This window comes from [Ruminococcus] torques ATCC 27756 (genome assembly GCF_000153925.1).
In the GTDB taxonomy this organism is placed as follows: Bacteria; Bacillota; Clostridia; order Lachnospirales; family Lachnospiraceae; genus Mediterraneibacter; species Mediterraneibacter torques.
In genome coordinates this window covers 2713-60383 of sequence record NZ_DS264356.1, presented here as the reverse complement: position 1 = coordinate 60383, position 57671 = coordinate 2713, and the positions used below count along the sequence as shown (strand labels likewise).

Genomic DNA, 57671 nt, shown 5'->3' with positions numbered 1-57671 from the left:
AATTGCTATACGGGCGGCATTTAAAGCGGTTCAGGAAGGAAAACAGGTTGTATGTCTCGTGCCGACGACGATTTTAGCTCAGCAGCACTATAATACATTTGTACAGCGACTGAAAGAGTTTCCTGTAAGAATCGATCTGCTCTGTCGGTTTCGGTCGGCGGCAGAACAGAAAAAGACAATAGAGGACACGAAGAAAGGGTTTGTGGATATTCTTGTCGGAACGCACAGAGTTTTGTCAAAGGATGTAGTGTTTAAAGATCTTGGATTGCTGATAATAGACGAAGAACAACGGTTTGGCGTGACCCATAAAGAAAAAATAAAAAAATTAAAGGAAAATATTGATGTTCTGACATTGACGGCAACACCGATTCCCCGGACGCTTCATATGAGTCTGATCGGTATTCGGGATATGAGCGTATTAGAAGAAGCTCCGAATGAAAGGATGCCCATTCAGACTTATGTAATGGAGTATAATGACGAAATGGTTCGGGAGGCAATCACGCGGGAGTTGGCAAGAGACGGACAGGTATATTATGTTTATAATCGCGTCAATGATATTGCCGATGTTGCGGGACGTATACAAAGTCTTGTTCCGGATGCGAATGTTGCATTTGCGCATGGACAGATGAAAGAGAGGGAGCTGGAAGATATCATGTATGATTTTATCAACGGTGATATCGATGTTCTTGTTTCAACGACGATTATTGAGACCGGATTGGATATTCCGAATGCGAATACGATGATCATACAGGATGCGGACCGATTCGGATTATCTCAGCTTTATCAGCTTCGGGGACGTGTCGGTCGTTCTAATCGTATGGCATATGCATTTCTTCTGTATCAGAGAGACAAATTATTAAAAGAAGTGGCAGAGAAGAGGCTCTCGGCGATCCGTGAGTTTACAGATCTCGGATCCGGAATCAAAATCGCCATGCGAGACCTTGAAATTCGCGGGGCAGGTAATCTTTTAGGAGAAGCGCAGAGCGGTCATATGGAAGCGGTAGGGTATGATCTTTATTGCAAAATGCTAAATGAAGCGGTCAGACAATTAAAAGGCGGGCCGGAAGCAGAAACGTTTACAACATTGATTGATCTAAATGTAGATGCATATATTCCGGAATATTATATTAAAAATGAATATCAAAAGCTGGATATATATAAACGGATCGCGGCGATTGAAAGTGAGGAAGAGTTAGAAGATATGACGGAAGAACTGATCGACCGCTTTGGCGATATTCCGAAAAAAGTGCAGCAGCTTCTTGTGATAGCATCTTTAAAAAGTCTGGCTCATTCGGTGTATGTTACTGCTATCGAGCAAAAAGGTGAAGAAATTCGATTTACAATGTATGAAAAAGCAAAGATCGATCCATCCGGTATTCCTAAATTTTTGGATAGTTATAAAAACGATCTGATATTCAGGGCAGAAGAACCGCCGTATTTTCTGTATTGCAGAAAAGGCAGAAACAAAAAAAGCAATACAGAAAATGTACTGGATACAGTGAGACGGATTTTGGAAGACCTAAAAAAGCTGACTTAAATTTAAGATTTTAAATTAGGACCTGACTTTAAGATTTTAAATTAGGACTTGAGATAGAAATAAAAACACGGTATACTAAAAACATGTTGTGCCGTGGTGATAAAGAACGGTACAGACGATATTTTAACACGGGAGAGGAGAATCGTTATGGTACGATTTGGAAAAAAAGCCGCTCTTCTTGCAATGGCAGGAGTGTTGACGGCGGCGTCGGTTACAGGATGCAGCGGGGCGATTGATGCAGAAGCGACTGTTGTAACGGTAGGAAAGGAAAAGGTTCCGCTTGGAGTTGTGAATTTTTATGCAAGGATGATGCAGGGACAGTATGAGACATATTATGCGGGGATGATGGGGACAACTGCAGAAGAACTGTGGACGCAGGATGCGGGAGATGACAAGACGTATGAAGAGTCAGTGAAAGACAGCGTGATGGAAGCAGTGGAAAACATGTACCTCATCTCACAGCATTCAGGCGAATACGAAGTCGTTCTAACGGAAGATGAGAAAGAAGCGATTCAAAAAGCGGCGGAGCAGTTTGATAAAGATAACAAGGATGAGTCAAAAGAGGCGGTTTCCGGTTACAGAAAAGATATCGAAAAATATTTGGAGCTTATGACGATCCAGTCAAAGATGAGTGAAAAAATGCGTGAAGGCGTAAACGAGGAAGTGTCAGATGAAGAAGCGGCACAAAAGAGTATGGAATACGTATATTTTTCTTACACATCAACAGATGAGTCGGGATCGGTAACGGAACTGACAGATGAAGAAAAAGCAAAAGCAAAATCAACTGCAGAAACGATCGCAGAACGCGCAAAAGCAGGGGAAGATTTTGCGGCAGTTGCAGCAGAACTCGGAACAGAGGTGCAAAAAACCGCATTTGATGCAAAGAGTACATCTCCGGATGCAGCTCTGATCGAGGCGGCGAATGCTTTAGCGGCAGAAGGCGATGTGACAGGTGCAATCGAGTCTGACGCAGGGGTGTATGTGGCAAAGCTGACAAGCCTTCTCGATCGCGAGGCAACGGATCAGAAGAAAGCTTCCATTATCGAAGAGCGTAAGCAGGAACAGTATGATTCTCTTCTGAAAAAATGGAGAAAAGAAACAGATATCAAAGTAGATAAGAAAGTATGGAAGAAAGTAGATTTTGAAGAAACAGGTGTAAAGATCATCACATCGGAAAAATCCTCTTCGGAAGAACCTTCTTCTGATGAAACAAAATAATTGTTTTATTAAAATAAAAACAGAATAAAAACAGATAAAGTAAACTCCGAACAGAATCTATGATTAAAAGAATCTGTTCGGAGTTTTTATAATGAAGCTGTTTTATACAAGAAACAACATTCCGGTTTAAATATATTCTAATTTTTCAAAATATTGCATAAGGATGTTTGCGCAATTTTCAACCCCAAGTTCGGATGTGTCAAGTATCATATGGTAATCATTGACGTCTCCCCATGTTTTTCCTGTATGTTCATAATAATAAGAAGCTCTTTCTTCATCAGTTGTTTCGACTCTCTCTTTTGCACCGTTGTAGTCGAGGTTTTCTTTTTCCATAATTCTGCGAATACGGTCTTCTTTGTCGGCACACACGAAAATATTCAGTACGTTCATCTTGTCTTTTAAAATATCGGATGCACAGCGGCCGAGAATGATGCACGGATGCTCGGCGAGCTTCCTGATTGCTTCAGCTTCGCTCTCATACATGCGATCGTTTAACTGTTCCTCAATATAAGCCTTGTCATATACCGGTATGTCGAGACGTTTGGAAAGTTCTGTGGCAATAATGCTGGCGCCTGTTCCGAAACGACGGCTCATGGTGATTACTAACTTCATAAGAACTCCTCCTTTGTGACGTTTAAAATTTAATCAAATATTATTATAACACTTCTTCGGCGATTTGTCTGCTGAGAGAATTTAATTCCTCAAGCTGTGCTTCTTTGAGAGAAGATTTTATTGTAACGGAAGCTTCTAAAAGACGCATGTTTTTCATTTCTTTGATCTTTGCGGAAATCAGTTTTGTTGCCTGAGGAGCCCATGATCCATTTCCAAGCACGGCAATCGTACGATTTTGCAGGGAAAGAGCTTTCATGTCTTCCAAATAATTGTCCATCAGAGGATAAATGCCGTTATTATATGTTGGGGAGGCAAGTACAATGTGGCTGTATTTGAAGCTGTCGGAAATCAGTTCGGATACATGGGTCTTGGAAATGTTATGCATATGAATGTTTTTTACGCCTGCCTCTGCCAGCATAACGGCAAGGATTTCTGCCATATTTTCGGTATTTCCGTACATGGAAGCATAAGCGATCATAACTCCCTTTTCTTCCGGTTCATATCGGCTCCAAAGATTGTATTTTTCTATAATAAAATTCAGATTACTTCTCCAGACAGGACCGTGGAGCGGACAGATCATCTGAATGTCAAGAGATGAGGCTTTTTTCAATACATTTTGAACTTGCGGGCCGTATTTTCCGACGATATTTGTATAATAACGGCGCGCTTCATCAAGCCACTCTCTGTTAAAATCAAGTTCATCGTTGAATAAATTTCCGTTTAATGCATTAAATGTGCCGAAAGCATCGGCAGAGAAGAGCACTTTATCCTTTTCGTCATAAGTCATCATTGCTTCGGGCCAGTGAACCATTGGGGACATAATAAAACGAAACGTATGTTTTCCGGAACAGAAAGTATCTCCTTCTTTGACTGTGAGTGTTTTCCCCGTCAGGTCAAAGCTGAAAAATTGTTCGATCATCGGGAATGTTTTTGCGTTTCCGATAATCTTTACGTCGGGATAGTGAAGAAGGAGTTCTCCGATAAGAGAACAGTGATCCGGTTCCATGTGATTGACAACGATATAGTCAAGATTGCGGCCGTTCAGTACAGACATAACGTTTTCTATAAATTGTTTTCCGATCGCATAGTCGGCTGTATCAAAAAGAACTGTCTGTTCATCCAAAAGAAGGTATGAGTTGTAAGAGACACCTTTGGCAAGAGGGAAAATATTTTCAAACAATTCAATCTGACGATCGTTTCCCCCGACCCAATATAAGTCTTCTGTTACTTTTCTGAAACATTGCATTATAAGATTCCTCCTAAATTTAATATACAAAATAAACAAGTAAGTTGAATGTTAAAAAATAGTCAATTATATTCTAGCACAATAGAAAAAAAGCGCAATATTTATGTGAGTAAAAATAAGAAAAATAAGAATTGTATCTGCAGGAAAAATGAGATACACTGTTAAATAGATTCGGCTGTATTCAAAATATTATAAAAGAAAAAATCGGTAGATTTTTCAAAGCAAAATGAAAGACCGGAAAAGGTCAGAGTAGCAAACGAAAGGAGAAAGAAAATGTTATTTGTATGTTATCCGAAATGCAGTACATGCATGAAAGCAAAAAAATGGCTGGAAGAAAAAGAAATTGAATTTGAGCAAAGAGATATCAAAGAAGAGAAACCAACAGCGGAAGAACTGAAAACGTGGTGGAGGAAAAGCGGACTTCCGTTGAAGCGCTTTTTTAATACGAGTGGAAAACTTTACAAAGAAATGCAGTTAAAAGACAGGATTCCGAATATGAGTGAGGATGAACAGATTGAACTGCTCGCTTCTGACGGGATGCTTGTAAAAAGACCGATTCTCGTGCAAAATGAGAAGGTTCTCGTTGGTTTTAAAGAAAAGGAGTGGCAGGAGATTTTATAAGCGGTTAAGATTTTTAAATATAGTTAAAAGAGAGAAGAGCATATGAATACGGTAAATGTCAGAAAGGTAGAGATAGGAAAAGGAATCCCGAAAATCTGCGTGCCTGTTGTCGGAATTACGAGAGACGATATTATTGACGCAGCTTGTAAAGCGAAAGAAACGGCGGATCTTGTGGAATGGCGCGCAGATTGGTATGAAGATGTTCTGGATTTTAAAAAGACAGAAAAGATGATGGAAGAATTAAGAGAGACGCTTGGAGACATTCCGCTCCTTTTCACATTTCGCACATTAAAAGAAGGCGGGGAGAAAGAGATTGAAAAGAGTGTATATGTAAAGCTGAATGAGATGGCAGTAAAAACGGGTTTTGCAGATCTTGTGGATGCAGAAGCGTTTACCGGGACAGATGAGGTAAATACAATCGTAGAAACGGCGCATTTGTATGGAGTAAAAGTGATAGCATCTAACCATGATTTTCAAAAAACTCCGCCAAAAGAAGAAATTGTATCGAGGCTTTGCTTTATGCAGGAGTGTGGTGCGGATATTGTGAAAATAGCGGTAATGCCTCAATCTAAAAAAGATGTGCTTACGCTGCTTTTGGCAACGGAAGAGATGGTGAGGGAGCATGCAAAGTGTCCGGTCGTTACAATGTCTATGTCGGAAGTAGGAGTAGTCAGTCGTATTTGCGGTGAAGCATTTGGTTCTGCTCTTACATTCGGAGCGGTCAAAAAAGCGTCGGCGCCGGGACAGCTCGGGGCAGAAGAGCTTCGAATGGTGCTTAAAATCTTGCATGACGTTTGATAAAAGGGCAATTAATTTCGATGAGAAGTTAGTTGCTCTTTCATTATGGATGTTTTTATAAACAGATAAAGTTGTTATGCAGATCTGAAATTTTATATCTCGATGAAAAAACAGTTGCAATATACCTAATATGGGTATATAATGCACTTATACATACCCCATATGGGTATTTTAGGTTTAAAGTATGATGGTGAGAGGGAGAAAAGGCAAAAGCCGGAAAATATATTCGGAGGATAATTATGGAAAAAGAAAAGAAATGTCCGGAATGTACACATCGGATAAAAAAGCGTACAGAAGAAGAAACAAAATTGATGATAAACCGCTTAAACAGAATAGAAGGGCAAGTGAGGGGGATTCGCAGAATGGTGGAGAATAATGCGTATTGTCCGGATATTCTTATACAAGTTTCGGCGATTACCGCGGCATTGAACAGTTTTAATAAAGTTCTTTTATCAGAACATATCCGTACTTGTGTTTCGGAAGATATCAGGGAAGGAAAAGATGAGACGATAGATGAACTTGTAACAGTTTTGAGAAAACTTATGAAATAGATTCTGAAAAGGCAATGGAATCGAGGATTTGAGAATCGAAAGGAGGAAACCGGTTGAAACAATATGAAGTTACAGGTATGAGCTGTGCGGCATGCAGTGCACGTGTAGAAAAAGCTGTATCAAAGATTGAAGGAGTTACGTCATGTTCTGTAAATCTGCTGACTAATTCTATGGGAGTAGAGGGGGCTGTCGATGCACAGACAGTTATTGAAGCTGTAGAGGCGGCGGGATATAAGGCGGCGGAGAAAGAAAGCAGGACAGGACAGGAAGCAGGCAGGATGGAAAAGAGCGGAGAATTAAAAGATAAGGAAACGCCTGAGATGAAAAAGCGATTGATCGCCTCTCTTTGTTTTTTGATTCCGTTAATGTATCTGTCAATGGGGCATATGATGTGGGGATGGAAAGTTCCGGAAATTGTGAGCGAGAATCACGTGGCAATGGGGATCATACAGCTTCTGCTGACAACAGCCGTAATGGTGATCAATCAGAAGTTTTTTATCAGTGGAGTCAGAGGACTTTTTCATAAAGCGCCGAATATGGATACCCTGGTTGCTCTTGGCGCAGGCGCGTCTTACGGCTACAGTATTTATGCTCTGTTTGCGATGACAGATGCGCAGATGCGTGGGAATGCGGCAGAAGTAATGACATATATGCATGAGTTTTATTTTGAATCTGCGGCGATGATCCTGACATTGATCACAGTCGGTAAACTTCTGGAAGCAAGGTCAAAAGGAAAGACGACAGATGCGCTGAAAGGTCTGATGGGTCTTGCGCCTAAGACGGCGACTGTTGTGCGCGGCGGCGAGGAAGTAAAAATCGGGATCGAACAAGTGCAAAAGGGAGATCTGTTTGTCGTTCGTCCGGGGGAAAGCATTCCGACTGACGGTATTGTAGTCGAAGGAAGCGGAGCGGTTGACGAATCAGCGCTTACCGGCGAAAGTATTCCGGTTGATAAAAAAGAGGGAGATTGTGTATCGGGCGCGACGATAAACCAGTCCGGTTTTTTGAGATGTAAGGCGACCAGAGTGGGAGAAGACACAACTTTGTCTCAGATTATCCATATGGTGGGAGATGCGGCTGCGACAAAAGCTCCGATCGCAAAAGTGGCAGATAAAGTGTCGGGAGTGTTTGTTCCGGTTGTTATGGCAGTTGCTGTTTTGACGATTATTGTATGGCTTGCATTCGGAGAAACGATCGGTTTTGCTCTTGCACGGGGAATCTCGGTTCTTGTGATCAGTTGTCCTTGTGCTCTCGGTCTTGCGACGCCGGTTGCGATTATGGTCGGAAACGGTGTGGGAGCAAAGAACGGAATTTTATTTAAAACAGCAGTTTCTCTTGAAGAAACGGGGAAAATTGATGTTGTAGTGCTGGACAAAACAGGAACGATCACAAAAGGAAGACCGACGGTGACAGATATTTTGCCCGGTTCGGCTTTTAGTGAGTCGGAACTTCTGACGTATGCATACATTCTTGAAAAGAAAAGTGAACATCCGTTAGCGCATGCAATTTTGAAAAAGGCAGAGGAAGAAGCAATCCAGACGAAAGAAGAAGCGAAAAACTTTACGGCAGTTTCCGGAAATGGTTTGACGGGAGAGATAGGCGGCGATAAATTTTTCGGCGGAAACTTGAAATTTGCAGAAGGAAGAACTGTTATTTCGGAAGCGGTAAGAAAGCAGGCGGAAAGTTTTGCATCAGAAGGAAAAACACCGTTATTTTTCGGAAGGAATGAGGAACTGATCGGCATAATCGCCGTTGCAGACATTATAAAAGAAGACAGTCCGCAGGCGGTCAGAGAATTGAAAAATATGGGGATCAAGGTGGTCATGCTCACAGGCGATAATGAGCGTACGGCAAAAGCGATCGGAGAGCAGGCGGGTGTAGATGAAGTGATTGCCGGTGTTTTACCTGATGGAAAAGAGGATGTGATCAAAAAATTAAAAGAAGAAGGAAAAGTGGCGATGGTTGGGGACGGGATTAATGATGCGCCGGCTCTTACGCGGGCGGATGTCGGAATCGCCATCGGAGCAGGAACGGATATCGCTATTGATGCGGCGGATATTGTGCTTATGAAAAGCAGGTTGAGCGACGTGCCTGCCGCTGTGCGCATGAGTCGGGCAGCGCTTCGCAATATTCATGAAAATCTTTTCTGGGCATTTTTTTATAATGTGATCGGCATTCCGCTCGCAGCGGGAATCTGGATTCCTATCTTCGGGTGGAAATTAAATCCGATGTTCGGGGCAGCGGCAATGAGTCTGTCAAGCGTATGTGTTGTAAGCAACGCCCTGAGGCTGAATTTGTTTAAATTATATGATGGTTCTAAAGATAGAAAAAGAAGTCAAAAAAACAAGAAAAATTCTGAAGAAGAAAAGGAGAATAAAACAATGAAAAAAGTAATGAAAATCGAAGGAATGATGTGCGGACACTGCGAGGCGAGAGTGAAAAAGGTTCTTGAAGCGCTGGATGGAGTGGAACAGGCGGAAGTCAGTCATGAAACCGGCACGGCAGTTGTTGAAATGACAGAAGAGGTTGCTGACGAAGTACTTAAAAAGGCAGTGGAAGATCAGGATTATAAAGTGTTGGGGATTGACTTCTGACAATTTGAATAGTAATATAGGTATGTAGCTATCCATTTGAAGAACGGATTTCTGAAAAGTGGGTAGCTTTTTTAACGAGCATCGTTCTTTTAAAAAGAACGGAATAAAAGGAGGAAAAACAATGAAGAAGAAAATGCTCAGCGCATTCTTGTGTGCAGCTATGGCAGTCACTCTCGTTGCAGGGTGCGGAGCTCCGGCGGCAGACGCAGGCAAAGACAAAGGAGGAGACTCCAAAAAAGAGGCGTCGGAAGGAATTCCGAAAGATGAAATCAAGGTAGGATTTGTACATATTTCCGATCCGAGCGATATGGGATATACATACAATCATGATCTGGGAACAAAGGAAATGCAGAAAGAACTGGGATTGAGCGATGACCAGATCATCAACAAATATAATGTGCCGGAAGATGCAGAATGTGATACAGCTCTTAGAGAACTCGTAGAAGCAGGATGCAACATTATCTTTGCAACAAGCTTCGGGTTTGAAGACTATGTGAAAGAAGTAGCCGCAGAGTATCCGGACATCCAGTTCTGTCATGCGACAGGATTCCAGGCATCGGATTCAGGACTGGATAACTTCCATAATTATTTTGCGTCTATTTATGAGGGACGTTATCTGGCAGGTATTGCGGCAGGACTTAAGACAGAAACAAATAAACTCGGCTACGTAGCGGCACATCCGTTTGCAGAGGTTATCAGCGGATATACAGCGTTCTATCTTGGAGCAAAAAGTGTGAATCCTGATGTAACAATGGATATTATGTATACAAATTCATGGAATGATCCGACAATCGAGTCTCAGGTTGCAAAAGCTCTTATCGACCGCGGATGCGATGTGATCTCCCAGCATTCGGATTCTACAGCTCCGGCAACGACAGCTGAGGATAATGGAGTATGGCAGGTTGGATATAATAATGATATGATTGCCGCTGCACCGAATGCGTCTTTAGTTTCTCCTCGTATTGACTGGGGAATTTATGTGACAGAAGCTGTTCAGGCAGTGATCGACGGAAAAGAAATTCCGGCTGACTGGTGCAAAGGATATGCCGACGGAGCCGTTTATTTGTCTCCATTGAATGAGAAGATCGCAGCAGAGGGAACGCAGGAGGCGATCGATAAAGCGGCGGAAGCGCTGAAAAACGGAGAACTTTTTGTATTCGGCGGTCCGCTTAAAGGAGTAAGTCCGGACGGAGAGAAGATTGAAGTTGCAGAGGGAGATCATTTCCCGGAACAGGAAGAGGCTTCTGCACCGTCATGGCAGTATATTATCGAGGGATGTAACGTAGTTCAGTAATTGTATAAAGTAATTCTAAAAAATAAATCCGAAAGAAGATATCTTCGGAAAATGAAAACAGAGCCGTCTTCGGACGGCTTTGTTTATAACATTAAATGTTTTTTAAGCGGAATACCGCTTTGTTCTATGAGGATTTCATGAGGAAATGAGAAAGATACGGCAGGAGAGAAGAAGGAGGAAAAAAATTTGGGAGAAGCAGCGCAGTATGCAATAAAAATGCATCATGTAACGAAAACATTCGGTAAAGTCGTTGCCAATAAAAATGTAGATCTTGAACTGAAAACAGGGGAGATCCTTGCGCTTCTCGGTGAAAACGGAAGTGGAAAAACAACATTGATGAACATGTTGTCAGGAATTTATTTTCCGGATTACGGAGAGATTTATGTAAAAGGGAAGGAGGTAACGATTCGTTCCCCGAAGGATTCTTTTACTCTCGGAATCGGAATGATCCATCAGCATTTTAAGCTTGTGGATGTGTTGACGGCAGCGGAAAATATCGTGTTGGGATTGGAAGGGAAAACGGTGTTAAAACGCCGTGAGATCAATCGGAAAGTAGCAGAATTAGCACAAAAATATGGCTTTGATCTTGATCCGACAAAGAAAGTTTACAATATGTCGGTTTCTGAAAAACAAACGGTGGAAATATTAAAAGTGCTGTACAAAGGCGCGGATATTTTGATTTTAGACGAACCTACGGCGGTTCTTACTCCTCAGGAAACGGAAAAGCTGTTTGCTGTTTTGAAAAACATGAAAAAACACGGGAAATCGATCATCATCATTACACATAAATTAAATGAAGTAATGGCGATATCAGATCGTGTTGCGATCTTGCGAAAGGGAGAATATATCGGAGTTGTGGAAACTTCGGAAACCGATCCGGATCAACTTACGGAAATGATGGTCGGCCGGCCGATCAGTCTTGAGATTGAAAGACCGGAAGTAAAACGGGGCGGAAAACGTCTTCGGGTGATCGATCTTACCTGTTTGAGCGGAGACGGAGTGAAGGCTCTTGATAATGTTTCGTTTGATGCTTATGCAGGAGAGATACTGGGAATCGCCGGAATTGCAGGAAGCGGACAAAAAGAACTGTGCGAGACGATTGCGGGACTTTATCCTTCTGTCGGGGGATCTGTTTTGTATTCTGAATCATCAGAAAAAGGGGCGGTAAAAGAACGTATTTTAGGATTAAGCCCGGATGAAATCGCCAAAAAAGGAATTTCAATGGCATTTGTTCCGGAAGATCGTCTTGGAATGGGTCTTGTTGCCGGAATGGATATGACAGATAATGTCATGCTTAGAAGTTATAAGTCGAACAAAGGTATTTTTGTAGATCGGAAAAGTCCGAGAGATCTTGCGGAAAAACTGATTAAGGAATTAGAAATCGTAACTCCGGGCGTGGAAACTCCGGTAGGAAGACTTTCGGGAGGTAATGTGCAGAAAGTTCTTTTAGGAAGAGAGATAGCCTGTCAGCCGTCGGTTCTGATTGTCGCATATCCGGTAAGAGGTCTTGATATCAATGCGTCTTACAGAATCTATGATCTTTTGAACGAACAGAAGAAAAAGGGAGTTGCGGTTGTATTTATCGGAGAAGATCTTGATGTGCTTATGCAGCTTTCGGACCGCATCATGGTTATGTGCGGAGGAAAGGTAAGCGGTATTGTCGATCCGAGAAAAGTGACAAAAGAAGAAATCGGATTAATGATGATCCGTACAGAACAAGATGGAGAAAAAGAGGAGGTGACAGAATGAGTTCCAATGTGACACATGCGAAAGAGCCTTTGTTCCGAATGGTAAAAAGAGATGCGATTCCTCAGAAAAAAGCGTGGATGATCCGTGCGGCTGCTTTTCTTTTATCTTTGGCTACGGGCGCTGTCGTGATCATGATGCTCGGACATAATCCGTTTTCGGTATATATTTCCATGATAAAGGGAGCATGGGGAACGAAGACTGTTTCTTATGAGACGATTAAGATCGCAATTCCGCTTCTTATCACGGCGATCGGAATTTCTTTTGCGTTCAAAATGAAATTCTGGAATATAGGGGCGGAAGGACAGATTTTGGTAGGTGCAGTTGCGGCAGGTGCGTTTGGTCTTTTTACTGCTCATATTTTTCCGAAGATCCCACTTGTAATTCTTATGATGCTGGCGGCGATCGTAGCGGGCGGTTTGTACGGTTTGCTCCCGGCTGTCTGCAAGGCGAAGTGGGGAACAAATGAGACGTTGTTTACACTGATGTTAAATTATATTGCTCTGGCATTTATCAAATATCTTATGAACGGCCCGTGGAAAGCTCCGGGAAGCAGCTATCCGAAAATAGCGATGCTTGTTCCGGGAGCGCGTTTGACAAAAGTATTCGGAGTGCACTGGGGATGGATCTTAGCGCTTATTCTCGTTGTCGTATCTTATATTTATTTTAATAAGACGAAACAAGGCTATGAAATTGCTGTTGTAGGTGAAAGCAATAATACTGCCAGATATGCGGGAATCAATGTGGGACGGGTATTCCGCAGAACGATGTTTTTATCCGGAGCGCTTTGCGGACTTGTCGGAATGCTTCAGTTTGCGGGATCGGACTTTACGATTACGGAAGGAACTGCAGGCGGCGTCGGATTTACGGCCATTACAGTTGCATGGCTCGCAAAAATGAATCCGGCGGGAATGTTGGTTGTATCAGTATTTATCGCGATGCTTGAGCGAGGGGCGAACGCAATTCAGACACAGTTTAAAATTCCGGCATCTGCGGCCGATCTGTTGATTGGTATTATTTTGTTCTTTATGCTCGGATGTGAGTTTTTTATCACATATAAGTTGATCGGAAGAGGAAAGGAGGAACATCATGCTTAATACGTTGAATGGATTATTTATTGCGGCAGTATTGGCCGGAACGCCGCTTCTTTTAGGAGCGCTCGGTGAAATACTGACAGAAAAATCAGGAAACTTAAATCTTGGTGTAGAGGGAATGATGTTCATGGGGGCGATCACGGGACTGGCAGGTTCGTATTATTATGAACAGGCAGTGATCGGTTCGGGCGGGAACCCGAACGGAGCGGTTTCTTCTGTCATAGCTCTTCTTACTTCTTTTGCGGCGGGTTCTCTTGGGGCACTGATCTACAGTTTTTTGACGATTACGCTCCGGGCAAATCAAAATGTAACAGGTCTGACATTAACAATTTTCGGAACCGGTTTCGGAAATTTTTTCGGAGAGTATATCGGACAGAAGGCCGGCGGTTATGTGGCGGTATCTGAAGTGACGAAGAAAGCATTTTCAGGGATTGATATCCCGGTTTTGTCAGATATCCCGGTGCTTGGTCCTCTTTTATTCCGGTATAACTGGGTCGTTTATTTTGCAATCGCGGCAGCGCTTTTTATGACATGGTTTTTTAATCGTACAAGAGTGGGACTGAATCTTCGTGCTGTCGGGGAAGATCCGGCAACTGCGGATGCGGCGGGTATCAATACGACGGTATATAAATATATGGCGACTGTGATCGGCGGAGGGATCTGCGGAATCGGTGGTATGTATATGAGCATGGTTACAACATCAGGCGTATGGGTGCATAACTGTGTCAGCGGGTATGGATGGCTTGCGGTAGCGCTTGTTATTTTTGCAACATGGAGTCCTGCAAGAGGAATGCTTGTGGCGCTTGTATTCGGCGGTCTTACGATCATGCGTATGTATATTAATATTCCCGGACTTCCGGCTCAGATTTATGATATGTTCCCGTACATTGCTACGATACTTGTTCTTGTGATCACAAGTATGCGCAGAAGTAAGGAGCATGCACAGCCAAAGAGCTGCGGACTGAATTATTTCCGCGAGGAAAGATAAAGGGATTCGTATATGAATATTTTATTCAGCTATGCATAGTGATTTCCGATGACGGTAATGGGTTTTGATATGTTTTCGGAAAAGTGCATAGCTGAATTTTTGTATAAGCGACGGGTCAAAGTCGGGGTGTGACCGAGATCTTGGCGAATGTTTATAATACCGGAATGTGCTTTTGGAACTTCCGGTAATTGTTTTATGTACGGTTGTTCTGGCTGTGGAAGCTGCGCAATGATAACTGTCATGGGATTGTGGGAGGCATAGAAATATGATATCCTAAATGAAAATTTATTGTATGAAGGCTGATCGGCATTTTGGGGTTATACCGTGCTGAAAAATATTCGGATATATTATTCGCAAAAATAGTGTTGACAATTTAAAGAGGGTATAATACTATAATAGCAGAAGCGAACAACTGTTCGATACTAAAAATCGTTATACAGAAGGAGATATTTTATTATGGCGGGAAATGATGAAAAGAAAAAAGCGCTGGATGCGGCGATAGCAAAACTTGAGAAGGATTTTGGAAAGGGCGCGGTGATGAAACTCGGAGAATCAGGAGCTCATGTTGCGGTAGAGACAGTTCCTACAGGCTGTTTGAGTCTTGATATTGCGCTTGGATTGGGCGGAGTTCCGAAAGGACGCGTGATTGAAGTTTACGGACCTGAGTCCAGCGGTAAGACAACGGTTGCGCTTCATATGATTGCGGAAGTGCAGAAACGCGGCGGTATTGCGGGATTTATTGATGCGGAACATGCGTTGGATCCGGTCTATGCAAAGAATATAGGAGTGGATATTGACGAACTATATATTTCCCAACCGGACAGCGGTGATCAGGCTTTGGAGATTGCAGAGACGATGGCACGTTCCGGCGCAATCGACATTATCGTTGTAGACTCTGTTGCGGCTCTTGTGCCGAGACAGGAGATTGAAGGAGATATGGGAGACAGTCATGTGGGACTTCAAGCGCGATTGATGTCACAGGCACTTAGGAAACTGACTCCGGTTATCAGTAAGTCGAACTGTATTGTGATTTTTATCAATCAGCTGAGAGAAAAAGTCGGGGTCATGTTCGGAAATCCGGAGACGACAACCGGAGGAAGGGCGCTTAAGTTTTATGCGTCTGTCCGAATGGATGTCAGAAAAACAGAGACTCTGAAACAAAGCGGAGAGATGGTCGGAAACCATACCCGTATTAAGATTGTGAAAAATAAGATAGCTCCGCCGTTTAAGGAGGCGGAATTTGACATTATGTTCGGAAAAGGAATTTCAAAAGAAGGAGATATCCTTGATCTGGCTACTAAGTTAGATCTTGTTAAAAAGAGTGGAGCATGGTATGCATATGAAGGCGATAAGATCGGACAGGGCCGGGAAAATGCAAAGACATATCTGTCTGCTCATCCGGAAATAATGGAAGAGTTGGAAAAGAAAGTAAGAGAACATTATCAACTTGGGACAGATTCTTCGGAAAAAGATGAGAAAGAAGTGAAAAAGGAAAAAGAACAAAAAGGGAAAAGTGACGATCTTGCATTAAAAGGTGATGAAAAATAATGATAGTCACTAAAATAGAGCCATGTACAAAAACGAAGTTTAAAATTTATATAGATGAGACATTTAAGTTTGTACTTTATAAAGGAGAGGTTTCCCGTTTCGGAATTCGGATCGGGGAAGAAATCCCGCCGGAAACAGAAGAAAAGATCCGAACGGAAGTGCTTTTGAAGAGGGCGAAGCTTAGGGCGATGCATCTTCTCGAGGATATGGACCGAACAGAGTCTGCCCTTCGCGAAAAACTTCGTCAGGGTCTGTATCCGTCTGACGTGACAGAGGCGGCGATTGAATATGTAAAGTCATTCGGTTATCTTGATGATGTCCGGTATGCGGAAAACTTCGTGAGGAGCAGGCAGAATGTGAAGAGTAAAAAAGAAATCGGCACGGCGCTGCTGCAGAAAGGGATTTCGTCGGAAATAGCAAAGCGCGCTATGGAAATCTGCTATGAAGAAATGGGAGAAGAAGAGGCAATCCGCAAAATTTTAAAGAAAAAAAAAGTTTGATCCGAATAAGGCGGAAGAAGCTCAAATGCAGAAAATATACGGCTATCTGGGGCGCAAAGGATTTCGTTATGATACAGTCCGTCAAGTGATACAAAATTATAATGACGATGCTTGACATTGTTGTGAAAACAGTATAAAATTTAACTGTTGTATTTAAGTAATATGTACAATGAAAATTTAATAAGGAGGTGCTCCTGTGCAAGTAGATTTAGTGATCGCTATTATACTTGCTGCGGCACTCGCTTTGATAGTTGGGATGGTTTCTCGATTTCTCACAATTTCCGGTTTGAAAAAAAATGCAGAAAGTAAAATCGGAAATGCAGAGGCAAAAGCAAGAGAAATCATCGATGATGCTGTGAAAACTGCTGAAACAACGAAAAAGGAAGCTCTTCTCGAAGTGAAAGAAGAATCGATCAAGACAAAGAATGATCTTGAGAAGGAGACAAAAGAAAGAAGAGCGGAATTGCAGCGCTATGAAAAAAGAGTGCTGGCAAAAGAAGAGGCAGTTGATAAGCGTTCTGATGTGTTAGAACATCGGGAGTCGAAGCTTACGGCGAAAGAAGACCAGCTTCGTCAGCGGGAAGCCAAGGTAGAAGAGCTGAATCAGAAACGTGTGCAGGAACTAGAACGAATCTCAGGACTTACCTCCGAACAGGCAAAAGAATATCTGTTGAAAACTGTTGAAGAAGATGTTAAGCATGACACCGCAAAAATGGTCAGAGAATTGGAAACACAGGCGAAAGAAGAAGCAGACAAGAAAGCAAAAGAATATGTTGTCAATGCAATTCAGAGATGTGCGGCAGACCATGTTGCGGAAACGACAATTTCCGTTGTGCAGCTTCCGAGCGATGAAATGAAAGGTCGTATTATCGGTCGTGAAGGAAGAAATATCCGAACACTTGAAACATTGACCGGTGTGGAACTGATTATTGATGATACACCGGAAGCGGTTGTTTTATCGGGATTTGATCCCATCCGCCGTGAAGTTGCAAGAATTGCACTTGAACGTTTGATCGTAGACGGACGTATTCATCCGGCGAGAATTGAAGAAATGGTAGAAAAAGCGCAGAAAGAAGTCGATACAATGATCAGAGAAGAAGGAGAAGCGGCAGCGTTAGAAGTAGGCGTGCCGGGAATTCATCCGGAGTTGATCAGACTTCTCGGTCGTATGAAGTTTAGAACAAGCTATGGACAGAATGCGTTGAAGCATTCGATTGAAGTGGCTCAGTTGTCGGGACTTCTTGCGGGCGAAATCGGTATAGATGTCAGAATGGCGAAACGTGCCGGACTTCTGCATGATATAGGAAAATCTATCGACCATGATGTAGAAGGGTCACATATTCAAATCGGTGTGGATCTTTGTAGGAAATATAAAGAATCCTCAACCGTAATTAACGCGGTGGAATCGCATCACGGAGATGTTGAGCCGCAGACATTGATCGCATGTGTAGTGCAGGCAGCCGATACGATTTCGGCAGCAAGACCGGGTGCAAGACGCGAGACGATCGAAACATACACCAACAGATTGAAACAGTTAGAAGAGATTACCAACCAGTTTAAAGGGGTGGATAAATCTTTTGCCATTCAGGCGGGCAGAGAGATTCGAGTTATGGTAGTTCCAGAGCAGGTATCTGATGATGATATGGTGCTTATGGCAAGGGATATTGCAAAACAAATTGAATTTGAACTTGAGTATCCCGGACAGATTAAAGTCAATGTAATCCGTGAATCACGGGCAACAGATTATGCGAAATAGCAATGAATCATAACAGCAGACGAAAGACCAGCCCTTGTCGAAAGACGAGGGCTTTCTTTTATTAAAATATGTTGATTGCTGAGAGGATACGGGGAAGGAGAAAGACGATGAGTGAACAGATTAAACGTGTGAACAGAGAATTGAAATTTAAAGGAACGATTATTGATTTCTATCAAGATACAATGGAAATTAATGGGGATCATACAGTTGTATGGGATTTTATCAAGCACAAAGGAGCTGCGGCAGTAGTTCCGGTCACTGAAGATGGAAAGATACTTATGGTACGTCAGTATCGAAATGCACTTGAGAGATATACTTTGGAGATACCGGCAGGGGCTCTGGATGAGGAAGGAGAGCCGGGGTTTAAATGTGCTGCTCGGGAATTGGAAGAAGAAACAGGTTATAAAAGTGAGGAATTGGAATGGCTGATCACCTTGAGGACAACGGTTGCTTTTTGCAATGAGAAGATCGAGGTGTATGTGGCGAAAAATTTAATCCCTTCAAACAGCATTTAGATGAGGATGAATTTATTGATCTGAAAGCATATTCTCTTGATGAATTAAAAGAAAAAATATTTACAGGAGAGATTGAAGATGCAAAAACAGTTGCATCATTAATGGCATATGCAGTAAAATACGAAGCCTGAAAATGATGTAAGAAACGGATCGTGAAAAGTGATAATGAAAAAATTCCGGCATATAATGAAATATCAATAAAAAGTAAAGTGCAGAATGGCAAAAGGATCAGCAACTGCGCGATACAGGGAGGAATAATGAAGGTATTTCATGTGAAAAAGCAGTTAGCGGCTTTGTTTATGCCGGGATTTTTAATTGGAATTATTTATGTCAATTTTCTTGCTAAAAAATATGTGGCAGCTCCGGATCTGTTCAGTGAATATTTTTTGGATCAATTCAGGGGTGTGCAGATAGACGAAAAAGAATATTTATGGTATCTGCTTCGCATTCGCTGCGTTCCGTTTTTTATGCTTTCAGGGTTGGCTCTTACGAAGTTGAAAAAAGTAAGCGCCGGGTTATTTCTTGGGTGGACAGGCATATCTGTGGGGGTGCTTGTTTCGCTGGCGGCATCGAACTTGGGAATGAAAGGCTGTCTCTTGTGTCTTATAGGTGTTTCTCCACAGTTTCTTTTCTATATTCCTGCGTATTTTATGATCCTGAAATATTGTTATGAGTCAGAAGATGGCAGATGGAACAGACAGAAAACAATTTTTGTCGGTTTGATGATGAGTTTAGGAATTATTACCGAATTATATGTGAATCCTGTATTAGTGAAGTTGTTCTTGAATTATGTGTAGTTGTCTATAGACTATGTGCTGCGCACATAGTCTATAGATCTTTTGCTCCTTTTCGGAGATGAAAAAATAAAATAATAACGGCGATTCCGAAAACAAGAAACTGACTGGTTAAAAGTCCGATCAGATAACCGTATATTCCAAACTTGGGGATTGCAAAAAATACTCCGGCAATACGAACAAGAAGACCGGCAGTGTTGACGAGAAGTGTGCAGAATGTTTTCCCAAGTCCGTTAATTATGCTTGTAAGGGCGGTATTTGTGTAAAGAAACGGGCAGATCCATGAAAGTGTTAAAATGAAACTTCCGGCAGCAGAACTATGGAACAAAACTCTTCCGAGAAAGTTTCCGAAAATCAGAAAAAACAGACAGCATCCAAGGCCTAAAATGAAACAGCTTCCTACAGATTGTTTCAATAAACGAATGATTCGTCTGTTATCATCAGATGCCTGGGCAGCGCTGACGGCAGGCATAAGCACTGTTCCGATAGAAGTTGTGAGCGCCGAAGGAAAAAGGATGCATGGCAGAGCCATTCCTGTCAATACTCCGTAAAGGCGAAGCGCTTCCGAAGAAGTCATTCCGTAGATTTTTAAAAAAGTCGGGATGGAGGCCGCCTCAATGCTTTGGAGTAAAGTAACTGCCGTTCGATTTGCTGTAAGAGGAACAGATAAAGCGGACAGTTTTCTGAAAGTTTTTGAAATGGAAGAAATCGAAGCGGCATAACAAAGCTGCTTTTGCCGATTCAGCATCTGTATCGAAAAAAGTGCGGCAGCCGTCTCGCCTGCGGCAATGCCGGCGGCGGCAAGTTTGACAGAAGGGATTTCCCCGGTTTTTTTAACAAAGAGAAAAAGCAGGACGACGAAAAGAATTCGAGCAGATTGTTCGATAAGCTGTGACAGGGCAGGAATTTTTGTCTGCTGAAGCCCTAAACTGTATCCGCAGATACAACTATGTATTGCGGCGAACGGTAATGCATAAGAGACGATAAGAAGGAGATTTTCACACCTGGCATCTCCTAAAAAAGTTGTTGCTATATAAAAGGCGTTTTTTTGGAGAAAATATAATTCTATAAGTGAGAGAAAGAGTGTGAAGCCAAGAGAAACTGCAAGAATGTTTCCGGCTTCTTTTTGCCGTTCAATATGCGGGGAGGATGAACTGGCGGCAGAGTAAGTAACAACAGATGACATTTTTTCTGCGACCATGTGTGAGACGGCGGTTTGAATCCCGAATGTGCTGACTGACAGACAAAGTGCATAGACCGGGAAAATGAGCTGATATAAACCGACGTTTTCTTCTCCGAAAGCATGACTTAAAAAAATACGAAAGAAGAATCCCATAATGCGAGTGATCAATCCGGCGGCAGTTAAAACGGCGGCGCCGCGAAATAAATTGCGGGAAGAAAAGGAGCGGAATTTGTCAGAACGGAATAACATAAAATCACCTCGATTTGTAACAACAGACATATACTTGTTAAAACATATGTCATAAGGAGACTTGACAGAACCGGGGATGAATGCTATGCTACAAAAGAAATCCCTAGTAAAATACTGGGGAATCCATTCTGCAATATTAAGAATAAAGAAATAGAGTATTTTTATTAAGGAACGGAGCGTGAGAAAGTGAAGTTATCTACAAAAGGAAGGTATGGACTTCGTGCGTTGATCGATCTGGCGCAAAATGGAGGTGAACAGCCGGTATCTATTACAAGTATTTCAACAAGACAAGATATCTCGGAACGATATCTTGAGCAGTTGATGTCTATGCTGAAAAAAGCGGGGATTGTAAGAAGTGTAAGAGGAGCCGGAGGCGGATATGTGCTTGTAAAAAGACTGGAAGATATTTCTGTGGGAGATGTGCTTCGCGCATTGGAAGGCAGTCTTGAGCCGGTGGACTGCGCGGGTCTTGAACCAAATGGAGGATGCAGTGTTTCGGACAGCTGCGTGACAAAATATGTTTGGAAGAAAATTAACGACAGTATTAACCAGACGGTAGATGAGATTAAACTTGATCAACTCGTAAAAGAAAACGGAAAAAACTGTAGAAACTGATTACAGTTTATTTAATGAAGAGATGGAGGAAAAAAGATGGATAAACTGATATATCTTGATAATGCGGCTACGACAAAAACTTCACCTGAAGTTGTGGAAGCAATGCTGCCTTATTTTACAGAACATTATGGGAATCCGTCCAGTATATATTCGTTTGCGGCGGCAAATAAGGAAGTGATTTCAAAACAAAGAGAGACGATCGCAGGTGTGATCGGAGCAAAGGAAAATGAGATTTATTTTACGGCGGGAGGAACGGAAGCCGACAACTGGGCATTGACGGCGACAGCAGAGGCGTATGGCGCAAAAGGAAAGCATATTATTACGACGAAGATTGAACATCATGCCGTTTTGCATACATGTGAATATCTTCAAAAGCGAGGGTATGAGGTTACTTATCTCGATGTGGATGAATATGGAGTTGTAGATCCGAAGTCGGTAGAGGCGGCGATCAGACCGGATACGATATTGATCTCGGTCATGTTTGCGAACAATGAGATCGGTACGGTAGAGCCGATAAAAGAGATCGGCGCGATCGCTCATGAAAAAGGAATTTTGTTTCACACGGACGCCGTACAGGCGTTTTGTCAGATACCGATCGATGTCGATGAATGTCATATAGATATGCTCAGCGCCAGCGGACATAAATTAAACGGTCCGAAGGGAATTGGATTTTTATACATCAGAAAAGGAGTCAAAATCCGCTCGTTGATCCACGGAGGAGCACAGGAGAGGAGACGTCGTGCAGGAACTGAAAATGTTCCAGGAATCGTCGGTTTCGGGAAAGCAGTTGAAATAGCTGCAGCGTCTATGGAAAGAAGAATGGAAAAAGAAAGTCAGCTTCGGGATTATTTGATCGAAAAGATTGAAAAAGAGATACCATACTGCAGATTAAACGGCGACAGAGAAAGGCGTCTTCCGAATAATGTGAATTTCAGTTTTCAATATATAGAAGGCGAGTCGCTTCTTATCATGCTCGACATGAAAGGCATCTGCGCTTCCAGCGGATCTGCGTGTACATCGGGATCGCTGGATCCTTCACATGTTCTTTTGGCAATCGGGCTTCCTCATGAAATTGCACACGGATCTTTGCGTCTGACGCTTGGAGACGATACGACAAAAGAAGATCTGGATTATGTGACGACCTGTTTGAAAGAGATAGTAGCTCGACTAAGAAGCATGTCTCCTCTTTATGAAGATTTTTTGAAAAAACAAAAAAATAAGTAAAGGAACAGGGAAAAGAAATTGACTTAAGTCAAAAGAAAAATATCGTTTGAATAAGCGGAAACAGAGAATAGGAGGAATTTATTTATGTATACAGAAAAAGTAATGGATCATTTTCAGCATCCGAGAAACGTAGGAGAACTTGAAAACGCCAGCGGCGTCGGAACAGTGGGAAATGCAAAATGTGGAGATATCATGAGAATTTATCTTGACATTGATGAAAACCAGATTATTCGGGATGTGAAGTTTAAAACTTTTGGATGTGGGGCGGCTGTAGCAACAAGCAGTATGGCGACAGAACTTGTAAAAGGGAAAAATATTCAGGAGGCAATGAAAGTAACAAACAAAGCTGTGATGGAGGCTCTTGATGGTCTTCCGCCGGTAAAAGTACATTGTTCGTTGCTGGCAGAGGAAGCAATTCATGCGGCGCTTTGGGATTATGCTGAAAAGAACGGGATCAAGATTGAAGGGCTGGAAAAACCAAAGACAGATATTCATGAGGACGAGGAAGAAGAGGAATATTAATGAAGAAAGTGGTTGTAGGAATGTCAGGAGGCGTGGATTCGTCTGTGGCGGCATATCTGCTGAAAGAACAAGGCTATGATGTGATCGGCGTTACGATGCAGATCTGGCAGGAAGAAGACGTCTGTACAGTAGAAGAAAACGGAGGCTGCTGCGGGTTAAGCGCTGTTGAAGATGCGAGGAGAGTTGCAGCGGCATTGGGCATTCCTTATTATGTGATGAATTTCAGAGAGGAATTCCAAAAAAATGTAATCGACTATTTTGCAGATTCTTATGTGAACGGCCAGACGCCGAATCCGTGTATTGCATGCAACCGTTATGTGAAATGGGAAGCGCTTCTTAAGCGCAGCATCTCGATCGGAGCAGATTTTATTGCGACAGGGCACTATGCAAGAGTTGAGCAGCTTTCAAACGGGAGATATGCTCTGCGGCGTTCGGCAACTGCTGCAAAAGATCAGACTTATGCATTATATAATCTGACGCAGGAACAGTTGAAACGAACGTTGATGCCGGTAGGAGAATATACAAAAGAAGAAGTTCGGGTAATTGCGGAAAAGATCGGACTGCTCGTTGCGGACAAGCCGGACAGTCAGGATATATGTTTTGTACAGGATGGAAACTATGCTGCTTTTATAGAAGAACATACAGGGAAGAAAGCTTCGGAAGGAAACTTTGTTACATCGGATGGAACTGTCATAGGGAGGCATAAAGGGATTATCCATTATACGGTCGGTCAGAGAAAGGGACTTGGTCTGGCACTTGGATATCCGGCATTTGTTCTTGAAATCCGTCCGGAAACGAATGAGGTCGTTATCGGAACTTATGAAGAATCTCTGACAACGGTTGTCCGTGCAAAACAGCTGAACTTTATGTCGGTAGAAGATCTAAAAGAACCGCTGCGTGTGTTTGCGAAGATCAGGTACAATCACAAAGGCGCGTGGTGTACGGTCGAGCGGACGAAAGAAGATGAAGTAACTTGCTGTTTTGAGGAGCCGCAGCGCGCGGTGACACCCGGTCAGGCGATTGTATTTTATGACGGCGAGTATGTACTTGGCGGCGGTACGATTTTGTGAGAGGTGTGAGAGGATGCCTAAACGATTAAAAGAAACAATGATACGATCTGATTTTCATATGCATACCGCATTTTCAACGGACAGTGAAGAGGCTGTTGAAAGTATGTTGAACCGGGCTGTTGAAAGAGGGCTCTATTCGGTTTGCATCACAGATCATATGGATGCGGATTACCCGCCGGATGACGAAATGGGAGAAAGTGCATTCCGGTTGGATACGGAAAACTACTTTCCGTTTCTTTTAAAAAAGAAAAAAGAGTATGAAGAACGGATTCAGGTGCGTATCGGAATTGAATTAGGACTTCAAAAGCATCTGGGGACAAGATATGAGACGTTGATCGAGAAGTATCCGTTCGATTTTGTGATCGGCTCTATGCATCTTGTCTGTGGGGAAGACCCTTATACCGGAAAGGTCTTTGAAGAGCTGGGAGATGCACAGGTATACAGGAGGATGTTCTGTGAAACGTTGGAATGCATTCGGAAAATAAAATGTTTCGATGTGCTCGGTCATTTGGATTATGTGGTTCGATATGGAAAGCATCAGGCGGAGGCGTATTCTTATGAAAAGTTTTCTGATGAGATTGACATGATATTAAGAGAATTGATCTCGTCAGGAAAAGGTCTGGAATTGAACATGGCAGGAATAAAGTATGGTCTTGGATTTGCTCATCCGCATCCGAGTGTGCTTCGCCGATATAAAGAGCTGGGAGGAGAGATCATCACCGTGGGATCTGATGCTCATAAAGCAGAGCATATCGGATATGAATTTGAGATCGCGGGCGAACTTCTGAAATCCTGTGGTTTTCGATATTATACAGAATTTGAGAATCGTAAGGCTGTTTTTCGACGGATTCCATAAAAATGTATTTAGGACTTGAATTTTTGTTCCTGTTTTAGTACAATTATGCTAGTTGATGAATTCTTAACAATGTTTACTTTGCGGGGGTTCATTTGCATAACTGGAAACAGTTAAATATTTTTCAAACTTTTAGGAGGAATTAATCATGGCAGTAAAAGTAGCGATTAATGGATTTGGACGTATTGGACGTCTTGCTTTCAGACAGATGTTCGGAGCAGAGGGATTTGAGATCGTAGCAATCAATGACCTGACATCCCCGAAAATGCTTGCTCACTTACTGAAATATGACTCAACACAGGGCAAATATGCACTGGCAGATAAAGTTGAGGCTGGAGAGGATTCTATCATCGTTGATGGAAAAGAAATTAAAATCTACGCAAAAGCAAACGCAGCAGAACTTCCGTGGGGAGAAATCGGCGTTGACGTAGTTCTGGAGTGTACAGGATTCTACACATCTAAAGCAAAAGCACAGGCTCACATCGATGCAGGCGCTAAAAAAGTTGTTATTTCCGCTCCGGCAGGAAATGACCTTCCGACAATCGTATATAACGTAAACCACGAGCAGCTTACAAAAGATGACAACATCATCTCAGCAGCTTCCTGTACAACAAACTGCTTGGCTCCGATGGCAAAAGCACTGAACGATCTTGCACCGATCAAATCCGGTATCATGTGCACAATCCACGCTTACACAGGTGATCAGATGACACTTGACGGACCGCAGAGAAAAGGCGATCTGAGAAGATCTCGTGCAGCAGCTTGCAACATCGTGCCGAACAGCACAGGTGCAGCAAAAGCAATCGGTCTTGTTATTCCGGAACTGAACGGAAAACTGATCGGTTCTGCTCAGCGTGTTCCGACTCCGACAGGATCTACAACAATTCTTACAGCAGTTGTAGAAGGCGAAGTAACAGTTGATCAGATCAACGCAGCTATGAAAGCAGCAGCAAACGAGTCTTACGGATACAATACAGATGAGATCGTATCCAGCGATATCGTAGGTATGTCTTACGGATCACTCTTTGATGCTACTCAGACAATGGCACTTCCGACTGGCGACGGAACAACAGAAGTTCAGGTTGTTTCATGGTATGACAACGAGAACTCTTACACAAGCCAGATGGTAAGAACAATCAAATACTTCGGAAAACTGCTTGAGGCTTAATTCATTTTAAAGTAATGGATTATTTTGGCGGACAGGCAGTGTCGCGCCGAACAGTTATGAAAATGACTCACAACGGGGTCCGGTCTTATTGTAGGACCGGACTCCGTTTTGTTATGAATCTTCAGAAAAATATTCAGGAGGCAATGATAATGGCAGCTCTTAATAAAAAATCAGTAGATGATATTAATGTAAAGGGACAGAGAGTCCTTGTAAGATGTGACTTTAACGTTCCGCTGATCGACGGTAAGATTACAGATGAAAATCGTATCGTGGCAGCTCTTCCTACAATTAAAAAATTGATTGCGGATGGAGGAAAAGTAATCCTTTGTTCTCACCTCGGAAAGCCGAAGGGTGAGCCGAAACCGGAACTTTCTCTTGCACCGGTGGCAGTAAGACTGGCTGAACTTCTCGGACAGGATGTGAAATTCGCAGCCGATCCGGAAGTAGTAGGAGAAAATGCAAAAGCGGCAGTGGAAGCGATGAAGGACGGCGACGTAGTCCTTCTTGAGAATACACGTTACAGAGCAGAAGAGACAAAGAACGGAGAGGCATTCAGCAAAGAACTGGCTTCTCTTTGTGATGTATTTGTAAATGATGCGTTTGGTACGGCTCACAGAGCACACTGTTCAAACGTAGGAGTTACAGAGTATGTTGATACGGCAGTTGTCGGATATCTTATGCAAAAAGAGATCGACTTCCTTGGAAATGCAGTAGAGAACCCGGAAAGACCGTTTGTTGCGATCCTTGGCGGTGCGAAAGTTTCCAGCAAAATCTCAGTTATCAATAACCTGCTTGACAAAGTAGACACATTGATTATCGGAGGAGGAATGAGTTATACATTTACAAAGGCTCAGGGCGGAAGTGTAGGAGCATCTCTTCTTGAGGAAGACTATCTTCAGTATGCACTTGATATGATCAAGAAAGCTGAGGAAAAAGGAGTAAAACTTCTTCTTCCGGTTGACACGATCGTAGCAGATGAATTTTCAAACGATGCAAATACGAAAGTTGTTTCACGTGATGCGATTCCGGACGGATGGATGGGTCTGGATATCGGACCGGAGACGGCAAAAATCTTTGCAGAGGCAGTGAAATCTGCGAAAACAGTTGTTTGGAACGGACCGATGGGATGCTTCGAGATGCCTAAATTTGCAGAAGGAACAAAAGTTGTTGCAGAAGCTCTCGCAAATACAGAGGCTGTTACGATCATCGGAGGCGGTGATTCGGCAGCGGCTGTAAATCAGCTTGGATTCGGCGATAAGATGACACATATTTCTACAGGCGGCGGCGCTTCTCTGGAATTCCTTGAAGGAAAAGAACTTCCGGGTGTAGCGGCAGCTAATGATAAATAAATGAAAGTGGTCTAGAAGAAGGAGAATATGGAAATGGCAAGAAGAAAAATTATCGCAGGTAACTGGAAAATGAACAAAACTCCGAGCGAAGCAGTTGCTCTTGTAGAAGAACTGAAACCGCTTGTAGCAAACGACGCCGTAGACGTTGTATTTTGTGTTCCGGCAATCGATATCGTACCGGTTGTTGAAGCTGTGAAAGGAACAAACATTCAGGTTGGTGCTGAGAATATGTATTTTGAAGAGAGCGGAGCTTATACAGGCGAAATCTCTCCGGCTATGCTTGTAGATGCAGGTGTAAAATATGTCGTTCTCGGACATTCTGAGAGAAGAGATTATTTCGGTGAGACAAACGAAGACGTAAATAAGAAAGTATTGAAAGCATTAGAGCATGGTATCACACCAATCATGTGCTGCGGTGAATCTCTGGAGCAGAGAGAGCAGGGTGTGACAATGGATTTCATTCGTCAGCAGGTGAAAGTAGGTCTTCAGAATGTTACATCCGAGCAGGCAAAAACGATGGTTATTGCTTATGAGCCGATTTGGGCGATCGGAACAGGAAAGACAGCTACAACGGAACAGGCAGAGGAAGTTTGTAAAGCAATCCGTGAGTGTGTTGCAGAAGTGTATGATGATGCAACGGCAGAGGAAATCCGTATTCAGTACGGCGGTTCTGTGAATGCAGGAAACGCAGCAGAGCTGTTTGCACAGGCTGACATAGACGGAGGTCTTGTAGGAGGAGCTTCTTTGAAAGCTGATTTCGGAAAAATCGTAAATTACTAATTTTTATCGAATATTTTGTAAAATAAATACGAGATCGATTTTATAAACAGACCGGACAGGTGCACAAATGCGTCAGTCCGGTCTGTTCATGCTTGCAAAACAAAGAAAAAAAAGGTACAATAAATAGCGGAATGAAAAGTACAAATGTATAGTTAAAGGAGATATGGATATGAGTAAAAAACCAACCGTATTGATGATATTAGATGGATATGGCTTGAGAGCCGATGATAAGGGTAATGCTGTAGCAGAAGGAAAAACTCCGGTAATGGACAAGCTGATGACAGAATGCCCATTCGTAAAAGGAAATGCAAGCGGAATGGCAGTCGGACTTCCGGAAGGACAGATGGGAAATTCAGAAGTCGGACATTTGAATATGGGAGCTGGACGAATTGTATATCAAGACTTGACAAAAATCACAAAGTCAATTCAGGATGGAGATTTCTTTGAGAATAAAGCGCTTCTTGCAGCATGTGAAAATGTAAAGAAAAACGGTTCTGCTCTTCACATGATGGGACTTGTATCTGACGGCGGAGTTCACAGTCACAATACTCATATTTACGGTTTGCTTGAGCTGGCGAAAAAACAGGGAATCGAGAAAGTTTATGTACATTGTTTCCTTGATGGAAGAGATACGCCTCCGGCATCGGGAAAAGATTATGTGGCAGAACTGGAAGCTAAGATGAAGGAAATCGGTGTCGGTGAAGTGGCATCTGTATCAGGTCGTTATTATGCGATGGATCGTGACAACCGTTGGGATCGTGTGGAAAAAGCATATAATGCCTTGGTGAAAGGCGAAGGAGTTGAAGCGGCATCGGCGCTTGAAGGAATTCAGGCATCTTATGACAACGAGAAAACTGACGAGTTTGTGGAACCGTTTGTAGTGATGAAAGACGGCGCTCCGACAGCGACAGTAAAAGACGGGGATTCTATGATCTTCTTCAATTTCAGACCGGATCGCGCGAGAGAGATCACAAGAACATTCTGCGACGATCAGTTCGACGGTTTTGAACGAGGAGAACGGGTGAAAACAACGTATGTATGTTTTACAGAATACGATGTTACGATCGAAAATAAACTGGTTGCTTTTGTAAAAGAAGAGATTACAAACACATTTGGCGAGTTTCTTGCAGCAAAGGGTCTGAAACAGGCTCGTATTGCAGAGACGGAAAAATATGCGCATGTGACCTTTTTCTTCAACGGCGGGGTAGAAGAGCCGAATGAAGGAGAAGACAGAATACTTGTAAAATCTCCGAAAGTTGCAACATATGATTTGAAACCGGAGATGAGTGCGTATGAAGTAAGCGATAAGCTTGTTGATGCAATCAAGTCTGATAAATATGACGTTATTATTATAAATTATGCAAATCCGGATATGGTTGGACATACAGGTGTTGAGCCGGCAGCTATCAAAGCGATAGAAGCTGTTGACGAATGCGTCGGAAGAGCGGTTGAAGCTGTGAAAGAAGTGAATGGTCAGATGTTTATCTGCGCGGATCACGGAAATGCAGAGCAGTTGATTGACGAAGAGACAGGAGAGCCGTTTACGGCACACACAACAAATCCTGTACCGTTTATTCTTGTAAATGCAGATCCGTCTTATAAGCTCAGAGAGGGAGGATGTCTTGCGGATATTGCTCCTACATTGATTGAACTCATGGGAATGGAGCAGCCGAAAGAGATGACGGGAAAATCTCTTCTTTTGAAATAAAAATTTAGCGAATTCGTTTTATATACGAACAGACCTCGAAGATTCGGGGTCTTTCGTTTATGTAGAGCAATAATGGAACTTTATATATAAAGCAGCCGTAAAGGAGTAATAAAATTATGCGGGAAAAGCTGACAAAGAGCGATGTAGAGAAAATTCGGGAAGAGATTGAACATCGGAAATTGGTAGAAAGAAAAGAATTGATTGAAGCGGTAAAAGAAGCGCGTTCTCATGGAGATTTAAGTGAAAATTTTGAATATCATGCGGCAAAAAAAGAAAAAAACAGAAATGAAAGTCGAATCCGTTATCTGGAAAGAATGTTAAAAACTGCGGTGATCGTAGAAGATGAATCTAAAGAAGATGAAATCGGACTTAATAATACGGTAGAGGTGTACTGTGAAGATGATGAAGAAGTGGAGACGTACCGGATTGTAACATCAGTCAGAGGAAGTTCCCTGAATGGTCTTGTAAGTATTGAATCGCCGCTTGGAAAAGCTCTTCTTGGACATAAAGAAGGAGATCGTGTTTTTATAAAAGTAAATGATGATTTCGGATATTATGTTATTGTGAAAAAAGTAATCAAGACGCAAAGTGAAGATGAGGATCACATCCGAAGTTTTTAAACTTTTTTTGGATGAGGGGAAAAAGGATAATAAGCATTTTTTAGAATTTTTTAGAATATGGAAAACATCAATAAAATTGATTTTCAGAGGGAAAAAGAATGAAATACAAGACGATATTTTTTGACTTGGACGGAACAATTACGGATTCCGCGCCGGGAATCATGAATAGTATTAAATATGCACTTGAGAAAAATCATCTTCCGATGCTTTCGGAAGAGCAACTCCGAAGCTTTATCGGACCGCCGCTGCGCGGACAGTTTTGTAAAGTTTGTGGTCTTGCGGATGAAGAAAGTGCGAGGATGGTTGAAGATTATAGAGAGTATTACCGTGACAAAGGGATTTTTGAAAATAATGTATATGACGGCGTGATCGAGATGTTGGAAAAACTGAGAAAAAAAGGATTTCGTTTAGCGATTGCAACATCAAAACCGGAGATGTTTGCAAAGCAGATTGCGGATTATTTTGGGTTTTCCAAATATTTTGACTTTATCGGCGGAGCCTGTATGAATGAAAGCAGGACAGATAAATATGAAGTGATAGAATATGTGATTGAGAGCTGTAACATTACAGACAGAAATGAAGTAGTCATGGTAGGGGATCGCTCTCATGATATGATCGGAGCAAAGAAAGCGGGACTGCACAGTATAGGCGTGTTGTATGGATATGGATCGAAAGAAGAATTGGAACAGTCGGGAGCGGAAATGTTAGTGGAAGTGCCGGAACAGATTGTCTCCTTGATGGAAGTTTGATTAAAACACTACATGTTGTATATAAGAGGAACAGATGATTTTTTAATAAAACGGCAGAGATGCGGGCGGTAAAACGATTTCCTACATCTCTGCCGTTTTTCGAGCTCTGTAATATTGTTTACATTGACTGATTTTCTTTTTCCATATTTTTAAAGGCAGTGGAAAGCATCAGTTTAATTCGGTTTAATTGGTTCACTTCGCTTGCGCCGGGATCGAAATCAATGGCGACAATATTTGACTGCGGATGGAGCCGGCGAAGTTCTTTGATCACACCTTTTCCTACGACATGGTTTGGAAGACAGGCAAACGGCTGCGCGCAGATAATATTTTGAGCGCCGTTTTCAATCAGTTCAAGCATTTCTCCGGTCAGAAACCATCCTTCTCCTGTCTGATTCCCAAGCGATACGATATCAGATGCCATTTCTGCTAAATGTTCGATTTTTGCAGGAGGTGAAAAATGTTTGCTTTCTGCGAAGGCTTTTGTGGCAGGAGACCGAAACCATTCAACCGCCTGAACACCGAGACGTCCTGCAAGTGCTTTTGACTTCTTCATCCCGAGATGAGAGACTTTGAAGTTTTGGTTATAAAAACAATATTGCAAAAAGTCTGCAAGATCAGGAACAACAGCTTCTGCGCCTTCTGCCTCTAGCAGTTCAACAAGATGATTATTGGCTGCCGGCAGAAATTTCACAAGTATTTCCCCGACAATTCCGACGCGGGGTTTTTTGATATCCAATATTTCGATCGAATCAAAGTCGTGAATAATGTCCCGGCAAAGCTTTTTGAATTTGTGCCGGGAAGGATATCCTTTTGAAACAAAGTCTTTGCAGATCTTTGCCCATTTGCGATGAATCTGATCAGTTGTTCCGGGAACGGCTTCGTATGGCCGCATATGATAGACACATTTCATAAAAATATCTCCGAAGAGAGCGCCGTATACGATACGCATGATAAGGGACGGGGTCAGTTTAAATCCCGGATTTCCTTCCAGGCCGCTTAAATTCAGTGAGATGACAGGAACGTGTCCAAAGCCTGCTTTTTTCAGGGCGCGCCGTATAAATCCGATATAATTGGAAGCGCGGCATCCTCCTCCTGTTTGAGTAATGATAACTGCCACTTTGTCAAGATCGTATTTTCCGGAAAGAAGTGCTTCCATAATCTGTCCAACAACGATGAGAGAAGGGTAGCAGGCATCGTTATTTACATATTTCAGGCCTACATCAACTGCCTGTTTGTTGTCGTTAGGGAGAATCTCAAACCGATATCCGGATCCTCTAAAGGCAGCTTCGAGCATTTCAAAATGAATCGGAGACATCTGCGGACAAAGAATAGTATGTGTCGCCTTCATTTCCTTTGTAAAAGGAACTTTTTCGATTGCTGCAGAGCGGATAGTGCGCTCTGTCTTTTTTTGTTCTCTGACGCGGATAGCAGCCAGCAGAGAGCGTACACGGATACGAGCCGCCCCTAGATTATTAACTTCGTCGATCTTTAAAGTTGTATAAATTTTACCTGAATTTGTTAAGATGTCGGCAACTTGATCTGTAGTAACAGCATCAAGACCGCATCCGAAAGAGTTCAGTTGGATTAAATCAAGGTTTTCTGTTGTTTTTACATAATTTGCCGCGGCATACAAGCGAGAGTGGTACATCCACTGATCCATAACATTAAGAGGCCGTTCAACGGGATGAAGATGGGATACAGAATCTTCAGTCAGTACGGCAATATTATAGGAAAGGATCATTTCCGGAAGTCCATGATTGACTTCCGGGTCGATATGGTACGGTCTTCCGGCAAGGACGATTCCTCTGTTTCCGGTTTCGTTCAAAAACCGGATCGTTTCTTCCCCTTTGCGTCTCATATCTTCCCGGCAGGAAGCAAGTTCTGTCCATGCATCGTGTACTGCGGAATAAATCTCGTTTTTTGACAGTGAGAATTTTGATCCCAGTTCTTCAAATAACCGATAAGCAATGGTTTCTTCGTTTTTAAAAGAAAGAAACGGATGGATGAAGTCGACTTCGTTTTCGATGATCGGATCGATATTGTTTTTTATATTTTCCGGATAAGATGTAACGATCGGACAGTTGTAGTGGTTGTTGGAATCTTCAAATTCATTCCTTTCATATGGAACAGACGGATAGAAAATGTGTTCGATTCCGTTGTTGATCAGCCATTGAATATGTCCGTGAGCCAGTTTTGCCGGATAACATTCGGATTCACTTGGAATGGATTCGATACCGAGTTCGTAAATTTTTCTCGTAGAAGCAGGAGAGAGTACGACACGGAATCCGAGTTTGGTGAAAAATGTAAACCAGAATGGATAATTTTCGTACATGTTAAGTACACGGGGAATTCCGATTATTCCTCGCGTGGCATCTTCTTCGGAAAGAGGTTCATAATCAAAATACCGATGAAATTTATAGTCAAACAAGTTTGGCAGCGTATTTGTATTTTTTTCTTTTCCGAGACCTCGTTCACATCGGTTTCCGGTTATAAATTTTCGGCCGCCGCTGAAGTGATTGATCGTAAGACGACAAGTGTTTGTACATCCGCGGCATTTTGTCATAGTAGTTGAATATTCAAGGGAACGGATGTCTTCAATAGAAAGCATAGTTGTTCCTTTACATTCTCCGTAACGTTCTCTGGCAATCAATGCAGCGCCGAATGCGCCCATGATTCCGGCGATATCGGGACGGATTGCTTCGCAGTCTGCGATTTTTTCAAAGCTTCTAAGGACGGCATTGTTGTAAAATGTTCCGCCTTGAACAACAATATGTTTCCCGAGTTCGGAAGCGTCTGATACTTTGATGACTTTGAAAAGTGCGTTTTTTATGACGGAGTAAGCAAGTCCGGCAGAGATGTCCGCTACGGAAGCGCCTTCTTTTTGAGCTTGCTTTACTTTAGAGTTCATAAAAACAGTACAGCGTGTCCCTAAATCAATCGGATTTTGAGCATAAAGAGCTTCATGGGCAAAATCTTCTACCGTGTAATTTAAAGACTTTGCGAATGTTTCAATGAAAGAACCGCATCCGGAAGAACATGCTTCGTTAAGCTGCACACTATCAACTGTTTGATTTTTGATTTTGATGCATTTCATGTCCTGACCGCCGATATCGAGGATACAGTCTACATCAGGTTCAAAAAACGCGGCTGCATAATAATGGGCAACGGTTTCCACTTCGCCTTCATCTAGCATAAGGGCAGACTTGATCAGCGCTTCTCCGTATCCGGTAGAGCAGGAGTGGACGATTTCAACGTCTTCGGGAAGCTGGCGGTAAATATCCTTGATCGCGGAAATTGTTGTTCCGAGAGGATCTCCGTCATTATTGTGGTAAAAAGAGTAAAGGAGTGTTCCGTCTTCTCCGACAAGAGCAGCTTTTGTTGTTGTAGATCCCGCATCAATTCCTAAAAAAGCTTTGCCTGTATAAGTTGCCAGATCTTTGATCGGAACTTGGTGTTTGCTATGACGGGAAATGAATTTATCATAGTCTGCAGATGTTTCAAATAATGGATCAAGACGCTCTACTTCAAAGTCTAATTGAATTTTATTTTCAAGGCGTTTCTGAAGCTCGCAAAGAGCTGTCGGCGTATCCTTTTTTGAATTTAAAGCAGATCCGATCGCGGCGAACAAGTGTGAGTGGTGCGGAGCGATAATGTGTTCGTCATCTAATTTTAAAGTACGGATAAAGGTTTCGCGTAGTTCTGATAAAAAGTGAAGAGGTCCGCCGAGAAATGCAACATGTCCGCGAATTGGTTTTCCACATGCAAGTCCGCTGATTGTCTGGTTTACGACAGCCTGAAAAATAGAAGCGGCAAGATCTTCTTTGGACGCTCCTTCATTGATGAGAGGCTGAATGTCGGATTTGGCAAATACACCGCAGCGAGCCGCGATGGAGTATAGCGCTTTATAGTTCTTTGCATATTCGTTCAATCCCGAAGCGTCTGTCTGAAGAAGGGAAGCCATTTGGTCAATAAAAGAACCTGTGCCCCCTGCACAGACTCCGTTCATACGCTGTTCTACATTTCCACCTTCAAAATAGATGATTTTCGCATCCTCACCTCCGAGCTCAATCGCCACATCAGTCTGCGGTGCATAGTCTTGCAGAGCTGTTGATACGGCAATGACCTCCTGTACAAAAGGAACTCCCAGATGTTTTGCGAGAGTAAGACCTCCGCTTCCTGTAATGACAGGAGAAACCTGAATTGAACCGAGTTTGTAAAGTGCCCGTCCGAGCAAGTCGGATAATGTTTCCTGAATGTTTGCAAAATGACGTTCGTAGTCTGAAAAAAGGACTTCGTTTTCACTGTCTAAAATTGCAATTTTGACTGTGGTAGAACCGATATCAATACCGAGAGTATGTAATTTGTTTAAGTTCATTGCATTATCTCCAAACTTTAAAAAAATAATGATTTTTCGAAATATTACTATAATGAAAAGAGAACTCTGAAAAAGAAAAGAGTTCCTACCTATTAAATGTATAATACTATTATACGACGTTTTCCATTATACGACATCATTTTTGGAAATACAATCGTGATTATTATGCGGGTTTTCGCTAATAATGTCGATTTATATAGCTATTTTACATAAAGATTGTGTTAAACGTGTGAAAAGAAACAACATATGTTTGACAAACAGATATGTGAAAGTTACAATTAGATAAAATGTTAAAAGGTGAGGTAATGATTGTTGAGCTGGTTTGACAAAATGGAAAAAAAGGTTGGGCGTTATGCCATAAGTAATTTGACTTTGTACTTGCTTATTGCATATGGAATCGGTTATATGACCAGATTTCTTATGCCGGAACTTCTTCAGTGGCTGACACTGGAACCGGGATTAATACTGAAAGGGCAGATTTGGAGAATTGTTTCGTGGATTTTTGTAGCTCCGGCTGAGAAACCGATTTATTTTCTGCTTATGGTCTGGCTGTATTATTCTTTGGGAACGACTCTCGAACGTACGTGGGGAACATTTCGGTATAATGTATATATTATTTCGGGAATGTTGTTTACTGTGATCGGGGCATTTGTGCTGTACGGGGTGTTGTGCGCGACATATGATGCTGCTTTTATAGGCGGTCAGACGCTGCTCTTAACAGGAAGCGGATTATTTAGTGTTTCTTATATCTATATGTCGATCTTTTTGGCATTCGCGGTAACTTATCCGGATATGGAAGTGTTATTGTATTTTATTATTCCGATCAAAATGAAATGGATGGGGCTTGTATACGGGGTGATGATCTTGTATGGAATTATTTCAGGCAGCATGGTAACGAGAATCGCGATCATTGCATCGATTTTAAACTTTATTATATTCTTTTTATCAACGCGCAATTTGAGCAGGTATTCACCGAAAGAACGGGCCCGCAAGGCAAAGTTCAAACAGCAGTCGGCGCCTCATATGACATATGCCAACGGAGCAAGACATCGCTGTGCGGTATGCGGACGGACGGAACTGGATGATCCGTGTCTTGAATTTCGGTTTTGCTCAAAATGTAACGGTAATTATGAATATTGCCAGGATCATTTATTTACCCATGAGCATGTAAAATAGCAGTTTGTAAATTGCTTATGCGGGTGTTGAGAAAACTTATATCAGATAGATTATAAAGGAGAGAATTGATTGATGAAAAAGACAAAAGTAGTTTGTACAATGGGACCGAACACGAATGACAGGGAACTGCTGAAAAAGTTGATTGAAAACGGAATGGATGTTGCCCGCTTCAATTTTTCGCACGGAGATCATGAAGAACAAAAAAGCAGAATGGATCTGCTGAAAGAACTGCGTCAGGAATTGAATACAAACACTGCAATTCTTCTTGATACAAAGGGACCGGAGATCCGTACGGGAGTATTGAAAGGCGGAAAAAGAATAATGCTCAAGGCCGGAGAGCAGTTTACTCTGACAACAGAGGAGATCGAAGGGGATGAATCAAAAGTTTCGATCACTTACGAAGGTCTTGTGCAGGATGTTGATGCCGGTAGAGTGATTCTTATTGATGACGGATTGATTGAATTAAAAGTTGTTGGAAAAAGTGAAAAGGAAATTTTCTGCGAAGTCATAAACGGAGGAGAACTCGGTGAGAGAAAGGGAGTAAATGTGCCGAATGTAGCGGTTAGACTTCCGGCAATCACAGAAAAAGATAAGGATGATATCCGTTTTGGAGTAGAGCAGGGAATTGATTTTATCGCTGCATCTTTTGTGAGAAATGCAGAATGTGTACTTGAAATAAAAGCATACCTTAAAGAACTCGGTGCGCCATATGTTCCGATTATTGCAAAAGTAGAGAATGCAGAAGGAATTAAAAATATTGATGAAATTATCCGTGCTGCAGACGGGGTTATGGTTGCGAGAGGAGATCTTGGAGTAGAAATTCCGGCAGAAGAAGTTCCGTATCTTCAGAAAATGATTATTCAGAAATGTAATATGAACTTTAAAACAGTTATTACGGCAACCCAGATGCTGGACTCTATGATGCGTAATCCGCGTCCGACAAGAGCGGAAGTTACAGATGTTGCCAATGCTGTATATGACGGAACAGATGCGGTAATGCTGTCAGGAGAGACGGCGCAGGGGAAATATCCTCTGGAAGCGCTTCAGATGATGGTTCATATTATTCAGAATACAGAACAGCATCTCGATTATGAAGGAATGTTGGAAAAAACAGGAGGACATTTAAAAAGCGGTGTATCAAGCGCAATCGGATATTCATCTGTGCTGGCAGCATCAAATCTGAATGCCAAATGCATTATTACACCTTCTGTATCGGGAGCAACGGCAAGAGTTGTATCCAATCTGCGTCCGCGTCAGGTGATTTTAGGTGTGACTCCGAATGAGAGAACATTGCGCAGAATGTCGATTTACTGGGGAGTAAAACCGATTAAATCACAGGCGTTTAATACGACGGATGACATTTGCGACGGCGCGATTGAGCTGGCAAAAGTGAAGCAGTTTGTAGAAACAGGAGAGATTGTCGTAATCACAGCGGGAATTCCTTCGCCGAATGTAAAAAAAGAGAGAAGCGCCACAAGTAATATGATGAGAATTGCAACTGTGGAATAATATGTAAAAGCAAAAAATAGGAATCAGGCTGAAGATAAAAATATGAGGAGTGAGAGAAGATGGATAAAAGACCGTTTGTGACAAAAGAGAAGGTCGAGAAAATAACAAAAATATATCCGACTCCGTTTCATCTTTATGATGAAAAAGGAATCAGAGAAAATGTAAAAGCGCTTAAAGAGGCGTTTTCATGGAACAAGGGTTACAAAGAATACTTTGCGGTAAAAGCTACGCCAAACCCGTTTTTGATCGATATTTTGAAAGAGTATGGCTGCGGCTGCGACTGCTCTTCCTATACAGAACTTATGATGTCGGAAGCTCTTGAAATTACGGGAGAAGACATTATGTTTTCTTCGAACGATACTCCGGCGGAAGAATTTATTTATGCAGATAAGCTTGGGGCTATCATAAATCTTGACGATATTACGCATATTGATTTTTTGGAGCAGGCAATCGGTCATGTTCCGGAGACAATAAGCTGCCGGTTTAATCCCGGAGGATTATTTAAAATCAGTAACGATATTATGGATAATCCGGGAGATGCAAAATACGGTATGACACCGGAACAGATTTTGGAAGCATATAAAATATTAAAAAGTAAAGGCGCGAAAGAGTTTGGTCTTCATGCATTTCTGGCAAGCAATACTGTTACGAATGATTATTATCCGATGCTTGCAAAAGTTTTATTTGAACAAGCTGTAAAACTTTCAAAAGAGGCGGGAGTTCATATTAAGTTTATTAATCTCTCAGGTGGAATCGGGATTCCGTATAAACCGGATCAAGAACCGAACGATATATATGCGATCGGAGAGGGAGTTCGGAAAGTGTATGAAGAAGTTCTTGTTCCGGCAGGAATGGGAGATGTTGCTATTTATACAGAGTTAGGACGCTATATGATGGGACCGTATGGCTGTCTTGTGACAAAAGCGATCCACGAGAAAAATACTTATAAAAACTATATCGGTGTGGATGCATGTGCGGTAAATCTTATGCGTCCGGCAATGTATGGAGCGTATCACCATATTACCGTACTTGGAAAAGAGGATGAACCGTGTGATCATAAATATGATGTGACAGGTTCGCTTTGTGAGAATAACGATAAGTTCGCTGTTGACAGGATGCTTCCTCTGATTGAGCGGGGAGATTATCTTGTGATTCATGATACAGGGGCACATGGATTTGCAATGGGTTACAATTATAATGGTAAATTAAAATCAGCCGAACTTCTTCTTAAAGAGAACGGAGAAGTAAAACTTATCAGAAGGGCAGAAACTCCTGCTGATTACTTTTCAACATTTGATTGTTTTGAAATTGGAAAGAAACTTATGAATGTATAATTTTTTAGAATATATTTTATTATTAACGGAAATAGTTTTAAATAAAAGAATTGTTTAGACTTTCTTTTTAAATAGTGGAAAGGGGAAATTATGAAAAAATTACTTATTATGATGTGTGTATTATTTATTATTAATTTAGTAGCTATCATAATTCCTTTATGGAGTTCGGAGAACACAATGATTATTTTATATCGCATGGCTATATTTTGTAACCTTGCAGTATTTGTGCCTTCAATAACTTTAATATATAGAGAGAAAGGGAAAACTCAATAAGAAAATTGTGATATTTTATTTCCGTATGGCATACTCTTTTAAAATGTTTAAAATAATTTGTAAAACAGTAAAAAAAGCTTGCAATATAAAAAAACAAGTGATATAATAATTCTTGGCTTCAAAAAGAAGCCATTATGCGGATGTGGCGGAATGGCAGACGCACAAGACTCAAAATCTTGCGTAGGTGACTACGTGTGGGTTCAAGTCCCACCATCCGCATTAAAAAAGGATTCTGTATGACGGTGTTATACAGAATCCTTTTTGTCATATGGGAAATTTTATTTTCGTACGAGGTTACTTGGAATTTGTTTTGTTAAAAGCTTGAAAATCGGACTGAATAGTGATAATACTCATTGTATACTTGTATACAATATTAAAAAGTAATGCTTGCCAATGATGGAATAAAATGTTATGGTAGTTATGTATCAGTGTAGATTAGTATAAATAATTAATAGCAGGGTTAAGGAGGGCCATACACAAGTGATAAAGAAAAAGAAACTACTGATATGCGCACTTTTGATGTCGATGGTAGTAAGTTTTATGCCGGGCATGGAAAGTAATGCTGCAGAGCTATCGGGGGAGGATCAGGTCACAGCGACACTTCAGGATGAAAATAGTCAGCGTCTTGAGGAGACAACGGCTATGGATGAAGATGGAGCAATTTATGAAATTCATGAGGAAAAAGGTATTGTTGCGGAAGGAACGCCATCACAAAATGCAATGTTTTTGGCAAAAACATCCGGGCAGAGTAAAGTAGTCAATTTTAATACAAAAGGCAGCGCTGTAACTTCTTTTACATATGGCGGCGGAAGCGGATATACAAACGGAGCTTATGGTGCAGACGCGGCATATTTAGGTATGACTGATGATGGGAAAGTTCGATTTATGCTGTCAGGAGTGACAGGAACGGTAAATGCTTCAGAAGTTCAGGTTGTGGAGTATGCGGCGGTTTCGGATCATGTAAGTTATTATGCGGTATCCGGTGGAAAACTGATCCATTATATTTCACAAGATTTAAATAAACTTCCGGTTTCTTTTATAAATAACGGAACAGCACCTTCTTATTTAAATGAAGGTGTAAAGTATTACAGCTATGATGGACATTATTTTTATACCGATTATGCAGTGATGCTTTCGGATTATCAAAATAATACAAACGGTCAAAACGCAGTGAATGCAGGGAATGCGTTTTATAACTTTTTCCAGTTTAAAAACATGAGAGAAGCTACAAAATACAGTGGCGAGGAATTGAACGTAATGCTCCAATCGGCAATGAGCGCTGCAGGAGTTGACACAGCTTCTTCAAAATTATCGGGAACAGGACTTTCATTTGTAAAATACCAAAATGTTTATAGTGTTAATGCGCTTCTCTCTATGGGAATAGCAATTAATGAAAGCGGTTGGGGGACAAGTTGGATCTGCCGGAATAAAAATAATATTTTTGGCTTGAATGCGGTGGACAGCGCTCCCGGAATAAGCGCCGATACATATGCGAGCATTGATGATTGTATTCGCAGTTTTATGAAAGAGTGGATGGATGAAGGTTATTTAGACAGCTCGGATTGGAGAAACCATGGAACTTATCTTGGGGATAAGAGCAGCGGAATTAATGTAAGTTATGCATCGGACCCTTACTGGGGAGAAAAGGCGGCTGCCCATGCATGGAATCTGGATTTTATAGGTGGAAATAAAGATTGTCAGATTCAGGAAGAAACGCCAAATGTACCGAACGAACCTGAGACAGACGTACCTGAAACACCGGATGTACCGAGTGAACCTGAAACAAACGTACCGGAAACGCCGGATGTACCGAGTGAACCTGAAATAAATGCACCGGAAACGCCGGATGTACCAAGCGAACCTGAAACGCCGGATGTACCAAGCGAACCTGAAACAAATGCACCGGAAACACCGAATGTACCGGGTGAACCTGAAACAAATGCACCGGAAACGCCGAATGTACCGGGTGAACCTGAAACAGATGTACCGGAAACGCCGGATGTACCTGACGTGCCGAGTCAACCTGAGACAGATGCATCAGAAATACCGGATGCAAACAGAATTGAAACGCCGGGAACGGGAAATGTGCAAAACAGCGGGAATGCAGGAACGGAAACGACACCGGGCGGAACTTCTGTATCAGGAAGTCAGACAGGGACAAAAGAAGAAACAACAGTAGAAACAACAGTAGAAACAACTCCTACGGTAAATCCAGTCAGCGCAACGGTTCCATCTCCTAAAACAGGGGATGAAGGGCAGTTGGCAGTGTGGATTGTTCTTCTTGGAGTATCGCTGACAGCGGGTGTAGTTGTTATCGGAAAGAAAAAGTCCTTATATAGATAAATAGATAAGTATAAAATAATAAAAGCGAAAAGTGAATGAGTGCACTTTTCGCTTTTTGGTTTGCGCGCCATGGGCGCGCTCTAACGGGTGTAAGTCCCGAACACGCCCAGATAGTGGGAAGTGTATAGCTGAACAGCAAGTCCATCGTGAGGTGGAATCTGAAGAAAGTTGTAAGCAAATCTCTGGTCCGACGGACAGAAATCACATATAAGGCTAGGCTGTGAGAGATAAGTTGGCCAAAAGCAACGAAGTCTAATAACTATCACTTTTGTAGCAGCAGAGTAGATGTGGCGGATATATGGAGAGAAAGAGCGTGAACCTTAAGCAGGAGGTCTCACAGAGGTCTCATCAGCCTAGTAACAACGAACTGTGAGAAGTCAGCCGAGCCCATAGCAGTGAAGAAGTTTTTGTAATGGAAACGGAGCAAAGGGGCGAACAATCAATAAGTTTGAGTATGTTTCGTATTGCAGAAATGACAGCATCTGTCGTAACCAATCGGGGAAAGGGTGGTCAAATCAAGCGAGGCGGAAAGGAAAGAACACATGGACACAAGTAGTCTAATGGAGCAGATACTTTCTGGTGATAACCTCAATAAAACATATCTGCAAGTCGTACGAAACAAAGGTGCAGAGGGAGTGGACGGAATGAAGTACACAGAACTTCAAGAACATCTTGAAAAGAACGGAGAAAACATCAAGGACCAGTTGAGGTCAAGAAAATATAAACCTCAGCCGGTACGGAGAGTGGAGATCCCAAAGCCGGAGGGTGGCGTCAGAAACCTGGGAGTACCAACAGTAACAGACAGATTTATACAACAAGCTATAGCGCAGGTATTAACACCAATCTATGAGGAACAATTCAGACCAAGCGGACTGAAATACCTTGGGTTTGGATTCTGCTTTGACACAAGAGCACACCAGTTTAAGGCTAAGTCACATGCAAAATCAGTTGTGAAGTTTAAGAGAAGAATGAAAGTACTTACTTGTCGAAGAGACTAACTGCATTTGGATTAGTCTCAATGTTAGATTACTACACCGAAAGGTGTGTTACTTGTTAAGTTGATTGAACCGCCGTGTACCGGATGGTACGCACGGTGGTGTGAGAGGTCGGGGATTTATTAAAATCCCCTCCTACTCGATTTATGAAAAATATTTGGTAATTACAAATTAAGCAGATCGGAAAATTTGTGAATGGTCATTTTTGCATCAGGAACATTTCCGAATCCGTATTCGGCAAAAATAAACGGAATACCTGCAGCGTGGCAGGCGTCTGCATCGCCTTGTGTATCTCCGACATAAACAGGAGATGACAGGTGATTTCGATCGATCAGCATGCGAAGCGTTTGTCCTTTAGAAACGCCCGTTTCTCCGAAACAAAGATGATCTTTTATGAAATGTTCGATACCGATTGCCTGCATTGTTGCTTCGATATATCCGCATTGACAGTTGCTGACAATAAAAAGAGGGTATTTTTTAGAAAGCTTTTCAATAGTGTCAGCGACTCCTTCATAAATGATTCCGGGATGATTTTTTAAATAATTGTTTTCGAGCTCACAGCAGGCGGAAAGCAGAGAATCTTTTTCCGTTTCGGAAAGTGAGGGGAAAAGAATATCTCCGATGTCGGTCATTGTTTTCCCGAAAACACTTCCGAGAATTTCCCTGTCAAGTGTAATGTCGAGGGAAGAGAACTTTTTGATTGCCAAATTCCATGCGGCGGCAACAGAATCGGCAGAATCCCATAGTGTGCCGTCTACGTCAAAAATTATGCTGTCCATGTATATAATTCCTTTCATTTGTATGATCATATGATAACCATAGCATAAAATCAACCTTTTAAAAAGAGGCTTTTTAGTGTATACTTGAGTATGATTGTGAAACGGAGGTAATTGCTGCCATGCGAAAGAAAATCGTATTGATAGATGGACATAGTATTTTGAATCGTGCATTTTATGGAGTTCCCGATCTGACAACTCCGGAAGGTCTGCATACGAATGCTGTGTACGGGTTTTTGAATATTATGTTTAAAATATTAGATGAGGAGAAACCGGAGTATCTGACTGTTACATTTGATGTTCATGCGCCGACATTTCGTCATGAGATGTTTTCGGAGTATAAAGGAACGAGAAAACCGATGGCAGAAGAACTTCGTCAGCAAGTTCCCGTAATTAAAGAAGTGCTTGAAGCAATGAATATTTCTACAATAGAAAAAGCGGGGCTTGAAGCGGATGATCTGTTGGGAACGCTTTCACGCATGTGCGAAGAAAGCGGAATGGATGTATCGATCATATCAGGAGACAGAGATACGCTGCAGCTTGCCACTGAACATGTGAAGATTCGGATTCCGAAGACGAAGCAGGGAAAAACAGAGATTGAGAATTATTATGCTGCAGATGTTGTTGAACGATATAAAGTAACGCCGAGAGAATTTATCGATGTGAAAGCTTTGATGGGGGATTCGGCGGATAATATTCCGGGAGTTCCGGGGATCGGCGAAAAAACAGCAACAAAAATTATTATGGAGTATCAAACGATTGAAAATGCGTATGCACACGCGTCGGAATTAAAGCCGCCCCGGGCAAGTAAGAATATTCAGGAGTTTTGGGAACAGGCAAAAATGAGTAAAGTGCTTGCGACGATTGAAACACATGCGGATTTTGAGTTTGATATTGAAAAAGCGCATTATGAAAATCCTTATACGGAAGAAGCGTACAAAATTTTTGAGCGGCTTCGTTTTAAAAATATGCTTGGACGTTTTTCTATAGAAACGAAAGAAAATAAAATAGAAAAGATATTTCGAGAAGTTACGGAAAAAGAAGAAATAGAACGTATTTTTGCGATGGCGGAGAAAGCACAATGTGTCGGGGTAGCATTGTCAAAAGATGAAGGAAACGTACTCCCTCTTTTTGCACATCCTTCGGGATTCGGGAGAATTGCCATAGCTTGGAGTGAGAAAGATGTTGTTACGATTCCATGTGATCTTTCTACGGATATGGAATTTTTATTTGCAAAGTTGTCGCATGTTGCGGAAAAAGTGAGCTGTTTCTCAGTATGTGGTTTGAAAGAAATTCTTCCGTATATCAAAAATGTAAAGCAAAGCAGCGCGTTTGATGTGATCGTGGCAGCTTATCTGTTAAATCCTCTAAAAAGCGATTATACGTATGAAGATGTGGCAGAACAGTATCTTGGGATTGCAGGCGGGATACAGGCTGAACTTAATGTGAAGTGTTGTTATGAGGCCTACACGGCGTTTGCGGCGGCATCGGTTCTTGATAATAAATTAAAAGAAGCTGAAATGGATCGTCTTTTTTATGAGATTGAAATGCCTTTGGTTTTTACATTGTACGAGATGGAATCGGCAGGTGTGAAAGTAGAGGCTGAAGCTTTGAAATTGTACGGAGATCAGTTGGGAGAGCAGATCATACAACTTGAGCATCAGATTTATGAGATGGCGGGGGAAGAGTTTAATATTAATTCCCCGAAACAGCTTGGAGTTATTTTATTTGAAAAACTAAATATGCCACATGCGAAAAAGACAAAAACCGGATACTCTACAGCGGCAGATGTGTTGGAAAAACTGGCAGAAGAATATCCGATCGTAAGCAAAATATTAGAATATCGTCAGCTGGCAAAACTGAAATCAACTTATGCGGACGGTCTGGCGGTTTTTATCGGCGATGACGGCAGAATACACGGAAAGTTCAATCAAACGGTAACTGCGACAGGAAGATTGAGCAGTACAGAACCGAATTTACAAAATATTCCGGTGCGGATGGAACTTGGTCGGATGATCAGGAAAGTGTTTGTGCCAAAAGAAGACTGTGTTTTTGTCGATGCCGATTATTCGCAGATAGAACTTCGTGTTTTGGCTCATTGTTCGGGCGACGAGCAGTTGATCAAAGCATATCGGGAAGCGACTGATATTCATCGGATGACGGCGTCGCAAGTATTTCACACTCCGTTTGATGAAGTGACAGATTTGCAAAGAAGAAATGCAAAAGCCGTTAATTTCGGAATTGTGTACGGTATCAGTTCCTTTGGATTAAGTATGGATTTGAGTATTACAAGAAAAGAAGCGGCAGAATACATTGAGCATTATTTCGAGACTTATCCGGGAGTGAAAAAGTTTCTTGACGATTCGGTAGAAAATGCAAAAGAAAAAGGATATGCAGTTACGTTGTTCGGCAGAAGGAGACCTGTGCCGGAATTAAAATCGAGCAATTTTATGCAAAGGAATTTCGGAGAGAGAGTTGCGATGAATGCTCCGATACAAGGAACCGCAGCAGATATCATGAAAATTGCGATGATCGATGTCCATAAAGAACTTAAGAAAAGAAATATGAAATCGCGTATGATTTTGCAGGTCCATGATGAATTGCTTATTGAGGCAGAGTGTTCGGAAGTAGATGAAGTGAAAGAAATTTTAAGAGATAAGATGGAAAACGCCGTGAAATTGTCTGTTCCGCTAATTGTTGATATGCATACCGGGAAAAATTGGTATGAGGCAAAATAGACGATTTGTCGGGAAGCAGTATAAAGGATAGAAAATAGAATGAAAGTTTTAGGAATCACCGGCGGAGTTGGGTCGGGAAAGAGCGAAGTATTGGATTATTTGGAAAGCAGATATGGAGCTTATGTTTGTCAGATGGATGAAGTGGCAAAGCGATTGGAAAAAAGAGGAGAAATATGTTTCCGGAAAATCGTGGACAGGTTCGGAGAAGCGGTCGTCGGAACTGACGGGGAATTAGATCGTAAAAAACTTGGCGAAATTGTGTTTTCCGATGAAGGAAAACGGAAGATCCTGAATGAAATTGTTCATCCGCCGGTGTTGGATTATGTGAAGAAAGATATAGAAAAGCGAAAGAAGGAAGGGCGGAAGCTGTACGTGTTGGAATCGGCTCTTCTGGCAGAAGCAGGGCAGGAATTGTGCGATAAAATCTGGTATATTTATACAGAAGAAAATGTTCGGAGAATCCGCCTGGAACGATCAAGAGGGTATACTCAGGAAAAGATCACACAAATGATGGCATCTCAGCTTTCGGTGGAGCAATTTCGTGAAAATTGTACGGATGTAATTGATAACAGCGGAGATTTTAAAGAGACAAAAAGACAAATAGGAGCGAAGATACAATTATGAGAATGTGCAGCATTGCAAGTGGGAGCAGCGGCAACTGTATCTATGTCGGAAGCGATGATACGCATTTATTGGTAGATACGGGAATCAGCAAGAAAAGAATAGAAGAAGGGTTGAAAACATTAGAATTAAAAGGCGAAGATTTAGATGGGATCTTAATTACTCATGAACACTCGGATCATATTCAAGGATTAGGAGTATTCAGCAGAAAATATGAGATTCCGATCTATGCTACGCCGGGAACGATCATGGGGATCAAAAGTTATTCCGGTTTGGGGAAAATGCCGGAAGGACTATATCGCGAGATCCGTGCGGATGAACCTTTTGAACTGGGAGATATGACTGTAAAACCGTTTGCGATTTCACATGATGCAAATGAACCTTCGGGATATCGATTGGAGCAGGGAGGAAAATCAGTTGCGGTTGCAACGGATCTTGGAAAATACGACAGCTATACAGTCGAATGTCTGAGAAATCTTGATGCAGTTCTCCTTGAGGCAAACCATGACATTCATATGTTGGAAGTCGGAGGATATCCGTACTACTTGAAACAGAGGATTCTCGGTGACAGGGGACATTTATCAAATGAATTGTCAGGTCGTCTGCTTTGTGATATACTACATGATAATCTGAAACATATCGTGCTCGGGCATTTGAGCAAGGAAAATAATTACGCAAAACTTGCATATGAGACGGTCAAATTAGAAGTTACGCTGGCAGATAACGAGTACAAAGGCGACGATCTGGATATGTTCGTAGCGAACAGAGATACCGTTTCGGATATTATTACGGTTTGATCAAGGAGGAAAATAAAATGAAAAAATGTATTGTTACAGTACTTGGCAAGGATACAGTGGGCATTGTTGCAAAAGTATGTACATATCTTGCGGAGAATAAAATTAATGTTTTGGATATTTCACAGACCATTATTCAAGGATATTTTAATATGATGGTAATTGTTGATGTGACAGAACTTCCAAAAGATTTTACTCAGATGTGCGACGAGATGGAGAAACTCGGTGATGAGATCGGTGTCAGCATCCGTTGTCAGAGAGAAGATATTTTTGAAAAAATGCACAGATTATAAGAGAAGAGTTCATAAGACGACACAGGATAGAGAGGATAAACAATATGATCAATATGTATGAAGTTTCCGAAACTAATGAAATGATCGAGCATGAGAATCTGGATGTAAGAACGATTACGCTCGGCATCAGTCTTCTCGATTGTATTGATTCGGATCTGGAAGAGCTCAACCGTAAAATATACGATAAGATTACCGAGACGGCAAAAGATCTTGTATCTGTAGGTCGTGATATAGAAAAAGAATTCGGGATTCCGATTGTGAATAAACGAATTTCCGTTACTCCGATTGCTTTGGTCGGTGGTGCTGCATGTAAGAGTCCGGAAGATTTTGTGACGATCGCAAAAACGCTGGATAGAGCAGCAGATAAAGTAGGGGTCAATTTTATCGGTGGTTATTCGGCTCTGGTATCCAAGGGAATGACGAAAAGTGATGAGAATCTGATTCGTTCGATCCCTCAGGCGCTGGCGCAGACAGAAAGGATCTGCAGTTCCGTAAACGTAGGTTCTACAAAGACCGGGATCAATATGGATGCGGTACGCCTGTGCGGCGAGATTGTAAAAGCAACAGCAGAAGAGACGAAAGAAAGAGATTCTCTCGGGTGTGCAAAACTTGTTATTTTCTGTAACGCTCCGGATGATAACCCGTTTATGGCAGGTGCGTTCCTCGGAGTGACAGAGTCGGATGCGGTGATTAATGTCGGTGTCAGCGGCCCCGGTGTTGTGAAGAAAGCATTGGAAAAAGTTCGCGGAAAAGGATTTGAAGAGTTGTGTGAGACGATTAAAAAGACAGCGTTTAAAGTTACCCGTGTCGGACAGCTCGTGGCAGGAGAGGCGTCTCAAAGGTTAGGCATTCCGTTTGGCATTGTGGATCTTTCGCTTGCGCCGACTCCGGCAATCGGAGACAGCGTTGCGGAAATTTTGGAAGAAATCGGCTTGGAAAGAGTCGGGGCACCGGGAACAACGGCTGCTCTTGCGATGCTTAATGATCAAGTGAAAAAAGGCGGAGTTATGGCATCTTCTTATGTAGGAGGTTTGAGCGGCGCATTTATTCCGGTTAGTGAAGATCAGGGCATGATCGACGCAGTTCACGCCGGTTCACTTACATTGGAAAAATTAGAAGCTATGACATGTGTCTGTTCGGTAGGACTGGACATGATCGCCATTCCGGGGCATACAAGCGCAGCTACACTTTCCGGAATTATAGCAGATGAGATGGCGATCGGTATGGTAAACCAGAAAACAACGGCGGTTCGCCTTATTCCGGTAATCGGAAAAGATGTAGGAGATACCGCGGAATTCGGAGGACTTCTCGGATACGCTCCGATCATGCCGGTAAACGAATTCAGATGCGATGCATTTGTGAGCAGAAAAGGAAGGATCCCGGCTCCGATTCACAGCTTTAAAAATTAAACGGAAAAACAAGACAGAAGGAAATAAATGGTCTGAGATAGTCAGGTTTAAAGTGATAAAGGGAGAATGATATGAGTAAGATTGCGGTCGTAACAGACAGTAATAGTGGTATTACACAGGAAAGAGCGAAAGAATTAGGGATTTATGTACTTCCGATGCCTTTTTTTATTGATGGTGAGTTATATCTTGAAGACATCACACTGACACAGGAACAGTTTTATGAGAAGCTCAGAGCGGATTCGGATATATCTACTTCCCAGCCTTCCCCGGGAAATGTGATGGAACTGTGGGAAAGTGTGTTGAAAGAATATGATGAGATCGTATGTATTCCTATGTCAAGCGGACTTAGCAGTACATGCGAGACGGCAATGTCTATTGCGAGGGAATATAAAGGGAAAGTTTATGTTGTGGACAACCAGAGAATCTCGGTTACACAAGAACAATCTGTATATGATGCAATGTATTTGCGCGATAAAGGGATGTGCGCGGAAGAGATTAAAAATATTCTCGAAAAAGAGAAGCTGCAGGCAAGTATTTATATCACAGTTGATACGTTGAAGTATTTGAAAAAAGGAGGAAGAATCACTCCGGCGGCTGCGGCGATCGGAACTGTATTGAATTTGAAGCCGGTTCTTCAGATTCAGGGTGAAAAATTAGATGCATTTGCAAAAGTCAGAGGGTGGAAAGCGGCAAAGAAAACGATGCTGAATGCAATCGAAAAAGATCTCAATGAGCGTTTTGCAGATGTGAAAGAAGATATTATACTTGGTATGGCATATACATGTTCAAAAGAAGAAGCGATGGAATGGAAGCAGGAGATCATGAATCGTTTTCCGGGATATGAGTTTTTGGAAGCTCCTCTGTCATTAAGTGTTTCCTGCCATATCGGTCCTGGAGCAATGGCGGTGACATGTATCAAAAAAGTGTCGAGATAATGTTTCATAAAAAATAAAATAGAAAGACAAAAACGCATCTGCAGGATCTGAATATCCGGCAGATGCGCTTTTATAAATATCAAATTTTGAAACAGGCGCTTTCGGCTCTTTCAATCAGCCGATACCGCCAAAGAAAATTCCGAGAATGTAGACAAGTACTGCAACACCGCAGAATACATATTTTGTCATTGGTTTGAACCATTTTCCGATCGTGCGCACGCGACCGAGCTGAGCGGCATTTCTTGCAAATTTATCTCCGCATATCCAGAACATTGTAATTCCGGCAAGCAGTGCTCCGAGAGGGATTACATAGATGGAGATACTGTCCATCCATGCGCTTAAGAGCCCGCCTTCTACGAAGATTCCAACAGCGGCAGTGATGACGCCGATAAAAGTGATCGCAGATCGACGAGACCAGCCGAGCCGTTTTTGAAGCGCTTCTACCGGACTTTCTAAAAGGTTCATTAAAGAAGTGATTCCGGCAAAAAGTACGGCGAGGAAGAAGATAATTGCAAAAACTCTTCCTAACGGAATATCACGTATAACAGCGGGAATTGTAATGAACAAAAGTCCCGGTCCGGAGTTCGGCGCCATGCCGAAAGAGAATACGGCCGGGATGATAACAAGACCGGCTAGTAATGCGGCTGCTGTGTCAAAAAAAGCAACGTATTTGGCACTGCTTACAACATCTACATCAGATTTTAAGTAACTTCCGTAAACAACAGTTCCGCTTCCGGCAAGGGAAAGGGAGAAAAATGCCTGCCCCATCGCGTATACCCACGTGCGGGGATTGACCATTTCCGACCAGTCGGGTTTGAATAAGTACGAATACCCGGGCGCTGAACCGTCGAGGAAAGCAACGCGGACTGCAAGGAATAAAAAGAGAACAAAAAAAGCAGGCATCATGATGCGGTTTACTTTTTCGATTCCCCGGGCAACTCCGAATGACATGCAGAGCAAGACAAGGAAAAGACCTAAAAGATGCCACGGAATGCTGCCAAAGTCGCGGGAAAGTTCTCCGAATATGGCAGAAGGATCTTCTTCACTGATAATTTTTCCTGTGATCGAGTCGGCAAAAAATTTCAAGATCCAGCCGATGATGACGTTGTAACCGATTGCGATTCCGAGCGATCCGATAACGGGGATCAGCCCGATGAATGTGCCAAGTTTTGACCCCTTCATTTCATAAGCCTTCTTAAATGCGCCAAGAGGTCCGGACTGCATCGCGCGTCCGAATGCCATTTCTCCGATCACTCCGGTAAATCCGATAAGGACAACGAAGATGATATAGGGGATGAGAAATGCGGCTCCGCCGAATTCACCTGCGCGGTAAGGGAAGAGCCATATATTTGCCATTCCTACAGAGCTTCCGATGCAGGAGATGACAAACCCCCATTTGTTGTTGAATTTGTCTTCAGTTGTAATTTGTTTTGATTTCATAGTGTTAAACTCTCTTTCCTTTTCTTCTTCCGTACAGATGTGCTTTTATATACGGAAGATTCAGCAAAACAATCTTGGGAGTGCGTGCTGATTATACTATCATATCATGATTTAAAAGAAGATAAAACAATAAACGATAAGTTTGTCATTTTTCATGTCGGTTCCATAATTTGCGGAAAGTTAAAGCGGAAAGTTAAGAAAAATAAAGATTGACAAAGGAAAGTATGTGTGTTAGTATAATCTTTGCGTGAAGCAAAAAACAAAGTAGAGTATCCACTCTCACCATAGCACAAGCGCGTGACTATGGTCTGATAACGAAGAACTTCCTTTCGGATTTTCCGAAATGGTTTTATTGATTGTCGGGTGGATATGATATTCACTCGTTTTTTTGTGTTTCGCATAGGAAACCTGAAGGAATTCATTTGACGGAGGTATACGACAATTAGCGATTTAATGATTAACGAGCAGATCAGAGACAGAGAGATTCGTCTGATCGGCGAGGATGGGGAACAGTTAGGTATCATGTCAGCCCGTGAGGCTATGAAAATCGCTCAGGAAGCGGAACTTGATCTCGTGAAGATCGCACCTGCGGCTAAACCGCCGGTCTGCAAGATTATTGATTACGGAAAGTATAAATACGAGCAGGCAAGAAAAGAAAAAGAGGCGAAGAAGAAGCAGAAAACGGTCGAGGTTAAAGAAGTACGTCTCTCACCGAACATTGATACAAATGACTTGAACACGAAGATAAACAATGCAAAGAAATTCATTTCCAAAGGCAATAAAGTGAAAGTGACACTTCGTTTCAGAGGAAGAGAGATGGCGCACGTTCAGCAAAGTAAGCATATCCTTGATGATTTTGCCGAGACACTGGCAGATGTTGCGGTAGTTGAAAAACCGGCAAAAATGGAAGGAAGAGCTATGAGCATGGTTTTAGCTGAGAAACGTTAAGAACCGATATGCCCGGAATGAGATCCAAAGAGGCAGCACAATAAAGGAGGAAATTATCATGCCAAAAATCAAAACAAACAGAGCAGCAGCAAAGCGCTTCAAAAAGACAGGTACAGGGAAACTGAAAAGAAATAAAGCTTATAAGAGCCATATCTTAACAAAAAAATCGACAAAGAGAAAAAGAAATCTCAGACAGTCGACAATTACAGATGCAACAAACGTAAAGAACATGAAGAAGGTATTACCATATCTGTAAGAAGAAGTCTGATCGTGCGTATGAGATGTTGTCGGACGATACAGTGATTACAGAATAATGGTCTTATTTAAGGAGGATTAAGAAATGGCAAGAATCAAAGGCGGAATGAACGCTAGGAAGAAACATAACAGAACATTGAAATTGGCAAAAGGATATAGAGGAGCTCGTTCTAAACAGTACAGAGTTGCAAAACAGTCTGTAATGAGAGCACTTACATCCGCATATGCAGGAAGAAAGCAGCGCAAACGTCAGATGAGACAGCTTTGGATTGCACGTATTAATGCAGCGGCAAGAATGAACGATCTGTCTTACAGCAAATTCATGCACGGATTAAAACTGGCAAACGTTGATATTAACAGAAAGATGCTTGCTGAGCTTGCAGTAAATGATAAAGAAGGTTTCGCAACACTTGCAGCTCTTGCAAAAGAAAAACTTGCATAATAAAAGTAAGAACAAAAAGACTCCCGAACAGTTATACTGATTGGGAGTCTTTCTTGTAAGTATATTTTGTTTTGATGAGTTTTTGAAAAGTTTTTGAAAAGATGAAAAGAAAAGTAAAAAAATATTGACATTTATATTTTAACGTGATAAAGTGGCTGTAAACCGATGAGGAAGAGCAAGTAATTCCGATAATCAGTTTCACAGAGAGCCGTAGATGGTGGAATGCGGTATACTGACTTGGGATGAATGGGCTTCTGAGGGCAAGCTGAACATTTGAAGTATAGAAGTAGGTGAGCCGGAGAGATAACTCCGTTATAAAAATGGGCATATGTTAGTATGCGTGAGTGGATGTGTTTTCACATCAAGCCGGGTGGCACCGCAGGAGTTTTGATATATAATTTAGAATTACGACTCTTGTCCCTGCAATAGTATCATTGTGTGGGACAGGAGTTTTTTATATTATTAAAGAAAGAATTTATGATGTAAAAGATATTTTGAGAATTGTCTGTAAAGGAATCATATCCGGGCAAGTTAAAGTTCCACAAAAATTCAGAGGTATATAAAGAAAATTTTGAAAGGAGAATAACAATGAGTGAGAAGAAGATCCCTTATAAAATTTATTTGGAAGAAAGTGAGATGCCGAAGACATGGTATAATGTCCGGGCAGATATGAAAAACAAGCCGGCGCCCCTTCTGAATCCGGAAACATTTAAGCCGATGACAGAAGAAGAATTAAGCGTTGTATTTTGCGAGGAATTAGTGAAGCAGGAATTGGATAATGAAAATCGTTATATAGAAATTCCGGAAAAAATACGTGACTTTTACAAGATGTATCGTCCGGCGCCGCTGATTCGTGCGTATTGTCTTGAGGAAAAATTACAGACACCTGCAAAAATTTATTATAAATTTGAAGGGAATAATACAAGTGGAAGCCATAAGCTGAATTCGGCGATCGCCCAGGCATATTATGCGAAAGACCAAGGCTTGAAAGGCGTGACAACGGAGACGGGAGCGGGACAGTGGGGAACTGCTCTGTCAATGGCATGTTCTTATCTTGATTTGGACTGTAAGGTGTATATGGTGAAATGTTCCTATGAACAGAAACCATTCCGAAGAGAAGTAATGCGTACTTATGGAGCGAGTGTTACTCCTTCACCGTCTGAAACAACAGAAGTGGGAAGAAAAATTTTGGCAGAGCATCCGGGAACTTCAGGAAGCCTTGGATGTGCCATTTCCGAGGCTGTGGAAGTGGCTACACATACGCCGGGATACCGCTATGTGCTTGGAAGTGTGTTGAATCAAGTTCTTCTTCATCAGTCAGTGATCGGGGTTGAGTCAAAGATTGCAATGGATAAGTATGGGATCAAGCCGGACATTATTATCGGATGTGCAGGCGGAGGATCCAACTTGGGAGGTCTTATCTCCCCGTTTATGGGAGAAAAATTAAGAGGAGAAGCCGATTACCAGTTTATTGCGGTGGAGCCTGCGTCCTGTCCTAGTTTGACAAGAGGCGTTTACGCATATGATTACTGCGATACAGGTATGGTTTGCCCGCTTTCTAAAATGTATACATTAGGCAGTGGATTTATTCCGTCTGCAAGTCATGCGGGAGGATTGAGATATCATGGTATGAGTTCTGTTTTATCGCAGCTTTACGAAGATGGATATATGGAAGCTCGTTCGGTAGAACAAACAGAGGTATTTAAAGCGGCAGAGAAGTTTGCGAGAGTAGAAGGCATTCTGCCGGCTCCTGAAAGCAGTCATGCGATTAAAGTTGCGATTGACGAAGCTCTTAAATGTAAAGAAACAGGGGAAGAAAAAACGATCTTCTTCGGACTGACAGGAACAGGATATTTTGATATGTATGCATATGAGAAATTCCATGACGGAAAGATGAGTGACTATATTCCATCTGATGAAGAGTTAAAAGAGGCTCTTGCAAAACTTCCGAAAGTGCCGGAAAACTTATAAATATAGTTTCAGCTCGGTGTTTGAAAATTGAAAAATGCAGATGTAAAAATCACTTTGAATTGTCAATGTGATTAAGGAGGCTTTTCACAAGATTTTTACATCTGATTAAAAAAAGTGTGTCAATAACTTATGAAAATGTCACTTTTTAATATAGAAATTTATTTGAAAAAATGTCACTTTCATAAAAGGGCTAATGCCCTTTTATGAAGCTGACTGCTGCTTCTCGAAAAATAGCTCATATAAAAATTTAAGTGACAGATTATAATCCTCCATCCACCAGATTGCTTTCCATTCATCACTGCTGTGACGCAGCTGAAGGTGTGGTTCTACTGTTTTTGACACTTTTTGGGGAACTTCTGTATTGGCATTTTTGTTCTGAGGTTTCAGATAACGGATGGTATTATAGATTCGTCCGCCGTACTCTACACGAATTCCAAAACGTGGGTTAATTAATACAGTGATCTCACGGCGGGCATTGATAATCGGAAATCCCTCATCTAGGATTTGAAAACACCGATTTTTAAACGAAAATGTCCCGGCTGCATCTGTTTTTCTCGTGTGCTTTACACAAAGGATGGAATCCAGATTCAAATCTTTTGCGGCAGAGACAAAAATAGACTCTGCTTCCGGCTCAACGGCAAACCTCTGATTGAAAAGTTCCCTGTACTCTGTTTCCAGAAAACGGTTTGCTTCTGACACAGTAGTAATCCCACGTTTTGCGAACTCAACAGGGAGCCTGCTCTGCAGTGTGACCCATAAACGTTCAATCCGCCCCTTTGCCTGAGGAGTCTTTGCGAAAATAAGGTCAATGCCCAATTCGTGCAGGGAACGTCCGAACTGGGTAAGATGGACAGTCTTGCCTGCGATTAGTTCATCAACAGTCAGCTTTCCGGTTTTAGGAGAACGGAAGATGGTATGGTTGTCAGAATAAACCGTCTGTGGGATGCCGAAATCAGAGCAGCATTGACGCATGGTTTCCAGATAACCGTAAAGGCATTCATTCTGTGTCAGGAAAAGTCCGACGACCTGCCCGGTAGCATCATCGATAGCACCATGAAGGGCGTATTTGATATTTCCCCCAAACCACTCGTAAGGCGTGGCATCGATCTGGATGAGCTGTCCGGGATGGGGCTTACGTTTGCGCCGATGTGTGCGGTGTCGGATTTTTTTCTTTTTAGGGCTTTCAAAACCAGCATTTTTTAGTATACTGGAAAGAGCAGAGTAGGAAAGTTGAATTCCGAAATCTGCAGAGAGTATATCTTTGAAATGGAGGAAGTTGGCATTAGAGAATTCTGGGCGGGAATAAATCTTAAGGACAGCTTCCTTCAATTCGTCAGAAACGGAGTGAACGGGTTTTCTACCGGTATTTTTATGAATGAGGGATTGAGCGCCAGAGGTAAGGACTCCTTTCTTTAAGCGTGTGATCTGGCGTGTGGAGAGACCCAAAAGTTCAGCAGCCTGTTGTCTGGAAATAGACTTGTCAATGAAACGGTTGATGACAGTCAGCGTTTTCAGTTGTTCTTGTGACAATGTAATTTTACC

48 protein-coding genes, 1 tRNA gene and 1 pseudogene (1 of these 50 running past the window's edge) are annotated in these 57671 nt (G+C 42.0%); 43 read left to right on the top strand and 7 right to left on the bottom strand.

Features of this window, described 5'->3' with window-relative positions:
- Both mfd and RUMTOR_RS06710 read left to right on the top strand, forming a co-directional pair.
- Positions 1–1537, top strand: partial view of a transcription-repair coupling factor gene (gene mfd, locus RUMTOR_RS06715; RefSeq protein ID WP_004846430.1) — the end only. It extends 1811 nt beyond the left edge of the window; the window shows 1537 of its 3348 coding nt (coding positions 1812–3348); its start codon lies off the left edge, out of view; its stop codon occupies positions 1535–1537.
- Between the two features lie 147 nt (positions 1538–1684).
- Positions 1685–2755, top strand: coding sequence for a peptidylprolyl isomerase (locus tag RUMTOR_RS06710; RefSeq protein WP_004846429.1), 1071 nt, complete (start codon positions 1685–1687; stop codon positions 2753–2755).
- A gap of 126 nt (positions 2756–2881) precedes the next feature.
- Here RUMTOR_RS06710 and RUMTOR_RS06705 read toward each other — a convergent pair whose 3' ends face one another.
- Together RUMTOR_RS06705 and RUMTOR_RS06700 are read right to left on the bottom strand one after the other, a co-directional pair.
- Positions 2882–3367, bottom strand: a complete 486-nt coding sequence (locus tag RUMTOR_RS06705; RefSeq protein ID WP_004846428.1) for a cytidylate kinase-like family protein — start codon at positions 3365–3367, stop codon at positions 2882–2884.
- 43 nt (positions 3368–3410) lie between these two features.
- Entirely contained in the window at positions 3411–4613 is a 1203-nt protein-coding gene (locus RUMTOR_RS06700) for an FprA family A-type flavoprotein (RefSeq protein WP_004846427.1), read from the bottom strand.
- A gap of 273 nt (positions 4614–4886) precedes the next feature.
- Here RUMTOR_RS06700 and RUMTOR_RS06695 point away from each other — a divergent pair, with 273 nt between their 5' ends.
- The 14 genes and pseudogenes from RUMTOR_RS06695 to RUMTOR_RS06635 all read left to right on the top strand — a co-directional run bounded on the left by RUMTOR_RS06695 (position 4887) and on the right by RUMTOR_RS06635 (position 19415).
- Entirely contained in the window at positions 4887–5234 is a 348-nt protein-coding gene (locus RUMTOR_RS06695; RefSeq protein ID WP_009242562.1) for an arsenate reductase family protein, read from the top strand.
- 42 nt (positions 5235–5276) lie between these two features.
- Positions 5277–6032 (top strand): type I 3-dehydroquinate dehydratase, encoded by a 756-nt coding sequence (aroD, locus tag RUMTOR_RS06690; RefSeq protein ID WP_004846425.1) that lies wholly within the window; start codon positions 5277–5279, stop codon positions 6030–6032.
- Between the two features lie 239 nt (positions 6033–6271).
- Positions 6272–6583: a metal-sensing transcriptional repressor gene (locus RUMTOR_RS06685; protein WP_009242563.1), complete on the top strand. Its 312-nt coding sequence runs from the start codon at positions 6272–6274 to the stop codon at positions 6581–6583.
- A 53-nt stretch (positions 6584–6636) separates the two neighbouring features.
- Positions 6637–9177 (top strand): heavy metal translocating P-type ATPase, encoded by a 2541-nt coding sequence (locus RUMTOR_RS06680; protein ID WP_009320456.1) that lies wholly within the window; start codon positions 6637–6639, stop codon positions 9175–9177.
- A 121-nt stretch (positions 9178–9298) separates the two neighbouring features.
- On the top strand, positions 9299–10471 hold the full coding sequence (locus tag RUMTOR_RS06675) for a BMP family ABC transporter substrate-binding protein (protein ID WP_004846421.1): 1173 nt from the start codon (positions 9299–9301) through the stop codon (positions 10469–10471).
- A gap of 216 nt (positions 10472–10687) precedes the next feature.
- Positions 10688–12220: an ABC transporter ATP-binding protein gene (locus tag RUMTOR_RS06670; protein WP_004846420.1), complete on the top strand. Its 1533-nt coding sequence runs from the start codon at positions 10688–10690 to the stop codon at positions 12218–12220.
- Positions 12217–13314 carry an ABC transporter permease gene (locus tag RUMTOR_RS06665; protein ID WP_004846419.1) on the top strand — a complete coding sequence of 366 codons (1098 nt, stop codon included), beginning with the start codon at positions 12217–12219 and terminating at the stop codon, positions 13312–13314. Before RUMTOR_RS06670 ends, RUMTOR_RS06665 begins: the two co-directional genes overlap by 4 nt.
- Positions 13307–14299, top strand: coding sequence for an ABC transporter permease (locus RUMTOR_RS06660; RefSeq protein ID WP_004846418.1), 993 nt, complete (start codon positions 13307–13309; stop codon positions 14297–14299). The genes RUMTOR_RS06665 and RUMTOR_RS06660 overlap by 8 nt, the downstream gene beginning before the upstream one ends.
- A gap of 456 nt (positions 14300–14755) precedes the next feature.
- The gene (gene recA, locus RUMTOR_RS06655) at positions 14756–15847 is read left to right on the top strand and encodes a recombinase RecA (RefSeq protein WP_004846417.1); all 1092 of its coding nucleotides are present in this window, start codon (positions 14756–14758) and stop codon (positions 15845–15847) included.
- Positions 15847–16347: a regulatory protein RecX gene (locus tag RUMTOR_RS06650; RefSeq protein ID WP_004846416.1), complete on the top strand. Its 501-nt coding sequence runs from the start codon at positions 15847–15849 to the stop codon at positions 16345–16347. The genes recA and RUMTOR_RS06650 overlap by 1 nt, the downstream gene beginning before the upstream one ends.
- A 25-nt stretch (positions 16348–16372) precedes the next feature.
- A complete protein-coding gene (locus tag RUMTOR_RS13990; protein WP_416983979.1) occupies positions 16373–16462 on the top strand; it encodes a hypothetical protein in 90 nt (29 codons plus the stop codon).
- Positions 16463–16558: 96 nt separating this feature from the next.
- A complete protein-coding gene (gene rny / locus RUMTOR_RS06645; RefSeq protein WP_009321175.1) occupies positions 16559–18103 on the top strand; it encodes a ribonuclease Y in 1545 nt (514 codons plus the stop codon).
- Positions 18104–18210: 107 nt separating this feature from the next.
- Positions 18211–18749 (top strand): annotated as a pseudogene (locus tag RUMTOR_RS06640) (NUDIX hydrolase).
- 126 nt (positions 18750–18875) lie between these two features.
- A complete protein-coding gene (locus tag RUMTOR_RS06635) occupies positions 18876–19415 on the top strand; it encodes a stage II sporulation protein M (RefSeq protein ID WP_004846413.1) in 540 nt (179 codons plus the stop codon).
- 31 nt (positions 19416–19446) lie between these two features.
- Here the strand turns inward: RUMTOR_RS06635 and RUMTOR_RS06630 are convergent, their stop codons facing one another.
- On the bottom strand, positions 19447–20844 hold the full coding sequence (locus RUMTOR_RS06630; RefSeq protein WP_009242569.1) for a polysaccharide biosynthesis protein: 1398 nt from the start codon (positions 20842–20844) through the stop codon (positions 19447–19449).
- 186 nt (positions 20845–21030) lie between these two features.
- Between RUMTOR_RS06630 and RUMTOR_RS06625 the strand changes: the two genes are divergently transcribed.
- The 11 genes from RUMTOR_RS06625 (at position 21031) to RUMTOR_RS06575 (ending at position 31502) form a co-directional block, all read left to right on the top strand.
- A complete protein-coding gene (locus RUMTOR_RS06625) occupies positions 21031–21459 on the top strand; it encodes an RrF2 family transcriptional regulator (protein ID WP_009242570.1) in 429 nt (142 codons plus the stop codon).
- Between the two features lie 36 nt (positions 21460–21495).
- Entirely contained in the window at positions 21496–22683 is a 1188-nt protein-coding gene (gene nifS, locus RUMTOR_RS06620; RefSeq protein ID WP_004846410.1) for a cysteine desulfurase NifS, read from the top strand.
- Between the two features lie 84 nt (positions 22684–22767).
- Complete coding sequence (gene nifU, locus RUMTOR_RS06615; protein ID WP_004846409.1) at positions 22768–23205, top strand: Fe-S cluster assembly scaffold protein NifU; 438 nt, start codon at positions 22768–22770, stop codon at positions 23203–23205.
- The gene (gene mnmA / locus RUMTOR_RS06610) at positions 23205–24275 is read left to right on the top strand and encodes a tRNA 2-thiouridine(34) synthase MnmA (protein ID WP_004846408.1); all 1071 of its coding nucleotides are present in this window, start codon (positions 23205–23207) and stop codon (positions 24273–24275) included. Before nifU ends, mnmA begins: the two co-directional genes overlap by 1 nt.
- A 13-nt stretch (positions 24276–24288) precedes the next feature.
- On the top strand, positions 24289–25131 hold the full coding sequence (locus RUMTOR_RS06605; protein ID WP_004846407.1) for a histidinol-phosphatase HisJ family protein: 843 nt from the start codon (positions 24289–24291) through the stop codon (positions 25129–25131).
- Between the two features lie 145 nt (positions 25132–25276).
- Positions 25277–26296 carry a type I glyceraldehyde-3-phosphate dehydrogenase gene (gap, locus tag RUMTOR_RS06600; RefSeq protein ID WP_004846406.1) on the top strand — a complete coding sequence of 340 codons (1020 nt, stop codon included), beginning with the start codon at positions 25277–25279 and terminating at the stop codon, positions 26294–26296.
- Between the two features lie 149 nt (positions 26297–26445).
- Positions 26446–27645 (top strand): phosphoglycerate kinase, encoded by a 1200-nt coding sequence (locus RUMTOR_RS06595; RefSeq protein ID WP_009242573.1) that lies wholly within the window; start codon positions 26446–26448, stop codon positions 27643–27645.
- A gap of 33 nt (positions 27646–27678) precedes the next feature.
- Positions 27679–28425 (top strand): triose-phosphate isomerase, encoded by a 747-nt coding sequence (gene tpiA / locus RUMTOR_RS06590; protein ID WP_022003232.1) that lies wholly within the window; start codon positions 27679–27681, stop codon positions 28423–28425.
- A gap of 169 nt (positions 28426–28594) precedes the next feature.
- On the top strand, positions 28595–30133 hold the full coding sequence (gene gpmI / locus RUMTOR_RS06585; RefSeq protein ID WP_022003231.1) for a 2,3-bisphosphoglycerate-independent phosphoglycerate mutase: 1539 nt from the start codon (positions 28595–28597) through the stop codon (positions 30131–30133).
- 116 nt (positions 30134–30249) lie between these two features.
- Positions 30250–30753, top strand: a complete 504-nt coding sequence (locus RUMTOR_RS06580) for a GreA/GreB family elongation factor (protein WP_004846402.1) — start codon at positions 30250–30252, stop codon at positions 30751–30753.
- A 98-nt stretch (positions 30754–30851) separates the two neighbouring features.
- Positions 30852–31502 carry an HAD family hydrolase gene (locus tag RUMTOR_RS06575; RefSeq protein ID WP_004846400.1) on the top strand — a complete coding sequence of 217 codons (651 nt, stop codon included), beginning with the start codon at positions 30852–30854 and terminating at the stop codon, positions 31500–31502.
- Positions 31503–31620: 118 nt separating this feature from the next.
- Here RUMTOR_RS06575 and RUMTOR_RS06570 read toward each other — a convergent pair whose 3' ends face one another.
- Entirely contained in the window at positions 31621–35877 is a 4257-nt protein-coding gene (locus RUMTOR_RS06570; protein ID WP_004846399.1) for a 2-hydroxyacyl-CoA dehydratase, read from the bottom strand.
- A 330-nt stretch (positions 35878–36207) separates the two neighbouring features.
- Between RUMTOR_RS06570 and RUMTOR_RS06565 the strand changes: the two genes are divergently transcribed.
- From RUMTOR_RS06565 to RUMTOR_RS06535, 6 genes are all read left to right on the top strand, one after another.
- Positions 36208–37053, top strand: a complete 846-nt coding sequence (locus RUMTOR_RS06565) for a hypothetical protein (protein ID WP_004846398.1) — start codon at positions 36208–36210, stop codon at positions 37051–37053.
- 72 nt (positions 37054–37125) lie between these two features.
- Complete coding sequence (gene pyk, locus RUMTOR_RS06560) at positions 37126–38562, top strand: pyruvate kinase (RefSeq protein ID WP_004846397.1); 1437 nt, start codon at positions 37126–37128, stop codon at positions 38560–38562.
- Between the two features lie 59 nt (positions 38563–38621).
- Positions 38622–39896 carry a diaminopimelate decarboxylase gene (locus RUMTOR_RS06555; RefSeq protein WP_004846396.1) on the top strand — a complete coding sequence of 425 codons (1275 nt, stop codon included), beginning with the start codon at positions 38622–38624 and terminating at the stop codon, positions 39894–39896.
- Between the two features lie 409 nt (positions 39897–40305).
- Positions 40306–40388, top strand: a tRNA-Leu gene (locus RUMTOR_RS06545).
- Between the two features lie 261 nt (positions 40389–40649).
- Entirely contained in the window at positions 40650–42512 is a 1863-nt protein-coding gene (locus tag RUMTOR_RS13630; protein ID WP_004846395.1) for a glucosaminidase domain-containing protein, read from the top strand.
- A gap of 560 nt (positions 42513–43072) precedes the next feature.
- Complete coding sequence (locus RUMTOR_RS06535) at positions 43073–43510, top strand: reverse transcriptase family protein (RefSeq protein WP_242647688.1); 438 nt, start codon at positions 43073–43075, stop codon at positions 43508–43510.
- Positions 43511–43671: 161 nt separating this feature from the next.
- On the opposite strand, the gene RUMTOR_RS06530 is transcribed toward RUMTOR_RS06535, so the two are convergent.
- Positions 43672–44286: an HAD family hydrolase gene (locus RUMTOR_RS06530; RefSeq protein ID WP_009242581.1), complete on the bottom strand. Its 615-nt coding sequence runs from the start codon at positions 44284–44286 to the stop codon at positions 43672–43674.
- Positions 44287–44405: 119 nt separating this feature from the next.
- Here RUMTOR_RS06530 and polA point away from each other — a divergent pair, with 119 nt between their 5' ends.
- From polA to RUMTOR_RS06500, 6 genes are all read left to right on the top strand, one after another.
- Complete coding sequence (gene polA / locus RUMTOR_RS06525) at positions 44406–47021, top strand: DNA polymerase I (protein WP_004846391.1); 2616 nt, start codon at positions 44406–44408, stop codon at positions 47019–47021.
- Positions 47022–47060: 39 nt separating this feature from the next.
- The gene (coaE, locus tag RUMTOR_RS06520) at positions 47061–47645 is read left to right on the top strand and encodes a dephospho-CoA kinase (RefSeq protein ID WP_004846390.1); all 585 of its coding nucleotides are present in this window, start codon (positions 47061–47063) and stop codon (positions 47643–47645) included.
- On the top strand, positions 47642–48439 hold the full coding sequence (locus tag RUMTOR_RS06515) for an MBL fold metallo-hydrolase (RefSeq protein ID WP_004846389.1): 798 nt from the start codon (positions 47642–47644) through the stop codon (positions 48437–48439). The genes coaE and RUMTOR_RS06515 overlap by 4 nt, the downstream gene beginning before the upstream one ends.
- Positions 48440–48456: 17 nt before the next feature.
- Positions 48457–48729, top strand: a complete 273-nt coding sequence (locus RUMTOR_RS06510; RefSeq protein ID WP_004846388.1) for an ACT domain-containing protein — start codon at positions 48457–48459, stop codon at positions 48727–48729.
- 44 nt (positions 48730–48773) lie between these two features.
- On the top strand, positions 48774–50138 hold the full coding sequence (locus RUMTOR_RS06505) for a PFL family protein (RefSeq protein ID WP_004846387.1): 1365 nt from the start codon (positions 48774–48776) through the stop codon (positions 50136–50138).
- Between the two features lie 71 nt (positions 50139–50209).
- Positions 50210–51073, top strand: a complete 864-nt coding sequence (locus RUMTOR_RS06500; protein WP_004846386.1) for a DegV family protein — start codon at positions 50210–50212, stop codon at positions 51071–51073.
- 114 nt (positions 51074–51187) lie between these two features.
- On the opposite strand, the gene RUMTOR_RS06495 is transcribed toward RUMTOR_RS06500, so the two are convergent.
- On the bottom strand, positions 51188–52513 hold the full coding sequence (locus tag RUMTOR_RS06495) for a sodium-dependent transporter (RefSeq protein ID WP_004846385.1): 1326 nt from the start codon (positions 52511–52513) through the stop codon (positions 51188–51190).
- Positions 52514–52966: 453 nt separating this feature from the next.
- On the opposite strand from RUMTOR_RS06495, the gene infC reads away from it, so the two are divergent.
- From infC to RUMTOR_RS06475, 4 genes are all read left to right on the top strand, one after another.
- Positions 52967–53461 (top strand): translation initiation factor IF-3, encoded by a 495-nt coding sequence (gene infC / locus RUMTOR_RS06490; RefSeq protein WP_004846383.1) that lies wholly within the window; start codon positions 52967–52969, stop codon positions 53459–53461.
- A gap of 58 nt (positions 53462–53519) precedes the next feature.
- Positions 53520–53717, top strand: coding sequence for a 50S ribosomal protein L35 (gene rpmI, locus RUMTOR_RS06485; protein WP_004846382.1), 198 nt, complete (start codon positions 53520–53522; stop codon positions 53715–53717).
- An 84-nt stretch (positions 53718–53801) separates the two neighbouring features.
- On the top strand, positions 53802–54158 hold the full coding sequence (rplT, locus tag RUMTOR_RS06480; protein WP_004846381.1) for a 50S ribosomal protein L20: 357 nt from the start codon (positions 53802–53804) through the stop codon (positions 54156–54158).
- Between the two features lie 588 nt (positions 54159–54746).
- A complete protein-coding gene (locus RUMTOR_RS06475; RefSeq protein ID WP_004846379.1) occupies positions 54747–56129 on the top strand; it encodes a TrpB-like pyridoxal phosphate-dependent enzyme in 1383 nt (460 codons plus the stop codon).
- A gap of 201 nt (positions 56130–56330) precedes the next feature.
- On the opposite strand, the gene RUMTOR_RS06470 is transcribed toward RUMTOR_RS06475, so the two are convergent.
- Positions 56331–57671: ISNCY family transposase (locus RUMTOR_RS06470; RefSeq protein WP_004846378.1), on the bottom strand; the 1341-nt coding region annotated here is incomplete at its 5' end.

Excerpts from the sequence above, each read along its gene's own strand:
- RUMTOR_RS06710 (WP_004846429.1), top strand. The coding sequence starts at position 1,685 with ATGGTACGATTTGGAAAAAAAGCCGCTCTTCTTGCAATGGCAGGAGTG.
- RUMTOR_RS06705 (WP_004846428.1), bottom strand. The coding sequence starts at position 3,367 with ATGAAGTTAGTAATCACCATGAGCCGTCGTTTCGGAACAGGCGCCAGC.
- RUMTOR_RS06700 (WP_004846427.1), bottom strand. The coding sequence starts at position 4,613 with ATGCAATGTTTCAGAAAAGTAACAGAAGACTTATATTGGGTCGGGGGA.
- RUMTOR_RS06695 (WP_009242562.1), top strand. The coding sequence starts at position 4,887 with ATGTTATTTGTATGTTATCCGAAATGCAGTACATGCATGAAAGCAAAA.
- aroD (WP_004846425.1), top strand. The coding sequence starts at position 5,277 with ATGAATACGGTAAATGTCAGAAAGGTAGAGATAGGAAAAGGAATCCCG.
- RUMTOR_RS06685 (WP_009242563.1), top strand. The coding sequence starts at position 6,272 with ATGGAAAAAGAAAAGAAATGTCCGGAATGTACACATCGGATAAAAAAG.
- RUMTOR_RS06675 (WP_004846421.1), top strand. The coding sequence starts at position 9,299 with ATGAAGAAGAAAATGCTCAGCGCATTCTTGTGTGCAGCTATGGCAGTC.
- RUMTOR_RS06670 (WP_004846420.1), top strand. The coding sequence starts at position 10,688 with ATGCATCATGTAACGAAAACATTCGGTAAAGTCGTTGCCAATAAAAAT.
- RUMTOR_RS06665 (WP_004846419.1), top strand. The coding sequence starts at position 12,217 with ATGAGTTCCAATGTGACACATGCGAAAGAGCCTTTGTTCCGAATGGTA.
- RUMTOR_RS06660 (WP_004846418.1), top strand. The coding sequence starts at position 13,307 with ATGCTTAATACGTTGAATGGATTATTTATTGCGGCAGTATTGGCCGGA.
- recA (WP_004846417.1), top strand. The coding sequence starts at position 14,756 with ATGGCGGGAAATGATGAAAAGAAAAAAGCGCTGGATGCGGCGATAGCA.
- RUMTOR_RS06650 (WP_004846416.1), top strand. The coding sequence starts at position 15,847 with ATGATAGTCACTAAAATAGAGCCATGTACAAAAACGAAGTTTAAAATT.
- RUMTOR_RS13990 (WP_416983979.1), top strand. The coding sequence starts at position 16,373 with ATGCAGAAAATATACGGCTATCTGGGGCGCAAAGGATTTCGTTATGAT.
- RUMTOR_RS06635 (WP_004846413.1), top strand. The coding sequence starts at position 18,876 with ATGAAGGTATTTCATGTGAAAAAGCAGTTAGCGGCTTTGTTTATGCCG.
- RUMTOR_RS06630 (WP_009242569.1), bottom strand. The coding sequence starts at position 20,844 with ATGTTATTCCGTTCTGACAAATTCCGCTCCTTTTCTTCCCGCAATTTA.
- nifS (WP_004846410.1), top strand. The coding sequence starts at position 21,496 with ATGGATAAACTGATATATCTTGATAATGCGGCTACGACAAAAACTTCA.
- nifU (WP_004846409.1), top strand. The coding sequence starts at position 22,768 with ATGTATACAGAAAAAGTAATGGATCATTTTCAGCATCCGAGAAACGTA.
- mnmA (WP_004846408.1), top strand. The coding sequence starts at position 23,205 with ATGAAGAAAGTGGTTGTAGGAATGTCAGGAGGCGTGGATTCGTCTGTG.
- RUMTOR_RS06605 (WP_004846407.1), top strand. The coding sequence starts at position 24,289 with ATGCCTAAACGATTAAAAGAAACAATGATACGATCTGATTTTCATATG.
- gap (WP_004846406.1), top strand. The coding sequence starts at position 25,277 with ATGGCAGTAAAAGTAGCGATTAATGGATTTGGACGTATTGGACGTCTT.
- RUMTOR_RS06595 (WP_009242573.1), top strand. The coding sequence starts at position 26,446 with ATGGCAGCTCTTAATAAAAAATCAGTAGATGATATTAATGTAAAGGGA.
- tpiA (WP_022003232.1), top strand. The coding sequence starts at position 27,679 with ATGGCAAGAAGAAAAATTATCGCAGGTAACTGGAAAATGAACAAAACT.
- gpmI (WP_022003231.1), top strand. The coding sequence starts at position 28,595 with ATGAGTAAAAAACCAACCGTATTGATGATATTAGATGGATATGGCTTG.
- RUMTOR_RS06580 (WP_004846402.1), top strand. The coding sequence starts at position 30,250 with ATGCGGGAAAAGCTGACAAAGAGCGATGTAGAGAAAATTCGGGAAGAG.
- RUMTOR_RS06575 (WP_004846400.1), top strand. The coding sequence starts at position 30,852 with ATGAAATACAAGACGATATTTTTTGACTTGGACGGAACAATTACGGAT.
- RUMTOR_RS06570 (WP_004846399.1), bottom strand. The coding sequence starts at position 35,877 with ATGAACTTAAACAAATTACATACTCTCGGTATTGATATCGGTTCTACC.
- RUMTOR_RS06565 (WP_004846398.1), top strand. The coding sequence starts at position 36,208 with ATGGAAAAAAAGGTTGGGCGTTATGCCATAAGTAATTTGACTTTGTAC.
- pyk (WP_004846397.1), top strand. The coding sequence starts at position 37,126 with ATGAAAAAGACAAAAGTAGTTTGTACAATGGGACCGAACACGAATGAC.
- RUMTOR_RS06555 (WP_004846396.1), top strand. The coding sequence starts at position 38,622 with ATGGATAAAAGACCGTTTGTGACAAAAGAGAAGGTCGAGAAAATAACA.
- RUMTOR_RS06535 (WP_242647688.1), top strand. The coding sequence starts at position 43,073 with ATGGAGCAGATACTTTCTGGTGATAACCTCAATAAAACATATCTGCAA.
- RUMTOR_RS06530 (WP_009242581.1), bottom strand. The coding sequence starts at position 44,286 with ATGGACAGCATAATTTTTGACGTAGACGGCACACTATGGGATTCTGCC.
- polA (WP_004846391.1), top strand. The coding sequence starts at position 44,406 with ATGCGAAAGAAAATCGTATTGATAGATGGACATAGTATTTTGAATCGT.
- coaE (WP_004846390.1), top strand. The coding sequence starts at position 47,061 with ATGAAAGTTTTAGGAATCACCGGCGGAGTTGGGTCGGGAAAGAGCGAA.
- RUMTOR_RS06515 (WP_004846389.1), top strand. The coding sequence starts at position 47,642 with ATGAGAATGTGCAGCATTGCAAGTGGGAGCAGCGGCAACTGTATCTAT.
- RUMTOR_RS06510 (WP_004846388.1), top strand. The coding sequence starts at position 48,457 with ATGAAAAAATGTATTGTTACAGTACTTGGCAAGGATACAGTGGGCATT.
- RUMTOR_RS06505 (WP_004846387.1), top strand. The coding sequence starts at position 48,774 with ATGATCAATATGTATGAAGTTTCCGAAACTAATGAAATGATCGAGCAT.
- RUMTOR_RS06500 (WP_004846386.1), top strand. The coding sequence starts at position 50,210 with ATGAGTAAGATTGCGGTCGTAACAGACAGTAATAGTGGTATTACACAG.
- RUMTOR_RS06495 (WP_004846385.1), bottom strand. The coding sequence starts at position 52,513 with ATGAAATCAAAACAAATTACAACTGAAGACAAATTCAACAACAAATGG.
- infC (WP_004846383.1), top strand. The coding sequence starts at position 52,967 with ATGATTAACGAGCAGATCAGAGACAGAGAGATTCGTCTGATCGGCGAG.
- rpmI (WP_004846382.1), top strand. The coding sequence starts at position 53,520 with ATGCCAAAAATCAAAACAAACAGAGCAGCAGCAAAGCGCTTCAAAAAG.
- rplT (WP_004846381.1), top strand. The coding sequence starts at position 53,802 with ATGGCAAGAATCAAAGGCGGAATGAACGCTAGGAAGAAACATAACAGA.
- RUMTOR_RS06475 (WP_004846379.1), top strand. The coding sequence starts at position 54,747 with ATGAGTGAGAAGAAGATCCCTTATAAAATTTATTTGGAAGAAAGTGAG.